Origin of the sequence: Actinomadura rugatobispora (assembly GCF_042656285.1) — a bacterium.
Taxonomy (GTDB): domain Bacteria; phylum Actinomycetota; class Actinomycetes; order Streptosporangiales; family Streptosporangiaceae; genus Spirillospora; species Spirillospora rugatobispora.
The window spans coordinates 1-56128 of record NZ_JBHSON010000064.1 but is presented as its reverse complement, the minus strand read 5'-3'; the positions used below and the strand labels follow the sequence as shown (position 1 = coordinate 56128).

Sequence of the window (56128 nt, the reverse complement as noted above, 5' to 3'; positions counted from 1 at the left end):
CCCGGGGAGCGTTTCGACGCAGGTCACGGCGCAGATTGTGGCGGTCGGGGGGTTCTCGGCGCGCCGTCACGGGGCATATGCGGCCTGTGATGCACCCAGGTTGTTTGCCGTGCCGCGAAAGGGGACCTATGCTGCCCGCACTGCCTGTCGAGAAGATCAGCGCGAGAGGGGCCGACATGGCCGGCGCGGGGAGGGGCGAGCCGTCCGCCGCCCGTATCACCGGCTCCCAGCCCACGGGCACCGGGAGCGGCGGCGATCCCGTCGACGCCGCCGCCGGCACGGGCGCCGGGAAGGGCGCCGCGGCACGCCCGGCCGCCAAGCGCTCCAAGGCCGCCGAGCCCGCCGAGGCGAGCAAGCCCGCCGCCAAGCCGGCCAAGTCCGCGGCCAAGGCGCCGGCCGCCAAGCGCGGAGCCGCGCCCCGGTCGAAGGCCGCCCGCGACGCGTCCGCCCGGGACACGTCGCCGAGGGAGGACGGCGCCGCGCCGGACGCCCCCGAGGCCGTTCCCGCGCAGGAGCACCGGGTCAGGAGGGCGGCGCCGTCCGCCGAGACCGGATCCGCCCGCACCGGCGGCGGGACGGTGGCGGCCAAGGCGGCGACCCTGCCCGTCCGCGAGGGCGAGGACCGCTGGACGGCCGCCGAGCTGGCCGGGGTGCGGGCCGCCCTGGAGGAGCAGATCGCCGGCCTGGAGGCGGAGATCACCGCCTCCACCACCCAGATCGCCGAGGGCGACAACGCCGACGGCGCGGGGGACGACCAGGCCGACACCGGCGCCAAGACCTACGAGCGCGAGCACGAGCTGGCGCTGACCTACAATTCGCGTGACCTGCTCGCCCAGTCCGAGCGGGCCGTCCAACGGATCGACGCGGGCACGTACGGGATCTGCGAGTCCTGCGGGAAGCCGGTAGGCAAGGCGCGCCTGCAGGCCTTCCCCCGTGCGACGCTATGCGTGTCATGCAAACAACGCGAGGAACGTCGCTGAACGACGCAACCAACTACGAGAGCGAGGCCGGGGGATCTGCCGGATCACCTCGGCCGCGCCGTGTCGGCGTACTGATCACGGTCGCGCTGACCGCCCTGGCCCTGGACGTGGTCACCAAGATCGTCGTGGTGGCCACGCTGCAGGACCGCGAGCCGATCGAGCTGCTGGGCGGCCTGCTGACGCTGCGCGAGACGCGCAACAGCGGCGCCGCGTTCTCCATCGGCACCGGCTACACGGTGGTGTTCACGCTGATCGCCTGCGGGGTGGTGATCGCCATCCTGCGCACCGCCCGCAACCTGCGCTCGGTGCCCTGGGCGGTGTGCCTGGGCCTGCTGCTGGGCGGCGCGGTCGGCAACCTGATCGACCGGATGCTGCGCGCCCCCGCCCCGCTGAAGGGGCACGTGGTCGACTGGATCGAGGTGCCGAACTGGCCGGTGTTCAACCTGGCCGACTCGGCGATCGTCTGCGGCGGCGTGCTGGCGGTGCTGCTGGCGGCCCGCGGGCTGCAGATCGACGGCACCCGCATCGGCGGCAAGGAGTCCCGGGACGCCGAGGACGCCGAGGACTCCAAGGAACCCGACGGCCCCAAGGGCTCCGACGGCGACGGCCCCGGTGCCGACCACGACCCGGCGCCTGGGGAGAAGGCCTGATGGGGGACGTGCGCAGCCTCCCGGTCCCCGACGGCCTGGAGGGCGAGCGGATCGACGCGGCCCTGGCGCGGCTGTTCGGGCTGTCCCGCAGCCGGGCCGCCGACATCATCGCCGCGGGGGACGTCCTGCTCGACGGCAACGAGGTGGCCAAGTCCGACCGCGTGCACGGCGGCGCCTGGCTGGAGGTGACGCTCCCGCCGCCGCCGACCGCGCCCGCCCCGGTGGCCGAGCCGATCCCCGGCATGGGGATCCTGTACGAGGACGACGACATCGTGGTGGTCGACAAGCCGACCGGCGTCGCCGCCCACCCGACCACCGGCTGGAACGGCCCGACCGTGCTGGGCGGGCTGCTGGGGGCCGGGCACACGGTGGCCACCGGCGGCGCCGCCGAGCGGCAGGGCATCGTCCACCGGCTGGACGCCAACACCACCGGCGCGATGGTCGTCGCCAAGAGCGAGCTCGCCTACTCCCGGCTGAAGCGGGCGTTCAAGGAGCGCACCGTCGACAAGCGCTACCAGGCGCTGGTGCAGGGCCACCCCGACCCGTTCCGCGGGACGATCGACGCCCCGATCGACCGGCACCCCTCGGGCGACGGCCGGTTCGCCGTGGTGGCGGGCGGCAAGCCGTCGGTCACCCACTACGACACGGTCGAGGCCTACCGGGCGGCGACCCTGCTCGACATCGACCTGGAGACGGGCCGCACCCACCAGATCCGGGTGCACATGTCGGCCGTCCGGCATCCGTGCGTGGGCGACATGGCCTACGGGGCCGACCCGACCCTGGCCGCCCGGCTGGGGCTGCGCCGGCAGTGGCTGCACGCGGCGCGGCTGGGCTTCGAGCACCCGGCCACCGGCGAGCGGGTGGAGTTCGAGAGCCGCTACCCCGACGACCTGGCCCGCGCGCTGGAGATCATCGAGGCCGAGTCGTAGCCGCTCAGCCGAGCAGCCGCAGCCCGGCGGCGACGGCCGCGGCGGCGACGAGCACCACCAGGAAGGGCGCCCGCAGCAGCAGCGCCACGACGGCCGCGGCGAGCCCGGCGAGCCGCGGCCCGTCGAACTCCAGCGCCCGGCCGTCCGGGGCCAGGGCCTGGACGGCGATCAGCGCGGTCAGCAGCGCGACCGGCACCAGGTCGGTGAACCGGCGCACGCGCGGGTCGTCCAGCACCCGCTGCGGGGTGACCAGCCCGCCCAGCTTGAGCAGGTAGCAGCCGGCGGCGGTGGCCAGCACCGCGATCCACACGCTCATGACGCGCGCCCTTCCCCGTCCCTGTCCCCGGTGCCGCTGCGGCGCTCGCCGGGCAGCACGAGCGCGACCAGCGCGGCGACGGCGGCGAGCATCACCGGGATCCCGGCGGGCAGCAGCGGGGTCGTGCCCAGCGCGATCACCGCGGCGCCCGCCGCGACCCGGCCCTCGGTGCGGCCCGCGGTGAGCCGCGGCCACAGCAGCGCCAGGAAGACCGCGGGCCCGAGCACGTCCAGGCCGAGCGACTCCGGGTCGCCCAGCCGGGCCGCGCCCAGCGCGCCCAGCAGCGTGGTCAGGTTCCAGGTGAGGTAGATGCTGATCGCGGTGACGTAGAAGCCGACGCGGGCGGTGGCCCGGTCGGGCTGGGCGTTCGCCACGGCCGTGGTCTCGTCGATGACCACCTGCGCGGTCAGCAGCCGCCGCACGCCCCGTACCCGCAGCAGGCCGGCCAGCCGCAGCCCGTACAGGGCGTTGCGGCCGCCCAGCAGCACCGCGCCGAGGGCGCCGGTCGCCAGGTTGCCGCCCGCGCCGATCACGCCGACCAGCGCGAACTGTGAGGCGCCGGTGAAGGCCAGCAGGCTGAGCGCGCACGCCTGCGCCACCGTCAGCCCGGCCGTGATCGCCGCCGCTCCGAACGCCAGCCCCGAGACCCCGACCGCCAGGCCGACGCCCAGGCCGTCCCGTACCGCGGCGGAGCGCTCCGGGGAGCCGCCGCGGGCGCGCGGGTCCCGGGCCGCCGCCGTCCCCGCGTCCGCCGATTCCGTCGCTTCCATGCCGGGGGACGCTAGCCGCCGGCCCCGGCCGGGTCTTGAACGTTCTTGCGCCCGCCGGGATCGCGCTCGGCGGCGTCCAGGCCCGCCTCGATGACGGCGTTCATGATCCGGGCCAGGTGGCCGGGCGCGAGGGACGGGGCGTGCCGGGACATGGCGGCGACGATGCGGCGCTCGCGCTCGGGGTCGCGGCCGGCGAAGCCGCCGACGGGCTTGAGCCGCTGGACGACCCCGGCGACGGCGGCGCGGCGCTCCAGCAGCGCGGCCAGCACGGCGTCGAGGCCGTCGATGGCGGCGCGGGCGTCGTCGACCGTGGCCAGGTCCTCGGGGCGGGGCAGAGGCACGGTGAGCAGCTCGGGGTCGGGGTGGGCGGTCATGTCGGGTGTCCCTCTCTCGCGGCGGCCGTCCGCGCCGGAGGAGGTCCGTCCGTGCCCGGGGCCGCTGTCTCGGAAATGAGAAAGGCAGAGCCCTGTCGAGGGCTCCGCCTGCTGCCGGCTCCGGGGTCGTCGCTCAGGTCGCGCCGACCGGCTCGCCCGGAGCCGGCTGCGTAAACCTGGAATAGCGACGTTCCACGCTCCGATGGTAGGCCGGAGTGACGGCATCGCGCCAATCCCCGGAACCTCCGTCTCATCATCCGAGACCGTCCGGCGGATAGCATGTCAGGCATGACCAGCGAGGTCGCACATTACTGGAGCCACGCGGCCCTGCCCGGGGTCGACCTGCTGCGGGCCCGCTTCGTGACCCACAGGTTCACCCGCCACACCCACGACGGCTACGCCATCGCCCTGATCGAGTCCGGCGTGGAGGAGTTCGAGTACGGGGGGAGCGTCGAGCGCGCCGGGGCCGGCGCGCTGGGCCTCGTCAACCCCGGCGTGGTGCACAGCGGCTACGCGGGGGTCCCCGGCGGCTGGTCCTACCGCGTGCTGTACCCGTCCATCGAGGTGATGAGCGGCATCGCCGCCGATCTCGGCGCCCCGCCGGGCACCCCGTACTTCCCCGAACCGGTCGTGGCGGACCCCGAGGCGGCCCGGCTGCTGCGCGCCGTCCACCGTTCCGGCGAGCACGGGGACGCGCTGGCGACCTCCTCGCTGTTCCGCGCCGCCGTGGCGAGCCTGCTGCGCCATGCCCGCCCCTCCGGGAGGAGCGCCTTCGCCCCGGCCCCGGACAGCATGCCCGAGGCCGTCCGGACGGCCCGTGAGATCCTTCACGAGAACCTGCTGGATCCGCCGTCGCTGGAGTCCCTCGCGGACGGCGTCGGGGTCGGCGCGTTCCGCCTGCTGCGGGCTTTCCGGACGGCCACCGGCCTGCCGCCGCACGCGTACCTGAACCAGGTCCGGGTGCGGGAGGCCCGCCGGCTGCTGGACGCGGGGCTGCGGCCCGCCGAGGTCGCGGCCCGCACCGGTTTCGCCGACCAGGCCCATCTGACCCGCCACTTCAAGCGGACCGTCGGCGTGCCGCCGGGCGCCTACCGGGACGCCATGGGCGCGGGTCCGAAACACGGCACGGAACGTACACGGTGATGAGCCCCTCGTAACGGGCCATCCGGGCTCAAGCGGGCATCGGAGTGTCGGGGCCCATGGGGTCCATGGGGCGGGTTAGGCTCTCAGAACCGCGCCGTCCCGGACGCCGATCCGGGGTGGCGATCTTCCCCCGGGACCGTACACCGCCACACGTGTTTCGCCGCACGTGGGCGGTCGCATGCGAGCACGCATGGCGGGCAGGACGCGCGACGCAATGGAGGCGCACGAGGCATGGCCGACTCGTTTGTTCATCTGCATGTCCATACCGAGTACTCGATGCTGGACGGCGCCGCCCGGCTGAAGCAGATGTTCGAAGAGGTCGACCGGCAGAAGATGCCCGCCATCGCCATGACCGACCACGGCAACATGCACGGCGCCTACGACTTCCACCGGCAGGCGACGGCCGCCGGGATCACCCCGATCATCGGCATCGAGGCGTACATGGCGCCCGAGTCGCGCTACCACAAGAAGAAGGTCCAGTGGGGTGAGCCCAGCCAGAAGCGCGACGACGTCTCCGGCGGCGGCCTGATCAACCACAAGACGCTGTGGGCCCGCAACAAGACCGGCCTGCACAACCTCTTCAAGCTCTCCAGCCGCGCGTTCACCGAGGGCTTCGTCTTCAAGTACGCCCGGATGGACGAGGAGCTGCTGGCCGAGCACGCCGAGGGGCTGATGGCCACCACCGGCTGCCCGTCCGGCAAGATCCAGACCCGGCTGCGGCTGGGCCAGTTCGACGAGGCCCTCAAGGCCGCCGCCAACTTCCAGGACATCCTCGGCAAGGAGAACTACTTCCTGGAGCTGATGGACCACGGCCTGGAGATCGAGAAGCGGGTCCGGCAGGGCCTGATCGACATCGGCAGGAAGCTGAACATCCCGCCGGTGGTCACCAACGACTCGCACTACACCCACGAGAGCGAGGCCACCGCGCACGACGCGCTGCTGTGCGTCCAGGTGGGCAAGCAGCTGGCCGATCCCGACCGGTTCCGGTTCGACGGCAGCGGCTACTACATCAAGACCGCCGACGAGATGCGCACCATCGACACCTCCGACATCTGGACCGAGGGCTGCCGCAACACGCTGCTGATCGCCGAGCGGGTCGACCCCGAGGGCATGTTCGAGTCGCACGACCTCATGCCGCGCTTCCCCGTCCCCGAGGGCGAGACCGAGGAGACCTGGTTCCGCAAGGAGGTCTGGAGCGGCCTGGAGCGGCGCTTCCCCGGCGGCATCCCCGAGGAGTACCGCAAGCAGGCCGAGTACGAGATGGGCGTCATCCTCGGCAAGGGCTACCCCTCGTACTTCCTCGTCGTCGCCGACTTCATCATGTGGGCCAAGGAGAACGGGATCCTGGTCGGACCCGGCCGCGGCAGCGCCGCCGGATCGCTCATCGCCTACGCGATGGGCATCACCGACCTGGACCCGATCCCGCACGGGCTGATCTTCGAGCGGTTCCTCAATCCCGAGCGCGCCTCCATGCCCGACATCGACATCGACTTCCCTGAAGACCGGCGGGCCGAGGTGATCCGCTACACCACCGAGAAGTGGGGCGCGGACAAGGTCTCGTTCATCGCCACCTTCGGCACCATCAAGGCGAAGGCCGCCATCAAGGACGCCGGCCGCGTCCTGGGCTTCCCGTACGCGCTCGGCGACCGGATCTCCAAGGCGTTCCCGCCCGCCGTCATGGGCAAGGACATCCCGCTGTCGGGCATCTTCGACGACAAGCACCCCCGCCACGGCGAGGCCGGCGAGCTGCGCAAGCTGTACGAGGAAGAGCCCGACGTCAAGCAGATCATGGACCTGGCGCAGGGCCTGGAGGGCCTGATCCGGCAGACCGGCGTGCACGCCGCCGGGATCATCATGTCCGGTGAGACGATCACCGACCATGTGCCGATCATGCGCCGGGACGCCGACGGCGCGATCATCACGCAGTTCGACTACCCGACCTGCGAGACGCTCGGCCTGCTGAAGATGGACTTCCTGGGCCTGCGCAACCTGACGATCATCGACGACGCGCTCAAGGGCATCAAGAAGAACAAGGGCGTCGACGTCGACCTGCTGGCCCTGCCCCTGGACGACCAGCCGACCTACGACCTGCTGGCCCGCGGCGACACCCTCGGGGTGTTCCAGTTCGACGGCGGCCCGATGCGCGCCCTGCTGCGGCTGATGAAGCCGGACAACTTCGAGGACATCTCCGCGGTCGGCGCCCTGTACCGGCCCGGCCCCATGGGCGCCAACTCGCACACCAACTACGCGCTCCGCAAGAACGGCCAGCAGGAGATCACCCCGATCCACCCCCAGTTGGAAGAGCCGCTCAAGGAGATCCTCGACACCACCTACGGCCTGATCGTCTACCAGGAGCAGGTCATGGCGATCGCCCAGAAGGTGGCGGGCTACACGCTCGGCAAGGCGGACCTGCTCCGCCGCGTCATGGGCAAGAAGAAGAAGGCCGAACTGGACGCCCAGTTCGTCGGCTTCGAACAGGGCATGATCGACAACGGCTTCTCCAAGGAGGCCGTCAAGACCCTGTGGGACATCCTGGTCCCCTTCTCCGACTACGCCTTCAACAAGGCGCACAGCGCCGCCTACGGCCTGGTGTCGTACTGGACGGCCTACCTCAAGGCCAACTACCCGGCCGAGTACATGGCCGCCCTGCTCACCTCCGTCGGCGACGACAAGGACAAGAGCGCCCTCTACCTGAACGAGTGCCGCCGCATGAAGCTGACGGTGCTGCCCCCGGACGTCAACACCTCCGAGGCCGACTTCACCCCCATCGGGGACACCGAGATCCGCTTCGGCCTGTCGGCCGTCCGCAACGTGGGCGTCAACGTCGTCGACGGCATCGTCGCCGCGCGCAAGGAGAAGGGCGCCTACACCGACTTCAACGACTTCCTCAACAAGGTCCCGCCGATCGTGTGCAACAAGCGGGTCGTGGAATCGCTGATCAAGTCCGGCGCCTTCGACGAGCTCCGGCACAAGCGCAAGTCGCTCCTCATGGTCCACGAGCAGGCCATCGACTCGGTCATCGACATCAAGCGCAAGGAGGCCATCGGCCAGGACTCCCTGTTCGGCGCGCTCGAGGACGACGGAGGCGAGGACGCCTTCGCCGTCGCCATCCCCGAAGGCGACGACTGGGACAAGACCACCCTCCTCGCCTTCGAACGCGAGATGCTCGGCCTCTACGTCTCCGACCACCCCCTCCTGGGCGTCGAGCACATCCTGGAACGCGAGGCCGACTGCGCGATCGCCTCCCTGAACGAAGGCGGCCGCCCCGACGGCCAGGTCGTGACCGTGGCCGGCCTCCTCGGCGGCCTCCAGCGCAAGGTCACCAAGCAGGGCAACTCGTGGGCCATGTTCCAGCTGGAGGACCTCGCCGGATCGATCGAGGTGATGTGCTTCCCCTCGTCCTACCAGCTGTGCTCCACGCTCCTGGCCGAGGACGCGATCCTCGTGGTCAAGGGCCGCCTGGACCGCCGCGAGGACGTCGCCAAGATCATCGCGATGGAGGTGACCCAGCCCGACCTCACCGTCACCGACGCCACCGGCCCCCTCTCGGTCACCCTCCAGATCGGCCGCTGCACCCCGCCGCTGGTCTCCCGCCTCAAGGAAGTCCTGGTCACCCACCCCGGCTCCGCCGAGGTCCACCTCCACCTGCAGAACGGCCCCCGCACCACCGTCGTCCGCCTGGACGACCGACTCCGCGTGGCCCCGTCCCCCGCCCTGATGGGCGACCTGAAACAACTACTAGGCCCCTCCTGCCTAAGCTAAGGCGTGTCATTGTGGGGGGGCGACCCCCCACACCCCCCGATACGGCGCGAAGCGCCTCCTCCGCTCGCCTGGGGGCTCGCTACGGACCCGCTCCCCGCCGCCTGCCCGTCCCTCCACTCCGCTGGCGCTCCGCTCCAGGCCAGCCAGTTTTAGCGGTCGCCGTTGCGGTCGCTGCGGGGTGCGCCTTTTCACTGTGGAGGGCCGAGTCGGGGCGCACCCACCTCAGCCACTCTGCTCAGCCACCGGCGACCTCAACCGTTGCGATTGCGAGCGAAGCCAGGTTCGAGCCTGCGAGAACCTGATCGCGCAGCGAGCCTCTAGGCGAGTCGGAGCGATGCAGCAATCGCGCGCGGCGCCCGCTGAAGGAGGGCGTTCAACGCCCGACGCCGAGGGCGCCGCAATGAACAGAGCGAGAACCTGATCGCGCAGCGAGCCGCCAGGCGAGTCGGAGCGATGCAGCAATCGCACGCGGCGCCCGCCGAAGGAGGGCGGTCTACCGCCCGACGCCAAGGGCGCCGCCATGAGCAGAGCCAAGGGCGTCAAAATCAAAATCATTGCAGCGGCCCAGGCTGTCGAAGTGTGCGCGTGCGGTGCCGCCGCCGGGGAGGCGGATCTCGGTGACGCCGTCGCCTTCGCGGTAGGCGACGCGGTGGCGGCTGAGGAGGCGGGCGAGCGTGAGGCGGGGCTCGTGCGGGAACAGGCTCACCGCGTTCATGAGCAGGCGGGGGACGGGGACGGGGTCCCAGGCGGCGGGTGGGGCCTGGGGGTCGTCGACGTGGAGGTAGGCGGAGCCGCCGTCGTAGCCGGCGCCGATGTAGCCGCCGCCGCCGAGTACGCCGCCGGCGGCCATGGCGATGAGTTCGCCGCCGTGGCCGGCGGGGCCTTCGTACCAGCTCAGGTCGACTTCGGGGGTGGTGAACTCGGGGATGCCGAGGCGGGCGCCGAGGCCGCGGATGGCGAGGGTCGGCTCGACCGCCGGATGGTCGTCGCCGAACTGCGGGTTGGCCCAGCCCCACAGCCAGGTGCGCTCGCGCGCCGCGTAGCTGCCCAGCAGCGACACCTGCACCGTGACCCCGCCGCTGGAGTAGGTGCGGGCGGTCAGGTCGGCGCTCCAGTCCTCGCGGGGCAGGAACTCGGCGAGGGTCTCCTGCTGCTGGAGGACGACCGCGGCCAGGGCGGCGCCGAGGCGTTGGAACGCAGGGCTGAATCCGGACATGTCGGGCACATTATCTCAGAGAATCGGGCCGCTCGGCGGCGTGAATCGGGCACCATTCGGTTGTCGATCGGCCGACCGGGGCAGGCTAGGCTTTCGCTGTTTCCCGGCCGACCGTCAAAGGAGCGTACGCAGTGCGGCGACCGACCGTGAGGGCCTTCCGGACCTGGGCGGTCACCACTCTGATCATCGCACTTCTCGGGGCCCCGGCCGGGCTGTTGTGGACGGAGATCTCCCCGAAGGTGACCTACATCGTCGTCCAGGGGCAGGCGCTTCTGGCCGAACCGGAAGGCCAGGGGCCGATCGGGGTGGACGGCAGGTTCGCGCTGGTCGCGGTGGTCGCGGGCGTGTTGTGCGGGGTGGGCGGCTACCTGGCCGGGGGGCGCGGCAACGACCTGCCGCTGATCTTCGGGCTGGCGGCGGGCGGGCTGGCGGCGTCCCTGGTCGCCTGGCGGCTGGGCCACCAGATCGGGCTGGACGCCTTCCAGCGCGCGGTGCGCCGGGCGCCCGACGGCCGTACCGTCACCGGGGTCGCCCAGTTGCGCGCGACCGGCATCCTGGTGTTCTGGCCGCTGCTGGCGGTGGCGGTGTACGGGGTGCTGGAGGTGCTGGTGAAGCGGCTACCCTCGGGCGATCGCGGCGAGCGCGGCACCGGTCAGGCGGACGAGGTCGGCGGGGGTCAGCTCGATCTGCAGGCCGCGCCGACCGGCCGAGACGTAGACCGTGGGGAACGCTGAGGCGGAGGCGTCGAGCACGGTCGGCAGCCGGCGGCGCTGGCCCAGGGGGCTGATCCCGCCGACGACGTATCCGGTGGCGCGTTCGGCGTCGCGGGCCTCGGCCATCCGCGCCTTCTTGCCTCCGGCCGCCGCGGCCAGCGCCTTGAGGTCCAGTGAGCCCGACACCGGGACGACCGCCACGGTGAGCCTGCCGTCGACCTCGGCCAGCAGCGTCTTGAACAGCCGTTCGTGCGGCACGCCGAGCGCGTCGGCGGCGGCCTCTCCGTAGGACTCGGCGTCGGGGGCCGTGTCGTACGGGTGCAGGGTGAAATCGATCCCGGCCTTGGTGGCGGCCACCGTCGCCTGCGTTCCCTGTGCCTTGCCCATGGACCCCAGTGTGCCGCTAGTTGGGGTGGAAGGAGGTGTCGAGGAATCCGCCCGCGGGGACGGTCGGCATCGCGTTGAGGAGGCGGTTCTCCCGTACCAGCAGGTCGTGCTCGGCGCGCAGCCGCAGCGCGGCGTCCTCGGCCTCCAGCAGGCGCTGCTTGTCGTGGCCGTCCAGGACGACCGCGGCGGCGATCAGGTAGGACAGCTTCACCGGGTCCTCGGGGAGCTCGACGGGCTCGGCCACCTCGGCGCCCGCCGCGGCGAGCCGGTGCCGGTAGAGCTGGAACAGCAGCCGGACCCGCTGGGCCACCGGTCCGGGGTCGGCGCCGGGCTCCTCGGGCAGGAACTCGACCTCGCCGCGCAGGTACGGCAGCGCCCGGTCCAGTTCCTTGATCCGGAACCGGCTGGCGCCGACGGTGACGATGTCGTAGCGGCCGTCGGGTCGGCCGTTCACCCCGTGCACCTCGGCCACGCAGCCCACCTCGGCCAGCCGCAGCCCGGCGGTGTCGCCGACCTCGTGGCCCAGTTCGATGCCCACCACGCCGAGCCGTCTCGGCTCGGGTCGTTCCAGGAGGTCGCGCACGAGCAGGCGGTAGCGCTCCTCGAACAGGTGCAGGGGGAGCACCAGGCCCGGGAACAGCACCGTGCCCAGGGGGAACAACGGAAGCCGCTCGGTCACCGCATCTCCCACCCTCGTGCGTCCGCCGAAAGAGCGCTCCGCGGCCAGGGTACGTCCGATTCGGCGATCTTGGAATGCTGGAATTCTCATAGTCTGAAGGAGGCATGGGGGATGGTCACCCCGGGCCAGTTCGCGGCGAGCCGCCCGCACCGCGCCCGCGACGGGGCTAACGTCGGCCCGAAAGACCCTGGAGGCCGCCGTGATGTGGCTCAACCTGATCTTCCTGAGTCTGGCGAGCCTGGCCGTCGGATTCGTGCTCGGCTGGTTCGTCGCCTCCCCGCGCCGCTGGACGGCCCGCTTCGACCCGGCGCCCGCGGACCGCACCGGTGCCGCCGACGATCTGCCGCCGCTCACCCGGACGAAGCGCGCCTGACCCCCGGCCAGGCCACTTCCCGCCGATTGGCCATGGCCGGTGCGGACGGCGGCGGCTAGCGTCGGCGCATGCGCATGCTCGTCGTCGACGCCTTCACCGACCGTCCCTTCGCCGGCAACCCGGCGGGCGTCTGCCTGCTGGACGCGTCCGCCGACCCCGCGTGGATGCAGCGGGTGGCCGCGGAGATGCGCCACTCCGAGACCGCGTTCGTCCGGACCCTGCCGGACGACGCGGACGCGGACTTCGAGGTGCGCTGGTTCACCCCGTCGGTCGAGGTCGCATTGTGCGGCCACGCCACGCTGGCCGCGGCGCACGCCCTGTACGAGACCGGCACCGTCCTGTCCGACCGGCCGATCCGGTTCCGCACCCTGCGCAGCGGCGTCCTGACGGTGCGGTGCGGGGCGAGCGGGCTGCTGGAGATGGACTTCCCCGCCACCCCGCCCGGGCCCGTCCCGGCGCCCGGCGGCCTGGCCGAGGCGCTGGGCGTCCCCCTCGTCTGGACGGGCCGCACCGCGCAGACCGACCTGCTGGTGGAGGTCCCGGGCGAGAAGGCGGTGCGCGGGCTGGCCCCGGACATCGCGGCCGTGGCCGCCTTCGACGCCCGCGCCGTGATCGTCACCGCGCCCTCGGACGACCCGGCGGGCGGGAGCGACTTCGTGTCGCGGGTGTTCGGCCCGCGGGTCGGGATCGACGAGGACCCGGTCACCGGGTCGGCGCACTGCGCGCTGGCCCCGTACTGGGCGGGCAGGCTGGGCCGCGACGCGCTGCGGGGCCGCCAGCTGTCGGAACGGGGCGGCCTGGTCCGCACGGAGGTGCGCGGTGCCCGTGTCGTCCTCTCCGGCGACGCCGTCACCGTTCTGGACGGCGAGCTGAAGGCCGACCCGCGGAGTTGATCGACACTGCCGGGGTGCCGGCCCCGGCAGTGAATAGACTGTCCAGGTGATTTCCCGTATCGATCTGCGCGGGTCGCTGCCCGGTGACCTGCGCTCCGTGCTGCCCCGTGCCGAGTTCGACGTCGAGGCCGCCCTGGAGAGGGTGCGGCCCATCTGCGAGGACGTGCGGCATCGCGGCGCGGCCGCGGTCCGGGAGTACACGAGCACGTTCGACGGCGTGGAGCTGGACGCCGTCCGGGTTCCGGTGCAGGCCGTCCACGAGGCCCTCGCGGGGCTTGACCCGGCGGTGCGGGACGCGCTGGAGGAGGCGATCCGCCGCACCCGGCTGGTCCACCGCGACCAGCGGCGCGCCGACGTGACGACCCAGGTGGTGCCCGGCGGCACGGTGACCGAGCGGTGGATCCCGGTGCGCCGCGTGGGCCTGTACGTGCCCGGCGGCCGGGCGGTCTACCCGTCCAGCGTGGTCATGAACGTGGTGCCGGCGCAGGAGGCCGGGGTGGAGTCGCTCGCGGTGACGTCCCCGGCGCAGGCCGAGTTCGGCGGGCGGCCGCACCCGGCGATCCTGGCGGCGTGCGCGCTGCTGGGCGTCGAGGAGGTGTACGCGGCGGGCGGCGCGCAGGCGGTGGCGATGTTCGCCTACGGCACCGAGGAGTGCCCCCGCGCCGACCTGGTGACCGGCCCCGGGAACGTGTACGTGGCCGCCGCCAAGCGGCTGCTCAAGGGCGTGATCGGGATCGACTCGGAGGCGGGGCCGACCGAGATCGCGATCCTGGCCGACGCCACCGCCGACCCGGTGCACGTCGCCGCCGACCTCATCAGCCAGGCCGAGCACGACGTGCTGGCCGCGGCCGTGCTGGTCACCGACGCGCCCGAACTGGCGGAGGCGGTCGAGGCCGAGCTGAAGACGCAGGTGGCCCGCACCAAGCACACCGAGCGGATCGCCGAGGCGCTGGCCGGGCGGCAGTCGGGCATCGTGCTGGTCGACGACCTGGAGGACGGCCTGAAGGTGGTGGACGCCTACGCCGCCGAGCACCTGGAGATCCAGACGGCGGGGGCGCGGGAGCTGGCGGCGCGGGTCCGCAACGCCGGCGCGATCTTCATCGGGCCGCACGCGCCGGTGTCGCTGGGCGACTACCTGGCCGGGTCCAACCACGTGCTGCCCACGGGCGGGTGCGCGTGCCATTCGTCGGGCCTGTCGGTCCAGTCGTTCCTGCGCGGCGTGCACGTCGTGGAGTACGACCGGCAGGCACTGTCTGGCGCGACCGCCCGCGTGGTGACGCTGGCCGAGGCCGAGGACCTGCCCGCGCACGGCGCCGCCCTGAAGGCCCGCTTCGACTGGGGGATCCCGACCCGATGACGTCCCTGAACGACCTGCCCATCCGCGACGACCTGCGGGGACGCGAGCCGTACGGCGCGCCCCAGCTGGAGGTGCCGGTCGCGCTCAACACCAACGAGAACCCCTACCCGCCGTCCGACCGCCTGGTGAAGGCGCTGGGCGAGGCGGTCGCGGACGTCGCCGGGTCGCTGAACCGCTACCCCGACCGCGACGCCGTCGCGCTGCGCGGGGACCTGGCCGCGTTCCTGAACGAGGACACCCCCGGCGCCGGGCTGACCTCCCGCCAGGTGTGGGCGGCCAACGGCTCCAACGAGATCATCCAGCAGATCCTGCAGGCGTTCGGCGGTCCCGGCCGCACCGCGCTCGGGTTCGAGCCGTCGTACTCGATGCACCCGATCATCACCCGGGTGTCGGGCACCCGGTGGGTCGACGCGCACCGCGACGAGGACTTCGGGCTGGAGCCCGCCCGCGCGGTCGCCGCGATCGAGGAGCACCGCCCCGACGTGGTGTTCCTCACCTCGCCGAACAACCCGACGGGCACCGCGCTGCCGCTGGAGGCGATCGAGGCGGTGCTGGCGGCCGCCCCCGGGATGGTGGTGGTGGACGAGGCGTACGCCGAGTTCCGCCGCTCCGGGACGCCGTCGGCGCTGACGCTGCTGCCCGGCAACCCGCGGCTGATCGTGACCCGGACGATGTCCAAGGCGTTCGCGATGGCCGGGACCCGCCTCGGCTACCTGGCCGCCGACCCGGCGGTGATCGATGCGTTGCTGCTGGTCCGGCTGCCGTATCATCTGTCGTCGGTGACCCAGGCGGTGGCCCGGACCGCCGTCGCGCACGGCGCGGAGCTGCTGGGCGCCGTCGACCGGCTGCGCCGCGAGCGCGACGACCTGGTGGCCTGGCTGCGCGCCGAGGGCTTCACGGTGGCCGACTCGGACGCCAACTTCGTCCTGTTCGGGCGCTTCCCGGACCGCACGGCGGTCTGGCGGTCGATGCTCGACCGGGGTGTGCTGATCCGGGAGGTGGGCCCGCCCGAGTGGCTGCGGGTGAGCGTCGGCACCGCCGAGGAGATGGCCGCCTTCCGTACCGCGATGAAGGAGAGCGTGTGACGCGCAGGGGAAGGATCGAGCGCGGGACCAAGGAGACCCAGGTCCTGGTCGAGATCGACCTGGACGGCACCGGCGTGGTCGACGTGGCCACCGGTGTCGGGTTCTACGACCACATGCTGGCGCAGCTGGGCAAGCACGGGTCGTTCGACCTCACCGTCAAGACCTCCGGCGACCTGTACATCGACGCCCACCACACCATCGAGGACACCGCGATCACGCTGGGGCAGGCGTTCCGTGAGGCGCTGGGCGACAAGGCGGGCATCCGCCGGTTCGCCGACGCGTCGATCCCGCTGGACGAGGCCCTCGCCCAGGTCACGGTGGACGTCTCCGGCCGCCCCTACCTGGTGCACTCCGAGCCCGAGGGCATGGCCCCGATGATCGGCCCGGAGTACGACACCACGATGACCCGGCACATCTTCGAGTCGTTCGTGTCGAACGCGCAGGTGGCGCTGCACGTCCACGTCCCGTACGGCCGCAACGCGCACCACATCGTGGAGGCGCAGTTCAAGGCCCTCGCCCGGGCGCTGCGCGACGCGGTCGCCTTCGACCCCAAGGTGCACGGCATCCCCTCCACCAAGGGGGCGTTGTAGCCGTGACGATCGGCGGCCTGGAGTTCTCCTACGGCAACGTGCTGCTGTTCGGGCTCGCGGTCTTCCTGCTGATGGGCGTGATCAGTTTCATCCGGCAGGGCCTCAAGATCGCCGCCGTGGTGGTGTTCGCGCTGATGGCCCTGGCCTTCACCGCGGGGGTGCTGCGGCTGTGACCAAGAAGATCGTCATCCTGGACTACGGCTCGGGCAACCTGCGGTCGGCCGAGCGGGCGGTGGCCCGGCACGGCGTCGAGGTGACCGTGACGCCCGACCGGGACGCCGCGCTGAACGCCGACGGCCTGGTGGTGCCGGGCGTGGGCGCGTTCTCGGCCTGCATGGAGGGCCTGCTGTCGGTGCGCGGCGAGCAGATCATCGGCCGCCGCCTGTCCGGGGGCCTGCCCGTGCTGGGCATCTGCGTGGGCATGCAGATCCTGTTCGCCAAGGGCATCGAGCACGGCGTCACGACGGAGGGCTGCGCCGAGTGGCCCGGCACCGTCGACCGGCTGAACGCGCCCGTCGTCCCGCACATGGGCTGGAACACCGTCGACGCGCCCGAGGACACCGTCCTGTTCCGCGGCCTCGACCCCGGCACCCGGTTCTACTTCGTGCACTCCTACGCCGCGCGCCGCTGGGAGCTGCAGCCCGACCCGACCGGTACGATCGCGCCGCCGCTGGTCACCTGGGCCGAGCACGGCGACCGCTTCGTCGCCGCGGTCGAGAACGGCCCGCTGTGCGCGACCCAGTTCCACCCGGAGAAGTCCGGCGACGCCGGCGCCGAACTCCTGAAGAACTGGCTGTCCACCCTCGCCTGACGTTCCGTGACCCCTGGATAAGGTTCTCCGTATGACTCTCACGCTTCTTCCCGCTGTCGACGTCGCCGATGGCCAGGCCGTGCGCCTGGTGCAGGGCGAGGCCGGCACCGAGACCTCCTACGGCGCCCCCCTGGAGGCGGCGCTGGCCTGGCAGCGCGCGGGAGCGGAGTGGATCCATCTGGTCGACCTGGACGCGGCGTTCGGCCGCGGCTCCAACCGGGAGCTGCTGGCCGAGGTCACCGGCACGCTGGACGTCAAGGTGGAGCTGTCGGGCGGCATCCGCGACGACGCGTCCCTGGAGGCGGCGCTGGGCACCGGCTGCGCGCGGGTCAACATCGGCACCGCCGCGCTGGAGGACCCGGCCTGGTGCCGCAAGATCATCGCCGAGTACGGCGACCGGATCGCGGTCGGCCTCGACGTGCGCGGCACCACGCTGGCCGCCCGCGGCTGGACCCGCGAGGGCGGCGACCTGTGGGAGGTGCTGGCCCGGCTGGAGGACGACGGCTGCCCGCGCTACGTCGTCACCGACGTGACCAAGGACGGCACGCTGCGCGGCCCCAACACCGAGCTGCTGCGCGAGGTGTGCTCCCGTACCGCCAAGCCCGTGATCGCCTCCGGCGGGGTGTCGTCGCTGGACGACCTGCGCGCCCTGGCCGGCCTGGTGGGCGACGGCGTCGAGGGCGCGATCGTGGGCAAGGCGCTGTACGCGCAGGCGTTCACTCTCGAAGAGGCGCTCGAGGCCGTCAAGTGATCGAACGCATCTCCTCCGGCGGCCCCTGGGAAGAGAGGTTCGGTTACTCCCGCGCCGTCATGGCCGGGAACCTGGCGATGGTGTCGGGCTGCACCGCCACCGTGGACGGCGACGTCGTGCACGTCGGCGACCCGTACGAGCAGACCCGCACCGCGTTCCAGATCGCGCTGTGGTCGCTGGAGCGGCTGGGGCTGTCGGCCGACGACGTCGTCCGCACCCGGATGTACATCACCCGGGCGGGCGACTCCGGCGAGGTGGGCCGGGCGCACGCCAGCCTGTTCAAGGACGTGCGGCCGGCGGCGAGCATGCTGGTGGTGGCGGGGCTGATCGACGAGCGGATGCTGGTCGAGGTCGAGGTCGAGGCGTACCGGGGGAGCGCGGCATGAGCGGAGTGGCCGTACGGGTGATCCCGTGCCTGGACGTGGACGCCGGGCGCGTGGTCAAGGGCGTGAACTTCCAGAACCTGCGGGACGCCGGAGACCCGGTGGAGCTCGCCCGCCGGTACGACGCGGAGGGCGCCGACGAGCTGACCTTCCTCGACATCACCGCCTCCAGCGGCGACCGCTCGACGACCTACGAGGTGGTGAGCCGCACCGCCGAGCAGGTGTTCATCCCGCTGACGGTCGGCGGCGGCGTCCGCACGGTCGAGGACGTGGACCGGCTCCTGCGCGCGGGCGCGGACAAGGTCTCGATCAACACGGCCGCGATCGCGCGCCCGGAGTTCCTCCGCGAGGCCGCGCACCGTTTCGGGTCGCAGTGCGTCGTCCTGTCCGTGGACGCCCGCCGGGCCGAGGGCACCGCCTCCGGTTTCGAGGTGACCACCCACGGCGGCCGCAAGGGCACCGGCATCGACGCGATCGAGTGGGCGCGCCGCGGCCAGGAACTGGGCGTGGGGGAGATCCTGCTCAACTCCATGGACGCCGACGGCACCAAGGCCGGCTTCGACCTGGAGATGCTCCGCCTCGTCAGGGAGACCGTGACCGTCCCGGTGATCGCCAGCGGCGGCGCGGGCGCCCTGGACCACTTCCCCCCGGCGATCGCCGCCGGCGCCGACGCCGTCCTGGCCGCCAGCGTCTTCCACTTCGGCGAACTCAAGATCTCCGAAGTCAAGCAGACCCTCAGAGAGTCCGGCCACCCCGTCCGCTGAGCGCGATCTCCGCCCAGACGGTCTTGCCGCCGTTCGCGGACGGGCGGCTTCCCCACGAGCGGGCCAGGCACGCGACGATCAGGAGCCCCCGGCCGCCCTCGGCGAGGTCGTCCGGGGCCCTGGTCGCGGGCGCCGCCTCCGCGGAGTCGCCCACCTCGATGAAGAGGCTCCGGGGGCGCAGCCTGAGCCCCAGGATCACGGTCGCGTGGACGCCCGGGGCGCCGCGGGCGCGCTCCACCTTGATCGCGTTGGTCAGCAACTCGGAGCCGATCAGCTCGGCATCGTGGGCGACGTGCGTCAGCTTCCAGCGGTCGAGGAGTTCCCGGATCAGCGAGCGGCCGCGGCCGACCGCCGCCGGACGGGCGTGCAGCCTGAGCTTGAGGAGCGGGTCGGAAGGGGGAGGGCAACGCATCAGAACCTCGCCGAGTCATGTCTAGACGCCTACTCGTCTAGAGGAAATTCCTTTGTAAGGTAAGTCCTCTGGACATGCAAGCGTTACTGAGCGGGAAGTTCGTACTGCAGAACGTGAGCGTCGGAGGACATCACGGTGTCGCACACCTCGACGGGGCGCCCCGTGGTGTCGTACGCCGTCCGGATCAGGTGGAACACGGGGACGCCGGCCGGCAGCCGCAGGGCGCGTGCCTCCTCCTGGAGCGGCATGCGGCTTCGCACTTCCTCGGTGAAGCGGGCGAGATGGTGCCCGAGCTCCTCAAGGCGGGCATAGATGCCGCCCGGCCCGCTGTCGGGCCGGGCGATCGCCGTGCCGGCGGCGATCTGAGCGGGCAGGTAGGAGACCGCGGTCTCAGCGGGACGGCCGTCGATGAGGTAGCGGCGCCGGCGGACGATCACCCGGGCTCCCGCCTGCAGCCCCAGCCGTTCCGCGACGTCGGCGTCCGCCTCTTCCTCGGTGACCTCGACCGTGTCGACCGTCGGTTTCGACCCAGACTCCTCGACCTCCGCGATGAAGGTGGCCTTGCCTCGGGCGCGGTGCCCGCGGGCGAAGCGGTCGGAGGCCAGACGCCGGACACGGGGCCGCTCGCGGACGAACACCCCGCGTCCGTGCTCGGCGACCACCAGACCTTCCGACCGCAACACCTGGAGGGCCTGGCGGACGGTCATGCGAGCCACGCCGTAGTGCTCCATGAGCCGGGCCTCGGACGGGACCCTGTCGCCGGGCTGCAGCGTTCCCCGCTGGATCAGCGTCCGCAGGTGGTCGGCGATCTGCCGGAACGCCGCGCGGTCGCTGTCGGGGTCGATGCGCTCCAGCGGCAGGTCCGGCACGTGGGCTCCTTCACTCGTCCATACGTGTATCAGCGTTCGAGCCTACGAGCTTGAGAGGTGATCATTGGCCGGGTACTCGGTGAGCGTAGCGGGGGTCGTCCTCGACGATCGGAAACGGGCGCTGCTCGTCCAGCGCCGCGACAACGGCCACTGGGAGCCGCCCGGTGGCGTCCTGGAACTGGACGAGACCGTCCACGAAGGGCTGCGCCGCGAGGTCCGGGAGGAGACCGGGCTGGAGGTCGAGCCCGGACCGCTGACCGGCGTCTACAAGAACATGGCGCGTGGCATCGTCGCGCTGGTGTTCCGCTGTCGCGCCACCGGCGGCCGTCTCGTGGAGACCGGGGAGGCCAAGGATTTCCGCTGGGCTTCGGTGGACGAGCTCGACGGCCTGATGGACGAGGCGTTCGCCATCAGGGTGCGGGACGCGTTGCGGGACGGCGCTGAGCCCGCCGTCCGGGAGCATGACGGCGTCCGGCTTCTTTGAGGGGGCTACGGGGTTGAGGTCAAGTCAGCAGACGCTGTCGCGGGGTGTGGGGTTGGCCAGGCCGAAGAGGGTGCGGGCGCGCAGGCCGACGTAGGTGCCGCCGATGGCGGCCAGGCCCCACAGCCAGCCGTGCAGGCTGCCGGAGGCGATGCCGGCCAGGTAGGCGCCGATGTTGCAGCCGCCGGCGAGGCGGGCGCCGACGCCCATGATGATCCCGCCCAGGACGGCGGCGGCCGCGGTGCGCCAGGGAATGTTCCGGTGCAGCGTCCACGCGCCGCTCGCGGCGGCGGCGACGGCGGCGCCGAGCATGATGCCGATGTCGGTCAGGCTGGTCTTGTCGGCCAGGACGGGGCCGTTCAGCATCGCGGCCTGCCGCGGCTGCTCCCAGAACGACCACGTCTCCGGGTGCAGCCCGATCAGCTGCAGGAACTTGGCGCCCCAGAGGGCGAACGCGCTGGTGATGCCCCAGGCGCCGCCGGAGACCAGCAGGACGCCGGCGCCCAGGACGGCCAGCACGACGGCCCCGGCCAGCAGCGGCCAGGAGCCGCGGACGATCCGCAGCGGCCCGCGGGCGGAGGGGACGGTGCCGACCGGGGGCGGGTTGCGGCGTTTCTGGATCACCCGGGTCAGCGCGACGACGCCCGCCAGCGCGGCGATCGTGACGGCCCAGGAGCCGAACCAGCCGATGTGGTCGGCCAGGACCACGCCCGGGAGGGCCGGCAGGTCCTTCACCAGGTCGAACTGCCAGGTGTAGAGGATCGAGCCGATGATGAACCCGCCCAGCGTCAGCACGATCGTGGACTGGCCCGAGCCGATCGCGAACAGCGTCCCGGACGCGCAGGCGCCGCCGAGCTGCATGCCGATGCCGAACAGGAACGCGCCGGCGATCAGCGCCACGCCCAGGTCGCCGCCGGAGGGCGCGGGCGTGGAGCCGAACAGGCCGGTGCCGGTGCCGATGATCAGGGCGAAGAGGGTGGCGGTGGAGCCGAGGAGGAGGGCGTGGGCGCGCAGGCCCGCGCCGTTGCCGACGGCCGTGAGCTGCCGCCAGGCGGAGGTGAACCCGAAGCGGGAGTGGAACAGCGCCAGGCCCAGGCCGAGGCCGAGGAGTAGGAGGACGCCCTGCTTGGCGCCGTGCTGCGTCCAGACGTAGGCGGTGAGGGCGGCCGAGCCGAGGGCGGCCACCAGCAGCGGGACGCGGTCGACCGGGCCGAGATCTTCGGCGGGCGGGGCGGGGGAGGAGGTGACCGGCGGGGGGAGCAGGCGGGCACGCGGAGGCAGCGTCGCGGACAAAGGGGGTCTCCAGGAGGCGTGGGGAGCGGACGGCGGCGGGGTCAGCCGCGACAGAGTCCGTCGTCAACGCAGGTCAGCGCCATGGTGAACAGCACCATGCGCAGCCGTGCGGTGGATCCTGGAACGCTCATGACCTGGACATCCTACCCGCCGGGGCGGAAACCTCCCAGTCCTCCTCCTCGGGCGCGGGCAGGGCCGCCTCCGGCGAGCGCACCACGACCGGCAGCAGGATCGCCGAGGGGCGGTCGGGGTCGTGGAAGACCTCCTGCAGCGCCGGGACGGAGTCGCGGGCGGTGGCGAGCGGCTCACCGGTGCCCGGGTTGGCCGCGACCTTGGGGTGGGCGCCGCTGGTCACGTGCACCCGGACGCGGTGGCCCCGGCGGAACCGGTGCCCGGTGGGCCACAGGTCGATCGCCAGCCGCCGCACGCCCTCGGTGCCCACGGGCTTGTCCGCCGCGACCGGCCGGTCCGGGTCCAGGCGCAGGCCGCCCTCGCACACGTTCAGGGACGTCCCGTCCGGGGCCACGTCGCACAGCCGCACGATGAAGTCGGTGTGCTCGCGGCTGGACCGGACGAACAGGTCGGCCGCCACCGGCCCGACGAGGTCGAGGTCCTCCGCCAGCACGGGCGAGGAGAAGACCAGGACGTCGGGGCGCCTCTCCAGGGGACGGTTGTCCACGGGCTTGGAACTGCCCAGGAGCGTGGGCCCGCCCAGGGCCGGGGTGGGGCGTGTGGGCTCGAAGCGGTAGTGGCTGGCGGGAGCGTCCTGTGGCCCGTCCACGCCCAGGCCGCCTCCGGCGTGCAGGTGCCAGCGCTCCTGCCGCATGCCGGGCGGCGGCCAGTCGGCGTAGTCGCGCCACTCCCGGCCCCCGGTGAGGTAGACGCGGACGGGGTTGGGCCGCAGCCCGGAGGGGTCGTCCAGCAGGTGCGCGCGGAACCAGGCCAGCGACTCCCGGAACGACACCACGGCGTGGCGGGCGTCGGTGTGCCACCACGGCCCGATCGTGAGGTACGGGCGGTGCCCGGCGGCCCTGAGCGCGAGGTAGTCCCTGACCTGCCACGGCAGGAACACGTCGTACCAGCCGCCCAGGAGGGCCACCGGGGCGGTCACCTCGCCGACCGTCCCGCTGAAGTCGCGCTTGAGCCAGTAGGCCGATCCGGGGTCGCGGTGGGCGGCCAGGAGGTCCTGGTAGAAGCTCATGGGGGCGCCGCCGGTGAGGGCGTCCAGCTCCGACAGGGGGCGTCCGCTGCGGGCGGCGCGGAGCGCCCTGCGCCGGGACAGCAGCGGCGCGGTGAACATCCCGAACGGCTGCTGCTGGTGGCGGGTGAGGGTGGTCCAGGACAGGGTGGACTCCAGGGCGAACGATCCGCCCACGTACGCGGCGTCCCGGAAGGAGGAGGCGGTGATCTGCAGGGACATCGCCTTGAGCTCGGGGCCCGCCTCCGCCGCCAGGGCCCAGGCCGAGTACCCGAGGTAGCTGGCGCCGTACGTGGCGAACGACCCGTTGAACCAGGGCTGGTTCCGCAGCCACTCCACCGTGGCCAGGCCGTCGTCGCGCTCGCTGCCCAGGGGGTCGAACTCGCCGCCCGACCCGAACGTCCCGCGGGCGCTCTGCACCAGGAGCTGGAAGCCGAACGGCACGAACGGCAGGCCGTTGAGGACGGCGGCGGGGCCGCGCCGGCCGTAGGGGGTCCGGACCAGGATGGTGGGCGGGGGCTGCCGCGTGCCGACGGGCACGTACCGGTCGGCGAGCAGCGTCACGCCGTCGTTCATGGTGACCGGCAGGTCGCGCTCGACCCGGTAGCGGTTGAAGGGGTAGGGCATGAGGGCGCGCGTCCGCAGCGTGGGGGGGCTGGGCATGCGGATCGGAGGGGTGTGCCAACGGTCCCTGAGCGCCATGATGACTCTCCAGTCGCCGTACGACCCCGGCGGGGACGGGTGTCCGTCGGCCGATTGTGGCTACTACTTAGTAACAATATCCGTTTGGGCCGCTCATCACACCTCCGGACTATATTTGCGGAGATAAAGGAAATACCGCGCGGGGGAGCTCAGCATGTGGCCCGGATCCGATCTGCCCATGGGGCCGCCGCCTCAGCCGCCGACCCGGCCGGGGGCTCCGTCCGGCAAGGACCTCCCGCCCGTGCGCCCGGGCAGCGGCTGGTACGCGCTGCCGCTCGCGCTCGTGCTGGTGCCGCTGCTGATCTTCATCGTGGTGTTCGCCCTCAACTGGCAGGACTCCCAGGCCGCCGACGGGCCCAGCGCGAGCGGGGACGCGCGGGCCGGCATCTCCGTCGAGCTCAAGGCGGGGCACACCTACTTCCTGTACGTGCGCCTCGGCGACCCCACGCCGGCGTCCTGCGCCCTGGTCAGGGACGGCAGGCCCGACCCGTTCCCGCTGACCCGCGAGCACTCCTGGAGCGCCAGCGACCGCACCGGCTACCGCTACGCCGCCACGTTCGAGGCCCCGCTGACCGGCAGCGCCCGGCTGACCTGCGAGGGCTCCGGGGACATGCTCATGACGCCCGACGACACCTCCTACGGGTACCTGGGCCTGGCGATGCTGGCCTGCCTCGGGCTCGGCGCGGCCGGGGGCGCGGCGTTCGTCGTGATCGCGGTGATGCGCAACAGCAGCGTCAAGCGCCGCCGCGCCGCCGCGATGGGCCCGTACGGCACCCCCTACTAGGGCGGTCGCCCCGGCGGTTCAGGAGCCGCGCTGCTCGGCGTCGCGGGCCAGGTGGCGGCCGATGACCATGCGCTGGATCTGGTTGGTGCCCTCGAAGATCTGCATCACCTTGGCCTCGCGCATGTACCGCTCGACCGGGAAGTCGCGGGTGTAGCCGTACCCGCCCAGCACCTGCACGGCGTCGATCGTCACCTTCATCGCCGCGTCCGTCGCGACCAGCTTGGCGATCGAGGCCTGCCGCCCGAACGGCAGCCCCCGGTCCTTGCGCCGGGCCGCGTCCAGGTAGGTGGCGCGGGCCGACTCCACGGCGGCGGCCATGTCGGCCAGCAGGAACGACAGCCCCTGGTTGGCGATGATGGGCCGGCCGAACTGCTCGCGCCGGGCCGCGTACGACACCGCGTGGTCCAGCGCCCCCTGCGCCAGGCCCACCGCGCACGCCGCGATGCCCAGCCGTCCCGAGTCCAGCGCCGACAGCGCGATCGGGAAGCCCTGCCCCTCCTCGGCCAGCCGGCTCCCGGCGGGCAGCCGGGCGTCCTCGAAGATCAGCTGCGCGGTGGTGGAGCCGGTGAGCCCCATCTTCCGCTCGGGCGGCCCGAACGTCAGCCCGTCCATCCGCCCCTCGGTGAGGAAGCAGCTGATGCCGCGGCCGCCGTCGTCGGACGTCCGCGCGAACAGCACGTAGAAGTCGGCCTCGCCGCCGTGGGTGATCCAGGTCTTGGTGCCGTTCACCCGGTAGCCCTCGCCGTCGGGCACCGCGCGGGTGCTGAGCGCGCCGGCGTCCGAGCCCGCGTGCGCCTCCGACAGCGCGTACCCGCCCAGCAGCTCGCCGCCGAGCATCTCGGGCAGCCGCTTGCGCTGCTCGTCGGTGCCGAAGGTGGCCAGCGGGTAGCAGGACAGGGTGTGCACGCTGACCCCGACCGCGACCGACGCCCACACCGAGGCGATCTCCTCCAGCACCTGCAGGTAGATCTCGTACGGCTGCCCGCCGCCGCCCTGGTCCTCGGGGTAGGGCAGGCCCAGCAGCCCGGCCCGGCCGAGCACGCGGAACATCTCGCGGGGGAAGGCCGCGGCCTCCTCGGCGGGGGCGGCGCGCGGCGCCAGCTCCTTGCGCGCGATGTCGCGGGTCAGCTCGATGAGGTCCTCGGCTTCGGCGGTGGGGAGCATGCGTTCTGCGGGCATGCCCACATCTTCGCCGATGCGCGGAACCCGCCGCGCGCCGCCCCGCTCGTTCGGCCGGGCGCCGGCGCGGAAGGCGAGGTCGCGGGGCCGATGGCGGTGGGTCAGGCGGGGGGTCAGGCGGTGAGCTCGCGTTCCAGGGGGGTGCGGAAGCGCGGGGTCACGCGGACGTCGCCGCACCAGGCGCCGATCCGCTCGGCCTCGGCGGCGACCGCCGCCTCCGCCTCGGCGCCCGCGTCCTCCAGCAGCCGCACCGCGATCTCACCGTCGGCGCGCTGCGCCCAGCCGCCCACCACGCGGCCGTCCCACCACACGGTCGGGCCGATGTTGCCGGAGCGGTCGAACAGCCGCGGCGCGTGCCCGCCGAGGAACCAGCCGCGCTCCTGCCAGCCCATCGGGGTGGGGTCGAGGGCGGGCAGCAGCGCCGCCCACGGGCCGCCGGACGGCTCCGGCGGGGCCTCCAGGTCGTCGGCCAGGACCAGCCCGGTGGTGTCGCCGGCCGGCCCGCCGGTCAGCTCGACCTCGCCCACGTCCAGCAGGGCCAGGGCCTTCTTCACCTCGCCGGCGCTCCAGCCCGTCCACCACTTGAGGTCGGAGACCGGCGCGGGCCCGAACGCGCGCAGCCAGCGGCCGGCCAGCTCGGCGCGGGCCCGGTCGGCGGGCAGCGGGGCGATGCCGCCGGGCAGCCACTCCTCGACGGGGGCCCAGCGGTACTGGCTGCTGATCCACGATCCGTTGGGGCGGCCGCGCACGATGCGGCCCTTGCAGCCCAGCGTGACCAGGACCCAGGTGGTGATGCCGGTGGGCCGGGAGTAGGACTTGCCCGGCGCGGCGTCGACCTTGACGCGCAGCCGCGGCTCGTCGGTGCTGAGCTGCGCCCCGGTGGCCTCGCCGCGGGCCAGCAGGGCCCGGTGCGTGGCCTCCTCCACCTCGTCGAGCCAGGCGTCGAGGCCGCCCGCGGGGACGTCGATCTGGTCGAGGATGCCGCCGCGCTCCATGAGCCGGGCGTAGGTGCGGCGCTGCCGGACGGCCAGCGCGTCGGCGCACGCGGCCTGCAGCGTCGGGACCAGCTCGACCGGCACCACGAACATCGTGCGGCGCATGGCCAGCATCCGCAGCAGCGCGCGGTCGTCGTAGAGCGCGCTCTCGACGTCGGCCGGGGCGATCCCGTCGCCGCGCGCCGCCACCGAGAGGAAGACCGTGGCGGGGTCGGTGGCGTGCAGGGCCACCAGGGACCGGGCGACGTCGGCGGGGCCGCCGGCGCGGGCCGAGGGGGCCAGCCGGTGGCGCAGGGCCAGCCGGAGCCGCCGCTCGGCCACATCGATCGAACGCATGGTCGAATACTACGCGTCCGGGCCCGCCGCGCGGGCCCGGACGGGATCAGCCGCCGCCGCCGTTGGAGATCTTGACGACCACGTTGTCCTGGGTGACCGACTGGACCGACACGTCGAACCCGTCGGCCTGCTCGCCCTCGCCCACCGGAACGGTGATCTGCTGTCCGGCGACCTTCATCGTCACGTTCTGGCCCTGCACGCTGACCAGCTCGGCCTTCACCCCGAGGATGGACGCGCTCGCGTCGACGCCGCGGTTGAAAGTCACGGTGCACGCGTTGACCGTGCAGTCCGTCGTCGCGTTCTCGCTGCTGCACGCCGCGGCCGCGCCCAGGGGCAGCAGCACCAGGGGGAGCACGGCCAGTTTCCGTCGAACAGGGGAGATCATGGCAGCGAGTCTAGAGGGCGCCGCCCCCGCCGCTCGCCCTCCCGGAGGCGGAACCGCGCGTGACGAAAGTAGTACCCGGCGGTGACGGCACGGGCCCGGGTCAGCCGCCGGAGTGGTGCTGGTCGCCATTGATGATCTTGCCGCCCACCTCCTTGCGCAGCGACTCCAGGATCGGCGGCGTGGCGACGGCCACCCACCGCGGCCCCACCAGGTACGAGCCGCCCCACGGCTTGGCCTCGGTGAGCCAGGAGTCGCGCCCCTTGTCGTCGGTGAAGCTCACCAGCGTGTAGCGGCCCCGCGAGGTCTGGCAGGCGCCCTGCCGGAGCTCGGCGGAGTTGCGCTTGCCGGCCAGCGTGCAGCCGGTCTTCTGGGCCAGCTGCTCGATGGTGGCCGGCTTGGCGGCCGGCCCCTCGTGGCCCGAGTGCGACGCCGAGCCGGACGAGCCGGAGCAGCCGGCGGCCAGCGGCACGATGACGGCGCCGCACAGCAGCGCGGCCTTGACCGGGGTCATCTGGTACAGGGAGCCCATGGGCCCGTCCTCCCGCGATGTTTGCGTGATCGACGGGAGGTACGCACCCGGGGGACCGGCGGTTCAGCGCCCGGCGGGAATCGTTCGGGGCCCCGCTCCATGAGGCCGGGTCCCGCTACATCAGGCGGCCCGCGGCGGTGGCGCGCACGCCGGGCTCCTCGGCGTCGTCGTGGTGCAGGCGCTGCAGCCGGATGCGGGTCTCGGGGGTGAGGGGGGCGGTCTGGGAGGCGACCTGCCGGACGCCTTCCTCGCAGTCCCACAGGCCCTCGATGGTGTAGGACTCGGCGGTGTGGGGGGCGGTGCGGGTCAAAGCGGTGAGCACACGCGGTCGTAGATACGAGTAGGTCGACTCGGTCCAAGCGGTCTTCAGCAGCGGGACGGCCTCGCCGGCGCGCAGCCTGCCCAGCCCCTCGATGGGCCCGGCGGCGCCGCCCCAGTCCCGGCGTTCCAAAGCGACATGCAGTTCGGTCATCAACAGGGGGATGTCCTGGTGGGTGCCGTAGCGGGCCAGGATGCTCAAGCCCATGTCCGCGCACCCGCCCCGCGTGGTGGCCCAGGACCGCGCCCGCGGCAGCGCCTCGGGCCCGTACTGCCGCAATGCCCGGCACACCGCGCCGCCCCATCTGTTGGGACGCTGCGGCAGGATCTCCTCCGCCAGGTCGAGCAACCCGGGGGCGCGCCTGCGGCCCAGTTCGAAAATGGCCGCGACGGCGCCGTCGTCGCGCCGCCGGGCCATGTCGAGCAGCTCGGCCTCGGTCCGCTCGGACCGGTCGCCGCGCTCACCCGTGCCCACCCCGGCGAGACGCCGCGCCCGCCCGTTCTCCCGCACCCGGGTCAGCGCCGCCGCGATCCGCGGCTGCCGGGACGCCCAGCTCTCGATCACCGGATTGCCCGGATCGGAGATCAGGCAGTCCAAAGCGGCCTCGTCGCATCTGGCCGCGACCAGCGCGTCCATGCCCGCCGCCAGCGCCGGATCGCCCAGCCCGGTCAGGGCGTCCAGCGCGTCGAACCAGTGGTCGCCCTCCTCGGCGTACTGGCGGAGCGGGCCGGCGGCCTCCCGGCGGCTCAGCCGCACCAGTTCGGTCAGCACGTCCAGCGCGAGCTGGACCCGCCACTCGTCGCCCTCGGCGTGCCAGGCGTCGGCCGGGTCGAAGAGGTGCTCGGCCACCGGGCCCGTCGGCAGCTCCAGATCGACCATGAGCCGGGCGTAATACAGGCCGCGCGTCTCGCACTGGGGGTCATAGCGCGGATCGCGGCGTATGCAGTCGTACACGTACTCGCCCGCGCCCGGCTTGTCGGCCGCGCGCCGCGCCGCCCTGCCCAGACCCCGCTGCAGCTGACCGTGCAACGTGCCCGCTGATTGCATCACGACCTCGTTCTTCACCACGCCAGAATGCGCACCCGACCAGATATCGGGCAAGTGCTTTACCCCTGATCGGCCGGTCTCCTTCCCCGGTCAGGGCCACCCCAAGCCTCCCCCCGGGAAGTACCAATGGGTATGTCCCCGCCGGCGGCACCGGCCGGACATCACAGCGCCCGCTGGGCGATCCACGACGCGTGCAGGTCCGCGTAGACCCCGGGCCGGGCGACCAGCTCGGCGTGCGGGCCGCGCTGGACGATCCGCCCCGCGTCGAACACGATCACCTCGTCGGCCGACTCCGCCGTCGACAGCCGGTGCGCGATCGAGATCGCCGTCCGGCCCCGCGTCACCCCGTCCAGCGCCCGCTGGATCCGGACCTCGGTGGCCGGGTCGACGGCCGAGGTGGCCTCGTCCAGCACCAGCAGGTCCGGGTCGGCGATGTAGGCGCGGGCCAGCGCGACCAGCTGCCGCTCGCCGGCCGACAGCGACTCGCCGCGCTGCCCCACCGGCGTCTCCAGCCCCCGCGGCAGGCCCTCCAGCCAGTCGGCCAGGCCCAGCTCGGTCATCGCCAGCAGCAGGTCCTCGTCGGTGGCGTCCGGCCTGCCGTAGCGGACGTTGTCGGCCAGCGACGCGTCGAACAGGAACCCGTCCTGCGGCACCATCACGATCCGCTCCCGCAGCGAGGAGAAGCGGACCCGGTCCAGCTCCACCCCGTCCACCAGGACGCGTCCCGACGCGGGGTCCATGAGCCGCGTGAGCAGCTTCGCGAACGTGGTCTTGCCCGAGCCCGTCTCGCCCACCACGGCCACCCGGGAGCGCGGCGCGATGGCCGCGTTCACCTCGTGCAGCACGGGCGGCCCGCCGGGGTAGGCGAACCCCACGTCCTCGAAACGGATCTCGATCGGGCCGCGCGGCAGCACCTCCCCGTCCTCGCCCGGGTCGGCCACGTCGGGCTCGGTGTCGAGGACGCCCAGCACCCGCCGCCACCCGGCGATGGCGTTCTGCGCCTCGTTCAGGACCTCGGTGGCCGTCTGCATCGGGCTGACGAACAGGGTCACCAGGAACAGGAACGCCACCAGCTTCCCGGCCGACAGGTGCCCGCCCACGCCCAGCAGCGTCCCGGCCACCACGACCCCGGCCGTGGCCGTCGCCGCGACCAGCTCGCTGGTGGGGAAGGTGAGCGCCACGAGTCCCTGCGCCTTCGTCTGCGCCCGCCGGGTCGCGTCCACGCTCTCGTCCACGCGCTGCGCGGTGCGCTCCTCCGCCCCGTAGGCGCGGATGACCGGAGCCCCCACGACCGACTCGCTGACCGCTGCCAGCAGGTCGCCCATGCGCTCGCGCACCCGCGTGTAGGCGCCCGACACCAGCCGCTGGATCCAGCGCAGCGCGAACGCCAGCGGCAGGAACGTCACCCACACCAGCAGCGTCAGCTGCCAGGAGTAGACCGCCATCAGCACGCTGGCCACCACCAGCTGCCCCAGCGACACGATGATCATCAGCCCGCCCCACTGCATGAACTGGCTGATCTGGTCCACGTCGCCGGTGACCCGCGAGACCAGCGCGCCGCGCCGCTCGCCGCTCTGGGTCAGCATCGACAGGTCGTGCACGTGCCGGAACGCCTTCACCCGCAGCGTGGCCAGCCCCGTCTCGGAGGACCGGTAGAGGCGGACGTTCATCGCGTACGCGCTCAGCGCGGTCGCCAGCACCGCCACCGCGCACAGCAGCACCGCGTTCCGGATGAACGCGACGTCGGGCCCGCCCGCCGCGCCCAGGCCCCGGTCGATCGTCTGCTGGACCGCGACGGGCACCACCACGCGGCCCGCCGTCGCCACCAGCGCCAGCAGCAGCGTCCCGGCCAGCCCGGCCCCGAACTCGGGGCTCAGCCGGATGCCGCGCCGCAGCGTGGCCAGGGCGCCCTCGCCCGCGGCCACTTCGTTGAGAGTGGTCATTGTGCGAGCGCCCCCTGCTCCTCGTCCTCGCCGGTCACTGTCCGGGCCTTCTCCGTGGCGGGCTCCTCGTCGCCTTCCAGCGCCTCCTGCTCCGCCTCGGCGCGCTCGTAGGCGTTGACGAGGTTGCGGTAGCCCTCGGAGCGCTCCAGCAGCTCGGTGTGCGCGCCGCGGTCCAGGACGCGGCCGCGCTCCATGTAGACGACCTCGTCCGCCAGTGAGATCGTCGCCTTCCGGTAGGCGACCACCACGACGGTGGCCCCGTTCTCCCCGCTCTCCTGGGTGTCCCGGATGCCCTCCAGGATCCGGGCCTCCACCTGGGGGTCGACACTGGACGTGGCGTCGTCCAGGACCAGCAGGCGGGGGCGTCGCACGAGGGCGCGCGCCAGGGCCAAGCGCTGGCGCTGGCCGCCCGACAGCGTCGCGCCGCGCTCGCCGACCTCGGTGTGCAGGCCATCGGGGAGCGCGGCCACGAAACCGTCCGCCTGGGCCAGGCGCAGGGCCTCCCACACGCGCTCGTCCGGCACGTCCAGGCCGAGGGTCACGTTGCCGCGCACGTCGTCGTCGAACAGGAACGTCTGCTGGGGGACCAGCGCGGCGGTCTCCGCCACCCCTCCTTGCCTGACGTCGCGCACGTCTACCCCGTCCAGCAGCACCGAGCCGTCGGCGGGGTCGACCAGCCGCACCAGGAGCGAGGTCAGCGTGGACTTCCCGGAGCCGGTGGGGCCGACGATCGCGATCGTGCGGCCGGGCGCCGCGGCGAAGCTCACGTCGTGGAGCACCCTGACCTGTTCGGTCGCGGCCGCCCTCTCGGGCGCCCCGAGGTCGTCGCCGCGCTCGGCGGGAGCGCCGCCGGCATCGCCGGCGGAGTCGCCGGTGGAGTCGTTCGCGTCGGCCGGTGCGACGGGCGCCTCGTAGGCGAAGCGGACCTCGCGCACCTCCAGTTCCGCGGCCTTGTCCCCGTCCAGGGCACCGTCCCCGTACGGCAGGGAGCCCCCGGCGTCCAGGACGCCCCGTACCCGCCGCCATCCGACGACACTGCGGGGCACCTCCGCCAGCACCCACCCCAGGGCGCGGATGGGGAAGGCCAGCAGAGTGAAGAGGTAGGCCACGTTGACGAGGTCGCCGGCCGTCATGGCGCCGCCCTGCAACCGGACGGACCCGACCCACAGCACGGCCAGGACGCCCAGGTTGGGCAGCGCCTCCAGCACGGGGTCGAACAGCCCGCGGACCCGCCCGACCGCGATGTTGGCGTCCCGCAGCGCGTCCGCCGCCCCGGCGAACCGCTCGGTCTCCGACCGCTCCCGGCCGAGGGTCTTGACCACCAGGCCGCCCTCGAAGCTCTCGTGCGCCACCTCGCTGACCTCGGCGCGCAGCTGCTGCGCGCGGGTCGCGACGGGCGCCAGCCGGCGCTGGTAGAGGACGTTGAGCAGCGCGATGGCGGGGAACACCAGGAAGCCGACGACCGCCACCGTCACGTCGGTGAGCACGATCGAGACCGCGGCGATCAGCAGCATGAACACCACGCCCACCGCCATCGGCAGCGGCGCGATCGGCGCCCACGACGCCTCCACGTCGGCGTTGGCGTTGGACAGCAGCTGCCCGGTGGGGTGCCGGTGGTGCCAGGCCAGGGGGAGCCGCAGGTACTGGCGGGTCACCGCGCGCCGGTACCTGGCCTGCATCCGGTACTGCATCAGCCCCGCGAAGAAGCGGCGGCCCGCCACCCCCAGCGCCTTGAACAGCGCGACCGCCAGGATCGCGGTCGCGGCGGAGGCCAGGGCCCCCGCCGTCGTGTCACCCGACTCGAAGGCCGGGAGGATCACCTCCTCGGTGGCCCACCCGAGGACCCGGGCGGTGCCCACGGTCATCGCGGCGTACAGGCCGCTGGCGATGACCGAGAGCGCGAAGACCCTGGGCTCGGCGCGCACCGCCACCCACAGGACCCGCATCCCCTCTCGGAGGATGCGTGACTTGACACGCGTCGACCCACTTGGCACGGACACTCCTCCACACAGACGCCGACGCCCTGGCGCGACCCCCTCCGGGCGCTGGACGGGGTTGCGGGCGTGCACATGCCTACCATCCGCAGAGACCCCTTATTCCCCATGAAGGGGGCAGGGCCTACCATCGCCGGATGAATCGGCATTTCGGGCGGGATGCTGCGCCGTCGCGCGCGCCCGTGCGGCCCGTCCGGGACGAGCGGTCGGCGCTGTGCGACGCGCTGGCCGAGGCCGGCCCCGCCGCGCCCACCGGATGCGCCGGCTGGACGGCCGCCGATCTCGCCGCGCACCTGGTCGTGCGGGAGGGCCGCCCGGACGCCGGGCCGGGAATTCTGCTGCCCCTCCTGGCCTTCCACACGGAGCGGGTACGGCGCCGGGCGGTACGGACGAGCGCCTTCGAGGAGCTGGTGGACCGGATTCGGCGCGGACCTCCGAAGTGGTCGCCGTACGCGGTTCCGGTCATGGACAAAAACGCGAACGCGGTCGAGTTCTTTGTCCATCATGAGGACGTCCGCAGGGCTCGTCCCGACTGGGAGCCCCGGACGCTGAGCCCGGCCCTGGAGGACCTTCTGTGGCGGCGGATAAAAATTGCCCGCTTTGCGCTAAGAAAAGTGCCGGTTGAGGTCACCTTGATCCGCCCCGACGGCCGGACCGCCCGGGCCTCCTCCGGGCGGGGCCGCCGAACCCCCGGCGGCGCCGCCGGTCGCGCCTCCGGGCCCGGCCGCACGGGCCCGCCGTCCCGCTCCGGAGGGGGCGTCCGCGTCCACGGACCGGTGGGGGAATTGGTGCTGTGGGCCCTCGGGCGCGCCGATGTCGCGCGTGTACGCCTCACCGGGTCGCCGCAGGCCCTCGACATCCTCCATGAGACGGGTTGGCGCCTTTAACGGGGCGGTAACGGGAAGGTTCGCCGACAGGTGAATCGGGGGGGTTGTAGCTCCTCCGCTTTACGGGGAACCGGTGATACGGTGGGGCCGTCGGTTGCAGTCGTGGTTCTCGATCGTTTGTCAGACGCCCGCGGACTGATGGCAGCGGGCGTTTTGGCTTTTCCGGGACCGTACCGGGAGGCGAGAGCGTTCCGCAGTGACCGCGCTGGGCCCGCGAGGTGTGGGCCCACGTTTTGCCGCAAGGAGAAAGACATGCCCCAGCAGGGCACCGTGAAGTGGTTCAACGCCGAGAAGGGCTTCGGTTTCATCGCCGTCGACGGCGGTGGGCCGGACGTGTTCGTGCACTACTCGGCGATCCAGTCCTCCGGGTACCGCACGCTGGACGAGAACCAGCGCGTCCAGTTCGAAGTGACGCAGGGTAACCGGGGTCCGCAGGCCGACCAGGTCGTCCCCCTGTAACACGCGTTACACCCTAGTCCTACAGCATGGCCCGCATCCCGAGCCGGGGGTGCGGGCTTTGCCGTATGCGCGGGCGGGCGGACGGCGCGCGGGCGCGGGCGGGGTTGTGCCGGGTCGCGCGGGGGAGCAGGCACAATGGATCGCATGTCCGCTAGCGCGTCCAACCTGGACCCCAAGATCGCTGACCGTCTCAAGCGCACCAAGGACGGCCTCGTCCCGGCCATCGCCCAGCAGCATGACACCGGCGAGGTGCTCATGCTGGGCTGGATGGACGACGAGGCCCTGCACCGCACCCTGACCACCGGCCGCTGCACCTACTGGTCGCGCAGCCGCCAGGAGTACTGGGTGAAGGGCGAGAGCTCCGGGCACCAGCAGTGGGTCAAGTCGGTCGCGCTCGACTGCGACGGCGACGCGATCCTGGTGAAGGTCGACCAGGTCGGCGCCGCCTGCCACACCGGCGACCGCACCTGCTGGGACGCCGACGTGCTCGAGCCGGTCGTCGGGGAGAGGCCCGCCGCCCCGGGAGGTTCCGAGAGCCCGTGAGCCCCAGCCGTGAGCGCGGCCTGGCCGCGCTGCTGTGCGCAGGCGGCGCCGGGCTCGCGCTGCTGGCCGCCGGGCGCCCCTGGGCGACCGTGCGGGCCCAGGACGCCATCACGCCCTTCGCCCAGGACCTCACCGGCCGTGACCTGGGCGGCGCCGCGGGCGCCCTGGGCTGGGCCGCCCTGGCCGGGCTCGCCGCGCTGTTCGCCACCCAGGGCCGTGTGCGCGCGGGCGTGGGCGTGCTGCTGGCCCTGTTCGGGGCGGGCATCGGGTACGGCTCGGTGACGGTCGTCCAGCGGTCCGACGTGCTGGCCGCCGCGGGCGAGAAGAGCGCCCTGCTGCGGCTGGGCGGGAACCTGTCCGTCGAGGTCGGGCCCTGGTGGGCGGTGTCGCTGGCCGGGGGGCTGCTCCTGGTGGCCGCGGGCGCGGTCACCGTGCTGCGCGGCGCCCGCTGGCCGGGCATGTCGGCGCGGTACGAGCGCGCGCCGGCCTCCGCCTCCCCGCGTCCCGCCGGCGAGGGCCCTGGCAGCGGCCCCGGCGACGGCTCCGACGACGGCCCTGTCGGCTCCGGCGGCGCCGAGCGCCCGGCCGAAGACCGCACCGGAGCGGCCGACGACCCCGCGAGCCTGTGGAAGTCGCTCGACCGCGGCGAAGACCCGACCGCCTCTTCCGCGGCGGCCCGCCCCGCGTCCGGCGACCGCCGCCCATGAACCTCGAGGGAGGGGGCGGCGGCCTGGTCCTGCTGGTCGAGCACGACGAGGGCGTCGCCGAGCTGGAGCGCCGCTATCTCGCCCGCGAGGGCTACGAGATCGAGCTGGAGACCGACCCGGCGCGTGCGGCGTCGGCCGCCGGGCGGCTGCGGCCGGATGTGGTCGTCCTGGACCTGTCCACCGCCGCGCTGCCCACCGACCTCTACCGGCGCGTGGCCGAGGCGGCGGGGAGCGCCCCCGTCGTGGCCGTGACCGGCCCGCTGGAGCCCGCGGCCGCCCGCGGCCTGGGCGAGCACAGGGTGACCAGGCCGTTCAGCCCCAGAGTGCTGGTGAGCGCCGTGGGGGACGCCCTGCGCGGTGATGGGCCCGGCCCGCCCCCGGGAACGCTCCGGGCGGGGACGGTGGCCATGGACCCGCGCGCCCGCACGGTCGCCGTCGGGGAGCGTTCCGTCGCCCTCACCGTCACCGAGTTCGACCTTCTGGAGTTCCTCATGGGGAACGCCGGGCGGGTCTTCACCCGCGAGCAGCTCCTCGACGCGGCCTGGGGGCCGGGCGCGGGCGCCGGGAGCCGCACCGTGGACGTCCACATCGCCCAGCTGCGCTCCAAGCTGGGCGAGGGAAGCCCCATCCGGACCGTGCGCGGCGTGGGGTACGTCCTGGACGCCTAGGCTGGGCGGCGTGACAGGCAGCACTCCCGTACAAGGACCGCCCGCCGGACGCACGCAGAGGCGCGGAGGCGCGCTGCTGCGACCGCTGGGCGTGGGGGCCGCGGCGGCCGTCGGGGCGGTCCTGGTGGCGTTCGTGGACCCGCACGAGCCCGGCCACTACCCCACGTGCCCGTCCCTGGGGCTGACCGGGTGGTACTGCCCCGGGTGCGGGGGCCTGCGCATGACCCACTCCCTGATGCACGGCGACGTGGGCCAGGCGTTCGGGATGAACCCCCTCGTCATGCTGCTGCTGCCGGTCTTCGCCTACCTGTGGATCCGCTGGACGGTCAGCGCGGCCCGGGGCGTCCCGATGCGTTCCGTGCTGCTGCGCCCCCGGGTGCTCTACGCCTTCCTGGGCGTTCTCGGGCTCTACTGGATCCTGCGGAACCTGCCGTTCGCGCAGGTTCTGGCGCCGTAGCCCCGCGCCGGCCCCCGTGCGCGGACCGCCCCGTCCGGCCCGAGGCTCAGGGCGGGTGCGTGGACCGTCGGAGGGGGCGGCTACGATCGGTGCACGGAACGACCTGACCATATGGGGGCCCCGCGTGTGTGAGCCGGAGGTGCGCGGCAACGGCCGGATCGGCCGGAGCCGTCCGGCGCGTCGGAGGCGAGCGGCGGGAGGTGCAGCGTGAGCGGGCAGACCGGCAGCGTGCTCGACGAGATCATCGAAGGCGTCCGGGCCGATCTCGCCGAACGGCAGCGGGAGGTTCCGCTCGCCGCCCTCAAGGAGAAGGCCGCCGCGGCCCCGCCCCCGCGCGACGCGCTGGGCGCCCTGCGCGGCCCCGGCGTCGGGGTGATCGCCGAGGTGAAGCGCAGCAGCCCGTCCAAGGGCGCGCTGGCCGCCATCGCCGACCCGGCCGCGCTCGCCCGCGACTACGAGTCCGGCGGCGCCAAGGTGATCAGCGTGCTGACCGAGCGCCGCCGCTTCGGCGGCAGCCTGGACGACCTGGCCGCGGTGCGCGCCAACGTCGACATCGCGGTGCTGCGCAAGGACTTCATCGTCACCGCCTACCAGCTGTGGGAGGCGCGCGCCCACGGCGCCGACGTGGCGCTGCTGATCGTCGCCGCGCTGGAGCAGGACGCGCTGGTCTCGCTGGTCGAGCGGGCCCAGTCGATCGGGCTGCTGCCGCTGGTGGAGGCGCACACCGAGGAGGAGGTGCGGCGCGCGCTGGACGCGGGCGCCAAGGTCATCGGGATCAACGCCCGCGACCTGAAGACCCTCCAGGTCGACCGGGGCGTGTTCGCCCGGCTGGCGCCGCTGATCCCCAAGGACGTGGTCAAGATCGCCGAGTCCGGGGTGCGCGGCCCGCACGACCTGCTGGCCTACGCCTCCTCCGGCGCCGACGCCGTGCTGGTGGGGGAGAGCCTGGTCATCGGCAGGGACCCGCGCACCGCCGTCGCCGACCTGGTGGCGGCCGGCGCCCACCCGGCGCTGCGCCAGAGCGGCTGAGCACCGGTAAAGTACGGGCATGAACACCGAGTCATCCGAGCGAACGGGCCCCGGGCGGGGTCCGGCCCTGTCCCTGCGCGAACGATGGCGGGCCGATCAGACGTCTCCGTGACCCGATCGACCCACCACACCTGCGACAGGACCGCACTCTGATGACCACCGACACCGCGGGCGGACCCGCGGCCGCCGTCCCGGACGCGTCCGGCCACTTCGGCCTCTACGGCGGGCGGTTCGCCCCCGAGGCCCTGATGGCCGCGCTCGACGAGCTGACCCGCGAGTTCGAGACCGCCCGCAACGACCCGGCCTTCACCGCCGAACTCGACGACCTGCTCAGGAACTACGCCGGCCGCCCCAGCCTGCTGACCGAGGCCGAGCGCTTCGGCGAGCGGGCCGGCGGCGCCCGGATCCTGCTCAAGCGCGAGGACCTCAACCACACCGGCTCGCACAAGATCAACAACGTGCTGGGCCAGGCGCTGCTCGCCCGCCGGATGGGCAAGACCCGGGTGATCGCCGAGACCGGGGCCGGCCAGCACGGCGTCGCCACCGCCACCGCCGCCGCCCTGCTCGGCCTCGACTGCACGGTCTTCATGGGCGAGGTCGACACCGAGCGGCAGGCCCTCAACGTCGCCCGGATGCGGATGCTGGGCGCCGAGGTCGTCCCGGTCCGCACCGGCAGCCGCACCCTCAAGGACGCCTGCAACGAGGCGTTCCGCGACTGGGTCGCCACCGTCGACCGCACCCACTACTGCGTCGGCTCCACCATGGGCCCGCACCCGTTCCCGATGATGGTGCGCGAGCTGCAGCGCGTCATCGGCGTCGAGGCGCGGGCGCAGGTGCTGGAGCTCGCCGGCCGGCTGCCCGACGCGGTGGTCGCCTGCGTGGGCGGCGGCTCCAACTCCATCGGCGCCTTCCACGCCTTCGTCGGCGACGAGTCCGTCCGGCTGTGCGGCTTCGAGGCCGCCGGCGACGGCGTCGAGACCGGCCGGCACGCCGCGACGATCTCCGCCGGCCGGGCCGGCGTGATCCACGGCATGCGCACCTACCTGCTGCAGGACGAGGACGGCCAGACCGTCGAGTCGCACTCGATCTCCGCCGGGCTCGACTACCCCGGTGTCGGCCCCGAGCACTCGTGGCTGCACGACACCGGCCGCGCCGAGTACCGGCCGATCACCGACGCCGAGGCGATGGAGGCCTTCGCGCTGCTGTGCCGCACCGAGGGCATCATCCCGGCCATCGAGTCCGCGCACGCCCTGGCCGGCGCCCTCAAGGTCGGGCGCGAGCTGGGGCCGGACGGCCTCGTGGTGGTCTGCCTGTCCGGCCGCGGCGACAAGGACATGCACACCGCCGCCGAGTACTTCGGCCTCATGCCGGAAGGAGCGGCCCAGTGAGCGCGATCGAGGCGCCCGGCGCGGTGCGGGCCGCCTTCGACAAGGCCCGGGGCGAGGGGCGCGCCGCGCTGGTCGGCTACCTCCCCGCGGGATTCCCCAGCTACGAGGGGGCCGTCGAGGCGATCAAGGTCATGGTCGACGCGGGCTGCGACGTCATCGAGATCGGCCTGCCCTACTCCGATCCGATGGTGGACGGCCCCACCATCCAGGACGCCGTCCACCAGGCGCTGCTCGGCGGCGTCCGGGTCGCCGACGTGTTCCGCACGGTCGAGGCGGTGGCCGCCACCGGCGTGGCCACCCTCGTCATGACGTACTGGAACCCGGTCGACCGGTACGGCGTCGACGCCTTCGCCCGCGACCTGAAGTCGGCCGGCGGGTCGGGCCTGATCACCCCCGACCTCACGCCGGAGGAGGCCGGGCCCTGGCTGGAGGCCTCCGACGAGCACGGCCTCGACCGGGTGTTCCTGGTCGCGCTGAGCTCCACCGACGAGCGCATCGCCAAGATCACCCAAGTGTCCCGGGGGTTCGTCTACGCCGCGTCGCTGATGGGCGTCACCGGCGCCCGCAGCGCGGTCGACACCGGGGCGCCGCGGCTGGTCGAGCGCACCCGCGCCGCCCTCGCCGGCGCCGGGTCCGCGCTGCCGGTCGGGCTGGGGCTGGGCGTCGGCAACGGCGCCCAGGCCGCCGAGGTCGCCGGGTTCGCCGACGGCGTCATCGTCGGGTCGGCGTTCGTCCGCCGCATCCTGGACGCGCCCGACCTGCCCACCGGGCTGAAGGAGCTGCGCGTCCTGACGACGGAGCTGGCCGAGGGCGTCCGCAACCCGGCACCTCGCTGACCCGGGCGCCGCCTTCTCCGGAGCGTTTCCACGTCGGCCCGGTCCCTCGCCGAGGGGCCGGGCCGTTCCGTTCCCGGGTGCGTTCCGGGCGAGGCCGTTTCGGTGCGTTCCGGTCCGTTCGCGCCCGGCGGGGGGTCGGCAGGAGTCCGGTCGGGTCGTATGCTCGGCCCCGGGACCGGCGACCGGCCGAGGGCCGGGACCGGCCGGGCGCGCCGTGTTCGAACGCGGATTTTATGCGGCGTCCCCTAAGGTTGAGTCCCGCCGGAGGCGGGCGCCCTGCCCGCACCGGCGCTCCCGGACGGCTTTTGGTGATGTGCGCTCGCTCGCGGAAGGATCAGTGATGGTGCAGCACGCCGAGGTGCGGGACGGCGAGGAGCCGTCCGCGCCGCCCGCGCGCCCGCGGTGGTTCCCGGTCGCGGCGTGGGTGCTCACGCTCGCCGGCCTGGCGGTCTCCGCCTACCTGACGGTGGCCCACTACCAGAAGGAGGCGCTGGTCTGCACCACCACCTCCACCGTGGACTGCCACTCGGTCACCACGAGCAAGTACAGCGAGCTGCTGGGGATCCCGCTGCCACTGCTGGGCCTGGCCTTCTTCGTCGGCTTCGCCGTGCTGATCACCCCGGCCGCGCTGCGGTCGGACGCCCCGGCGTTCCGCTGGGGCCGGCTCGGCAGCGTCTGCGTGGGGCTGCTGTTCGTGGTGTACCTGGTGACGGCCGAACTGGCCATCCTGCACAAGATCTGCCTCTGGTGCACCGCCGTGCACATCGTCACTATCCTGCTGTTCGTCCTTGTCCTGTTCGATGAGTTCCGGCGGATCGGCCATGTCGACTAGCCCGCGAGCCGGCTAGCGAGATCGCCCGGCGCCGGCCGGCCGGAGGGCCGCCGGGCCGGAACCGCCCCGTCCGCGCGCGCCGGAGCCCGCGCGGCGTCCCCATAGGAGAGATCCACATGAGCAAGGCCGCACGAGAGCGGACCGCGCGCGAGCGGCTGGCCGCCGAGCGCAGGCGCCAGGCGGCGCGCGCGAAGCAACGCCGGCTGCTGGCCGTCGTGCTCGGCGCGGTGGTCGCGGTGGCGCTGGTCGTGGTGGTCACCGTGATCGTCCTGGACCAGCGGGGCAAGCGCGACCAGACGGCCGCTCCCTACACCGGTCCGCAGGCCCCGCTGAGCCGGCAGGCCGACGGCTCGATCGTGATGGCCAAGGCGGGCGTGACCGCGCCGACGCTGGAGATCTTCGAGGACTTCCAGTGCCCGGCGTGCAAGCAGTTCGAGGAGAGCACCGGCAAGACGGTCAAGCAGCTGGCCTCCGAGGGCAAGGTCAAGGTCGTCTACTACCCGTTCCACCTGTTCGGCGAGCAGCGCGAGCCCATCAAGGGCAACTCGATGCGGTCGGCGGCGGCCGCGCTGTGCGTCCCGGCCGACAAGTGGCTCTCCTACCATGACGCGCTGTTCAAGTTCCAGCCGCAGGAGGGCTCGGAGGGCTTCGCGGCCAAGGACCTGGCCGCCTGGGGCAAGGACGTCGGCGTGACCGACGCCGGCTTCGAGAAGTGCGTCACCGACCAGCAGAAGAAGCCGCAGGTCGACTCGATGACCAAGTACGCGCTGGAGACCCGCAAGGTCAACAGCACCCCGACGGTGTTCCTGAACAACCGCAAGCTGGAGAACGAGCTCGGCAGCCCGGCCGCCCTGGAGAAGGCCGTCGCCGACGCCAAGGGCGCCCGTTAACGGTGACCTGGGCCGGGTGACCGGCCGCGCGAGGGGCGCCCCGGACCCGCGGGACGGGTCCGCGGCGCCCTCCGTTTTGCGCTCTCTTCACCGCCGGATGCCTTTCCCCGCGCAACCGCTTCGTTAGCCTCGACATGCGCGCACGCGCATCGATCGGGGGAACGATGAGCACGTTGGCACCCGGGAGCCCGCCGTACCGGAACCCGGCGGGCGAGGGCCGGCGCCGCCTGTTCGCCGTGCTCGCGGCCGGTGTGATGATCGCCATCGTGCCGGCGGCGCTGGCCGTCCTGCGGGACCGGGACGACGAGCCGGGCGCGATGGTCGCGACGGGCTACGACGGGCCGCCGCCGCCGGTGACCCGCGCCTCGGACGGCTCGTCCGTGGTGGTGTGGGGGGACGAGAGCGCCCCCCTGCTCGAGGTCTTCACCGACTACCGGTGCGCGGAGTGCAAGCGCGTCGAGGACGCCATCGGCCCGGTGATCAAGGGGCTGGCCTCGCGCGGGCGGCTCCGCGTCGTCTACCGCGCGATCGAGTTGCCCGCCGACGGCGGCGCGACCTACCCGCCGGGCGGCGGTCCCGCGCCCGCCCCGGTGACGCCCGCCGCGCCCGACGTCCCGGCGCCCCCGGACGGGACCGGCGTCCCCGGAGACCCGGGCTACCCGGGCTCCACCGGCGGGCCCGTGGAACCGCGCTACCCGGGCTCGACCGGCGGGCCCGTCGAGCCGGGCGCCACCGGCGGACCGGTGGACCCGGGCGCCGCCCGCGGCCTGGCCGAGCCCCCGGTGCCGGACGGCTCCGCCCCGCCCGGCTCCGCGGTGGCCGGCGGCGCCGCGAACGCCGCGCTGTGCGCGCCCGCCCGCAGCTGGTACCCCTACCACGACGCCCTCTTCGCCCATCAGCCCCGCGAGGGCGCGCACGCCCCGCCGCCCGAGCAGCTGATCGCCCTGGGCGCCCGTGCCGGGATCACCGGCCGGGCCTTCGCCGCCTGCGTGCACCGCGGCACCCGGACGCCCATGGTGGAGCAGCTGACCAGGTACGCGGCCGACGTCCGCGGGGTGCGGAGCGTTCCGGCGGCCTTCCTCGACGGCATGCCGCTCGACCCCTCGACCCACCTGCGGAACCGGGCGGCGTTCGAAAGGGCCGTGCATGACGCCCGGCACGGCTGATCCGCGGGCGCCCCGGCGGACGGGCGCGCCGAATTGTGATCGCGTCCTGTGCCCGTCCGGTGGGCACGGGCCCCGCCGGAGGCGGTAACGTCAACGCCCATGCACCCGGTGGCCTTCATCCCGAGTCCGTCCCAGGGCGTCTGGCATCTGGGCTTCGTCCCGATCCGCGCGTACGCCCTGATGATCATCATTGGCATCGTCGTCGCGGTCTGGCTGGGCGAGCGGCGCTGGGCCGCCAAGGGGGGCACGCCCGGGGTCGTCATCGACGTCGCCGTGTGGGCGGTCCCGTTCGGCCTGGTCGGCGGGCGGCTCTACCACGTCGTCACCGACTACCAGCGGTACTTCGGCGAGGGCCGCGACCCGGTGGACGCCCTGAAGATCTGGGAGGGCGGCCTGGGCATCTGGGGCGCCGTCCTGCTGGGCGCCGTCGGTGCGATGATCGGCTGCCGCCGGCTCGGGGTCTCCGTGGCCGCCCTGGGCGACGCGGTCGCCCCCGGCATCGCCCTCGCGCAGGGCATCGGCCGCTGGGGCAACTACTGGAACCAGGAGCTGTACGGGCGTCCGCTGGACACGTTCTGGGCCCTGGAGATCGACCAGGCGCACCGGCCGCGCCTCGAGGACGCCAGCCTCGACCCGAAGTACGCCGACATCGCCACCTACCACCCCACGTTCCTGTACGAGTCGCTGTGGTGCATCGGCGTCGCCGTCCTGGTCATCTGGGCGGGCAAGCGCTACAAGCTCACCCACGGCCGGACCTTCGCCCTCTACGTGGCGGGCTACACCGTCGGGCGGTTCTGGATCGAGTGGCTGCGGATCGACGACGCGCACCACATCCTGGGCATGCGCCTGAACGACTGGACCGCCCTCCTCGTCTTCCTCGGCGCGGTCGGCTACATCTACTGGGCCCGCGACAAGACCGGCCCGGAGAACGTCGGCGCCGCCGCGTCCGACGGGACGAAGGGCGACGGCCCGGAGCCCGCCGGGAGCGGGCCGGACATGGAGAAGCCGGAGAAGCCGGAGACTTCCGAGAAGCCGGAGAAGCCGTCGGACTCCGAGGCGAAGGAGACCTCTACCGGGGAGGGCGAGAAGCCCGCCCCCTCGGAAGACTCGGACCCGGACCCGGCCCCGGAGAAGGAAGCGGTCGCCGAGGACGAGCCCAAGCCCGAGCCGGAGCCCGAACCCGAGCCGGAGCCCGCGACCGAGACTGCGACCGAGCCCGAGCCCGAGCCCGAGACGAAGGCCGACCCCGAGGACGGCGCGGAGCCGGCGACCGGCCAGAATGATGCTCACCCGGACTCCGCCGACACCGCGCGGGACGAGCCCGTCAAGGACGAGCCCGTCAAGGACGAACCCGCGCAGGACGAGCCCCAGCAGGACGAGCCCGCGCAGGGCAAGGCCGGCGCGGACAAGGGGGAGCCCGTCAAGGACCCGAAGTAAGCCCGGTGAAGGGGCCGCAGTGACCGCCGAGAACCATCACAAGCACGCCGATGTCACCGGCGGCTGGCTGCGGCCCGCGGTGTTCGGCGCGATGGACGGGCTGGTGTCCAACTTCGCGCTGATCGCCGGCGTCGCGGGCGGCCAGGCCTCGCGGGAGGTCGTGCTGCTGGCCGGGCTGGCGGGCCTGGCGGCGGGCGCGTTCTCGATGGCGGCGGGGGAGTACATCTCCGTGGCCTCGCAGTCGGAGCTGGCCGAGGCCGAGATCGAGGTGGAACGGCTGGAGCTGGCCCGGCACCCGCGCGCCGAGCAGCAGGAGCTGGCCGAGGTGTTCATCGGCCGCGGCGTCGACCCCGACCTGGCCGCCGAGGTCGCCCGGCAGCTGTCGCGCGACCCGGAGGAGGCCCTGGAGATGCACGCCAGGGAGGAGCTGGGCGTGGCGCCGGGCGAACTGCCCTCGCCGGTGCTGGCGGCGGGCTCGTCGTTCCTGTCCTTCGCGGTCGGCGCGCTGCTGCCGGTGCTGCCCTACCTGTTCGGCGCCGGGACGCTGTGGCCCGCCGCGGTGCTGGCGGCGCTGGGGCTGTTCGGCGCGGGGGCGCTGGTGGCCCGGGTGACCACCCGGCCGTGGTGGTTCGGCGGCCTGCGGCAGCTGGCGTTCGGCGCCGCCGCCGCGGCGATCACCTACGGGGTCGGCGCGCTGATCGGCACCAGCGGCCTCTGACGGCGCCGTTCGGCGAGGTCCTCCGCCGGAATCTGGGCGAAACGGCCTTTTGGGCCCGCGAGGGGGACCGGGCCCGCTAAGCTCCCGGACTGTGATCGAGGCTCGTGACACAGGTGCATCCCAGGCATCGCGCCCGAAGGGCGGGCAGGACCTCCGGCCGGAGGACAGGGACGGGCCGCGCCGCCGCGCCAAGTCCTCCGGATCGCGGACGCCGGTCATCATCGTCGCGGCGGTCGTGGTGGTCCTGGCCGTCGCCGGAGCGGCCGCGTTCTTCCTGCTCGGCGGCGACGAGGAGAAGGAGTCGGCCGCCCCCGGCAACGGCGCCCGGCTCACCCCGGTGGCCTACACGCCGCAGATGGCCGACAAGGACATGGCGAAGCTGGCCCAGCGCGCCGCCGACCAGCGGCCGATCACCCAGGGCGAGGCGTTCCCGGCCGACGTCAAGACCGTCGCCTACCAGAAGTACTCGTTCTCCCTCGCCGCCTCGCAGCTGGCGGGTGACTGCAAGGCCGTGACGTGGGGCCAGCGCCTGCAGGGCGACCTGGCCAAGTACCAGTGCTCGCAGATCGCGCGCGGCGCGTACGTGAGCCAGGACCGCAAGCACGTCGGCCAGTTCGTCGCGATCAACCTGGCGAGCCAGGAGGGCGCCGAGCAGATCGTGCGCGACCTCGACCCGGCGACCGGTGCGGGGTTCGTCTACCCGCTGACCGCCCCGGGCACCCCCGACTTCCATGCCGGGTTCAGCGCCGCGTACGCCCAGGCGTACGGCCACTACGCCATCGTGACCTGGGTGCAGCGCGCCGGCGGGGTCCAGCCCGCCTCGCTCAACGAGATGATCGACGCGAGCCTGGCGATCGAGAAGCCCGCCGACTTCGTGTGGGGCCGCCTGGAGCTGGTGGACGGGACCCCGCGTTGACCGGCCGCATCCCGCCGGGCCTCCCGGCGCGCGTCCGTTAGCCCGGGCCACCGTGGACCGGTACGAACCCCGCCGACGCGGCCCGCAGGACGAGCGCGAGCGCGGCCAGGACCCTCGCCGTACGGGCCCGCGGCCCCTACCGGGCCGTGGTGCGCCGCGTCCGCGCCGCGGGGGCCAGCCGGACCCGCGTTCGGCCGCTTCCGAGTACGGCCCGCGGGACCGGGACGAGGCCCCGCGCGGGCGCGTCCCGCGTCCGCGCGCTCCCGAGCGCCGCGACGGCCGCGAGGACCGGCGCGGTCCAGGCCCCGGCCCCGGGCCGGGTGGCGGCGGGGGAGCCCCCTCCGGGCCGCGGGGCGCGGCTCCCAGGCCCCGCCCGCCCGAGCCGCGGGCGCCCGTCGAGCGCGGCGCCGAGCCACGTTCCCGTGACGGGCGCCGGCCCGAGGCGCGGCGACGGGGCCGGGAGGCCGACCGTCCCGAGCGTCCCGCCGCGCCGCAGGACAGCGGCGCCCAGCGCGTTCCACGCCCGAGGGGCGGGCGTCCCGCCCCCGGTGGACGCGGCCCCCGCGGACGTGACGGGGCCCAGGCGCCTCGGAACGCCCAGCAGCAGCCCAAGCCCCCCAGGCCGTCCAGGCCGTCCCGCCCCGCCAAGCCCCCCAAGCCTCCCAAAGCGTCCAAGCCGCCGAAGCAGAAGGCGGCGAAGGGACGGGACCGCACCGCCGCCGCAGCACCCGCCGCCCCGGGTGACAATGGAACGTACCGAAGGCTTCCGGGCGTGCTGAGCGGGGTGAGCGGGCTGTCGCCCAAGATCTACTTCATCGCCGCCGGCGGTCTCGGCCTGGTGATGGTCCTGGCCCTGGCGGTGGTGACGCTCACCGGGGGCGAGGACCCGCCGGCGCGGACGGCGCCGGGCTCGGCCGTGGGCCGCCCGGCCGACAGCGGCGCGTCGCCGTCCTCCTACTCCAGTTCCCCGTCCACCGGGGCGTACGCGGCGATCGAGCAGCGCGCCCAGGATCCCGCGCCGCTGACGATCGAGGAGGCGTTCCCGGCCGCCGCGCAGGAGCTGGAGGTCCGGGCGCCCGGCGCCGAGCTGAAACTCTCGCTGAAGGACAAGCGGCTGGACGGTGACTGCTCGGCGGCCGTCTGGGGTTCGGGCATCGGCGGCGAGCTGCGCCGCGGCCAGTGCACCCAGGCCGTGCGGGGCGTGTACGCCGCGTCCGGGGACGACGCCGCCAAGGGGCACGCGCTGACCGTCGCGGTCTTCAACCTGGCCGGCAAGCAGGACGCCGACCGCCTGGTCGGGGCGCTCGGCAGCGGCGGCGGGTTCGTGCGGCCGCTGCCCGCGCAGGCGCCGCTGGACCGGTTCGGGCAGGGCTTCACCGCGGCCCGCGGCCTGGCGATGGGCCACTACGCGGTCGTGGCGTGGGCACAGCGTCTGGACGGCCAGGGCGACGCCGAGGACGAGACCCTGCTGTCCCTGCTCATCGAGGGCGGGAAGGCGCCGTCGGCCCTGGGACGGGCGGCCCGCGCGACCCCGCCGGCGACCCCGCCCGGCTCCTGACACGGAGCTCATTGGTTCGGGTTCGTCCCGGGTTGCACGCATGTTTCCGCTGTCACCGGGTAAACATGCACCCACCGTGAGGATGATCACCGAGGTCAGGGCGATTTGGTGAAAAATATGCCCGGTATCCTGGTCTAAACCACTCCAGGGTTCATTGTCCCGAGGCCGGCGCGCGAGGAAGTTTCGCGATCTGGTGCAGACGGGCATGATCCCGGCAGTGAGGTAATGTCTTCACACCGCAGCAGGGCCAGCGTCGTCCCGAGACTGCACTGACATCGAGATTGACATCAAGTCATCGAAGCAGTGACACGAACGACGACGGGAGGGTTGATGGCTGCTGCTGCCCTCGGACCGGGCCTGCCTCCGAACCAGGGGCTCTACGACCCGGCCAACGAGCACGACGCCTGCGGTGTCGGCATGGTGGCGGACCTGCACGGTCGCAAGAGCCATGACATCATTCAGAACGCCCTGACCGTCCTGAAGAACCTGGACCACCGCGGGGCCGTCGGCGCGGAGCCGGACGACGGCGACGGCGTCGGCATCCTGGTCCAGATCCCCGACGCCTTCTTCCGCGAGGTCGTGGACTTCGCGCTGCCGGAGGCCGGCTCGTACGCCGCGGGCATCGCGTTCCTGCCCGCGGACGCCGAGGAGCGCGCCGGCACGGTCGCGCACGTCGAGAAGCTGTGCGCCGAGGAGGGCCTGACGGTCCTGGGCTGGCGCGAGCTGCCGCACGACCCCGACTTCGCGGGCCCGGCGGCGCGCAGGGCGATGCCGCACTTCGCGCAGATGTTCGCCGCGCCCGCCGAGGACGGCCCGCACGCCGGCAAGACCGGTCTGGAGCTGGACCGGGCCGTGTTCTGCATGCGCGAGCGCGCCGAGCAGGACGTCCCCGTCTACTTCCCCAGCCTCTCCAGCCGCACCCTGGTCTACAAGGGGATGCTGACCACCCCGCAGCTGGAGCCGTTCTTCCCCGACCTGTCGGACCGCCGGTTCGCCAGCGCGATCGCGCTGGTGCACTCGCGGTTCTCGACCAACACCTTCCCGGCCTGGGAGCTGGCGCACCCGTACCGGTTCATCGCGCACAACGGCGAGATCAACACGGTCAAGGGGAACCGGAACTGGATGCGGGCCCGCGAGGCGCTGCTGAAGTCGGACCTGATCCCCGGCGACCTGTCCCGGATCTACCCGGTGATCGACATCGAGGCCAGCGACACCGCCTCGTTCGACGAGTGCCTGGAGCTGCTGCACCTGGGCGGCCGGTCGCTGCCGCACGCCGTCCTGATGATGATCCCGGAGGCGTGGGAGAACCACACCGAGATGGACCCGGCCCGCCGGGCCTTCTACGAGTTCCACTCCACGCTGATGGAGGCCTGGGACGGCCCCGCCAGCGTGACCTTCACCGACGGGACCGTCGTCGGCGCCGTCCTGGACCGCAACGGGCTGCGCCCCGGCCGGTACTGGGTGACCGACGAGGGCTTCGTCGTGCTGGCCAGCGAGGCCGGCGTGCTCGACATCCCGTCCGACAAGGTGGTCCGCAAGGGCCGCCTGCAGCCCGGCAAGATCTTCGTGGTCGACACCGAGGCCGGCCGGATCGTCGAGGACGACGAGGTCAAGGCCGAGCTGGCCGCCGCGCACCCGTACGGCGAGTGGCTGCACGAGGGCCTGGTCCGGTTCGAGGAGCTGCCGCAGCGCGAGCGGGAGATCCCGACCCACGAGACGCTGGTCAAGCGGCAGCAGAGCTTCGGCTACACCCTCGAAGAGCAGCGGATCATCCTGACCCCGATGGCCAGGGCCGGCGCCGAGCCGATCGGCTCGATGGGCACCGACACCCCCATCGCGGTGCTCTCCGAGCGCCCCCGGCTGCTGTTCGACTACTTCAAGCAGCTGTTCGCGCAGGTCACCAATCCGCCGCTGGACGCGATCCGCGAGGAGCTGGTCACCTCGCTGCAGTCCACGCTCGGGCCGGAGGGCAACCTGCTGGAGCCGGGGCCGGAGTCGTGCCGGCGGCTGGTGCTGCCCACCCCCGTCCTGGGCAACGACGAACTCTCCAAGATCATCCATATCGACGACGAGGGCGACCTGCCGCATCTGCGCGCCCACGTGGTGCACGGCCTGTACGACGTCGCCGGCGGCGGCGAGGCCCTGGAGCACCGGCTCGAGGAGATCTGCTCCGAGGTCTCCCGCGCGATCTCCGAGGGCGCGCGGATCATCGTCCTCTCGGACCGGGGCTCGGACGCCTCCCGCGCCGCGATCCCGTCGCTGCTGCTCACCGGCGCGGTGCACCACCACCTGATCCGGGAGAAGACCCGCACCCAGGTCGGCCTGGTGATCGAGACCGGCGAGGCCCGCGAGTGCCACCACATGGCGCTGCTGATCGGGTACGGCGCGTCCGCGATCAACCCGTACCTGGCCCAGGAGACCATCGAGGACCTCATCGGCACCGGCGAGATCACCGGCCTGGACCCGGACCTCGCCGTCCGCAACCTGATCAAGGCGTACGGCAAGGGCGTCCTGAAGGTCATGTCCAAGATGGGGGTGTCGACGGTCGCGTCCTACACCGGGGCGCAGATCTTCGAGGCCATCGGCCTGGGCGAGGACGTCATCGGCCGCTGCTTCACCGGCACCACCTCCCGGCTGGGCGGCGTCGGCTACGACGTGCTGGCCCGCGAGGTCGCCGAGCGGCACCGCCGCGCCTACCCGCCGAACGGCAACGAGGCGCCGCACCGCACCCTGGAGGTCGGCGGCGAGTACCAGTGGCGGCGCGAGGGCGAGAAGCACCTGTTCAACCCGGACACGGTGTTCAAGCTGCAGCACGCCACCCGGACCCGCCGGTACGAGATCTTCAAGGAGTACACCTCCTCGGTGGACTCCCAGGCCGAGGCGCTGATGACGCTGCGCGGCCTGTTCGACCTGCGCGAGGGCGAGCGGCCCCCGGTGCCGATCGAGGAGGTCGAGCCGGTCGCGGAGATCGTCAGGCGGTTCTCCACCGGCGCGATGTCGTACGGGTCGATCTCGGCGGAGGCGCACGAGACCCTCGCGATCGCGATGAACCGGCTGGGCGGCAAGTCCAACACCGGCGAGGGCGGCGAGGACCCGCGGCGGTTCACCCCCGACGAGAACGGCGACCTGCGGCGCAGCGCGATCAAGCAGGTGGCGTCGGGACGGTTCGGGGTGACCTCGGAGTACCTGACCAACTCCGACGACATCCAGATCAAGATGGCGCAGGGCGCCAAGCCCGGCGAGGGCGGGCAGCTGCCCGGCCACAAGGTCTACCCGTGGATCGCCAAGACCCGGCACTCCACCCCGGGCGTGGGCCTGATCTCGCCGCCGCCGCACCACGACATCTACTCGATCGAGGACCTGGCGCAGCTCATCCACGACCTGAAGAACGCCAACCCGGCCTCCCGGGTGCACGTGAAGCTGGTCGCGGAGGTCGGCGTCGGCACGGTCGCCGCGGGCGTCTCCAAGGCGCACGCGGACGTGGTGCTGATCTCCGGGCACGACGGCGGCACCGGCGCGTCCCCGCTGACCTCGCTGAAGCACGCCGGCGCGCCCTGGGAGCTCGGCCTCGCCGAGACCCAGCAGACGCTGCTGCTCAACGGCCTGCGCGACCGGATCGTGGTGCAGACCGACGGGCAGATGAAGACCGGCCGGGACGTGGTCATCGCGGCGCTGCTGGGCGCCGAGGAGTACGGCTTCGCCACCGCGCCGCTGGTGGTGTCCGGCTGCGTGATGATGCGGGTCTGCCACCTGGACACCTGCCCGGTCGGCGTGGCCACCCAGAACCCGGTGCTGCGCCGGCGGTTCACCGGCAAGGCCGAGTTCGTGGTCAACTTCTTCGAGTTCATCGCCGAGGAGGTCCGCGAGTACCTGGCCGCGCTGGGCTTCCGGTCGCTGGACGAGGCCATCGGCCACGTCGAGATGATCGACCCGCGGCGGGCGGTGGAGCACTGGAAGGCGTCCGGGCTTGACCTGTCGCCGATCCTGCACCGTCCCAGCGAGGTGCCCGAGGGCGCGGCGCTGCGGCGCACCACCGTCCAGGACCACGGGCTGGAGAAGGCGCTGGACAACACGCTGATCCAGCTGGCCGAGGGCGCGATCGCGTTCGGCGACAAGGTCACCCTCGACCTGCCGATCCGCAACGTCAACCGGACCGTCGGCACCATGCTGGGCCACGAGGTGACCAAGAAGTGGGGCGGCGAGGGGCTGCCCGACGACACCATCGACGTCACCTTCACCGGGTCGGCGGGCAACTCGTTCGGCGCGTTCGTCCCGCGCGGCATCACGCTGCGGCTGACCGGCGACGCCAACGACTACGTCGGCAAGGGCCTGTCGGGCGGGCGCCTCACCGTGCGGCCGCACGAGGACGCGGCGTTCGCGGCCGAGGAGCAGATCATCGGCGGCAACGTCATCCTGTACGGCGCCACCTCGGGCGAGCTGTTCGCCCGCGGCGTGGTCGGCGAGCGGTTCTGCGTGCGCAACTCCGGCGCCACCGCGGTGGTCGAGGGCGTGGGCGACCACGCCTGCGAGTACATGACCGGGGGCCGCGCGCTGATCCTGGGCCGCACCGGCCGCAACCTGGCGGCGGGAATGTCGGGCGGCATCGCCTACGTTCTGGATCTGGTCGCCGAACGGGTCAACCCCGAGATGGTCGACCTGGAGCCGCTGACCGGCGAGGACGCCGACTTCGTCCGCGGCCTGGTGGAACGGCACCTGGCCGAGACCGGGTCCACGGTCGCCGAGAAGCTGCTGGCGGAGTGGGAGAACGCCGCCCACCGCTTCACCAAGATCATGCCGCGGGACTACCGGCGGGTCCTGGAGGCCATGGCCAAGGCCGAGGCCGAGGGCCGGGACGTCGACGAGGCCATCATGGCCGCCGCGCAGAGCTGAGAGGGGGCACCCGAGATATGGCCGACCCGAAGGGTTTCCTGACCGTACAGCGCGAGCTCCCGAAGCGGCGCCCGGTCGACGTGCGCATCAAGAGCTGGTCGGAGGTCTACGAAGGCTTCGGCAGGGACCGGCTGGAGAAGCAGGCGAGCCGCTGCATGGACTGCGGCATCCCGTTCTGCCACCAGGGCTGCCCGCTGGGCAACCTCATCCCCGAGTGGAACGACCTGGTCTACCGCAAGGACTGGTCGGAGGCGATCGAGCGGCTGCACGCCACCAACAACTTCCCCGAGTTCACCGGCCGGCTGTGCCCGGCGCCGTGCGAGAGCGCGTGCGTGCTGGGCATCAACCAGGACCCGGTGACGATCAAGCGGGTCGAGGTCGAGATCATCGACCGGGCCTGGGCGGAGGGCTGGGTGCGGCCGCAGCCGCCGAAGGTCCGCACCGGGAAGAAGGTGGCCGTGATCGGCTCCGGGCCCGCGGGCCTGGCCGCCGCGCAGCAGCTCACCCGCGCCGGGCACGACGTCCGGGTGTACGAGCGCGCCGACCGCATCGGCGGGCTGCTGCGCTACGGCATCCCCGAGTTCAAGATGGAGAAGCGGCACGTCGACCGGCGCGTGGCGCAGATGCGCGCGGAGGGCACCGACTTCAAGACCTCGGTGAACGCCGGCGTCGACATCACCGCCGACGAGCTGCGCGAGAAGTACGACGCGGTCGTGCTGGCCGGCGGCGCCACCGTGTGGCGCGACCTGACCGCGCCCGGCCGCGAGCTCGGCGGCATCCACCAGGCGATGGAGTACCTGCCCCCGGCGAACAAGGTGCAGGAGGGCGACTTCGAGGAGTCGCCGATCTCCGCCGAGGGCAAGCACGTGGTGGTCATCGGCGGCGGCGACACCGGCGCCGACTGCATCGGCACCGCGATCCGGCAGGGCGCCGCGTCGGTCACCCAGCTGGAGATCATGCCGCGGCCGCCGCAGGACCGGCCCGACGCCCAGCCGTGGCCGACGTACCCGATGCTGTTCAAGATGGAGAGCGCCCACGAGGAGCTCGCCGACCTGGGCGGCGACCGGGTGTACGCGGCGTCCACCACCGAGTTCCTCGGCGACGCCGACGGCAACGTCCGCGCGCTGAAGCTGGTGGAGGTCGGCGGCCCCGAGACCGGCTTCGCGCCGATCGAGGGCACCGAGCGGGAGATCCCGGCCGAGCTGGTCACCCTGGCGATGGGCTTCCTGGGCCCGCAGAAGGAGGGCCTGCTGGAGCAGCTGGGCGTGGAGCTGGACCAGCGCGGCAACGTCGTCCGCGACGCCGACTACCGGACCTCGGTCGACGGGGTCTTCGCGGCCGGCGACATGGGCCGCGGCCAGTCGCTGATCGTCTGGGCGATCGCCGAGGGCCGCGCCGCCGCGCACGGCGTGGACAAGTTCCTCGGCGGCGACACCGCGCTGCCCTACCCGATCCCCCCGACGGCCAGGCCGATCGCCTGACCTGAGCCCGCGGCGGCGCGGACCGGACCCCGGGCCTGTGGCCCGACCCGGTCCGCGCCGCCCTCCGCGTCCTATAGCCTGGCCGGAAATCAGCCGACCCTGGACCGTTTTCACCCCGCCGTGATCCCGGCGTGCCCTGACACGGGCGAGCCCGGGACACGGCGGCTTTGTATGTGGGGGGACCGCATGCCGATCAGGCACCTCGACGTGACCACCTGGTACCTGGAGCAGCGCGACAGCGCCGATCTGCGCCCGGCGGAACGCGAACCGGAGACCGCCGCCGAGATCGTCCGCGCGGAGATGGCGGGACCCGAGCTGAGCCGCTTCCTCTACACGGCGGTCGGCGGCGACTGGTACTGGCTGGACCGGCTCGGCTGGTCCTACGAGCAGTGGCGGAACTGGCTGGCGCGGCCCGGGGTGGAGACCTGGGTCGCCTACGTCCGCGGGACCCCGGCCGGGTACGTGGAGCTGGACCCGCAGGCCGCCGGCGAAGTCGAGATCACCCACTTCGGGCTGCTGCGGGAGTTCCACGGCCGGGGCCTGGGCGGCCACCTGCTGGCCGCCGGCGCGGCCCGCGCGTGGGACCTGGCCGGCCGCTGGCCCGGCCGCGAGGCCACCACCCGGGTGTGGGTGCACACCTGCTCCAACGACGGCCCGGCCGCGCTGCGCAACTACCAGGCCCGCGGGTTCCGGGTGTACGACACCAAGGTCGAGACCGAGGCCGTCGAGCACACCCCGCCCGGTCCCTGGCCGGGCGCCCGCTGACCCGCCGCACGGGCACCGTGACGACCTCCCCGACGACCTCCGTGGCGACCTCGGCGACGGAGGATCCGCGCGTCCTGCGCCGGATGCGGCTGGCCAAGGACGTGATGGACGCCGAATGGTCGCGGCCGCTGGACGTGGCGGCCGTGGCCGGCCGGGCCGGATACTCCCGCTACCACTTCGTGCGGCTGTTCCGGGAGGTGTACGGGGAGACCCCCGGCAGCTACCTGGCCCGCAGGCGCATCGAGCGGGCGCAGGAGCTGTTGCGGTCGGCGAACCTGACGGTGACCGAGATCTGCCTGCTGGTGGGGTTCTCCAGCCTCGGCACGTTCTGCACGCGCTTCAAGCGGAAGGTCGGAATGACGCCGACGGAGTTCCGCGCGAGCGCCCGCGAGAACGCGCCGCCGCCCATCCCGGGCTGCTTCGTGATGTTCTGGGCCGGCGGCTTCCGCGCCGGCCCGGACGTCCCGCCCGCACGGCAACTTTGAAGAAGCGCCCGGCCGCCGCCCGCTCCTAGCGTGGAGGAGTCGTCCACGGAGGGGAGCACACATCATGATCACCGCGTTGGGGCTGGCCACCGTCTGGGTCCTCGACCAGGACTCGGCCAAGGAGTTCTTCGTCGGCAAGCTCGGATTGGAGGAGCGGACCGACATGACGCTCGGCGAGGGCGGGATGCGCTGGGTCACCGTCGGCATCAAGGACCAGCCCGAGCTGCAGCTCGCCCTGATGGTCCCCGGCCCGCCGTCGCTGGACCCCGAGTCGGCCGCGCAGCTGCGCGGGCTGATCGCCAAGGGCGTGCTCGGCGCCGGGGCGTTCAACACCGACGACTGCCAGGCCGAGTACGAGCGGCTCTCGGCCAGGGGCGTCACCTTTATTCAGAAGCCGGAGAAGCGGCCGTACGGCATCGAGGCGATCTTCCGCGACGACTCGGGCAACTGGTACAGCCTCACCCAGCCCTTCGAGCGGCTCGACGAGAACGCCTCCTGGGGCTAGAAGACTGCTGAAGATCTTGTTAGAGGGGCTGTCCGGCCGTGGGCCGGACAGCCCCTCTGTGGTCATGCGTTGGCCGAGGACAGATGCCAGGTGCTGTTGGTCCGGGTGAGTCCGAGGTT

56 protein-coding genes are annotated in these 56128 nt (G+C 73.3%); 39 read left to right on the top strand and 17 right to left on the bottom strand.

Translation table 11 applies throughout. The annotated features are described in order from the left end of the window. Positions 1 to 578: 578 nt before the first annotated feature. From ACFPZN_RS36585 to ACFPZN_RS36575, 3 genes are read left to right on the top strand one after another with little or no spacing between them, the layout of a single operon-like run. Positions 579 to 980: a TraR/DksA family transcriptional regulator gene (locus ACFPZN_RS36585; RefSeq protein ID WP_378287048.1), complete on the top strand. Its 402-nt coding sequence runs from the start codon at positions 579 to 581 to the stop codon at positions 978 to 980. Next, a complete protein-coding gene (lspA, locus tag ACFPZN_RS36580; RefSeq protein WP_378287039.1) occupies positions 953 to 1630 on the top strand; it encodes a signal peptidase II in 678 nt (225 codons plus the stop codon). The genes ACFPZN_RS36585 and lspA overlap by 28 nt, the downstream gene beginning before the upstream one ends. Then, positions 1630 to 2559 (top strand): RluA family pseudouridine synthase, encoded by a 930-nt coding sequence (locus tag ACFPZN_RS36575; protein ID WP_378287038.1) that lies wholly within the window; start codon positions 1630 to 1632, stop codon positions 2557 to 2559. The genes lspA and ACFPZN_RS36575 overlap by 1 nt, the downstream gene beginning before the upstream one ends. A gap of 4 nt (positions 2560 to 2563) precedes the next feature. Here ACFPZN_RS36575 and ACFPZN_RS36570 read toward each other — a convergent pair whose 3' ends face one another. From ACFPZN_RS36570 to ACFPZN_RS36560, 3 genes are read right to left on the bottom strand one after another with little or no spacing between them, the layout of a single operon-like run. Next, complete coding sequence (locus ACFPZN_RS36570; protein WP_378287037.1) at positions 2564 to 2875, bottom strand: AzlD domain-containing protein; 312 nt, start codon at positions 2873 to 2875, stop codon at positions 2564 to 2566. Beyond that, positions 2872 to 3645 (bottom strand): AzlC family ABC transporter permease, encoded by a 774-nt coding sequence (locus ACFPZN_RS36565; protein ID WP_378287036.1) that lies wholly within the window; start codon positions 3643 to 3645, stop codon positions 2872 to 2874. The genes ACFPZN_RS36570 and ACFPZN_RS36565 overlap by 4 nt, the downstream gene beginning before the upstream one ends. An 11-nt stretch (positions 3646 to 3656) precedes the next feature. Continuing rightward, the gene (locus ACFPZN_RS36560; protein ID WP_378287035.1) at positions 3657 to 4019 is read right to left on the bottom strand and encodes a chorismate mutase; all 363 of its coding nucleotides are present in this window, start codon (positions 4017 to 4019) and stop codon (positions 3657 to 3659) included. A gap of 288 nt (positions 4020 to 4307) precedes the next feature. Here ACFPZN_RS36560 and ACFPZN_RS36555 point away from each other — a divergent pair, with 288 nt between their 5' ends. Both ACFPZN_RS36555 and dnaE read left to right on the top strand, forming a co-directional pair. Continuing rightward, positions 4308 to 5162: an AraC family transcriptional regulator gene (locus ACFPZN_RS36555; protein ID WP_378287034.1), complete on the top strand. Its 855-nt coding sequence runs from the start codon at positions 4308 to 4310 to the stop codon at positions 5160 to 5162. 231 nt (positions 5163 to 5393) lie between these two features. Continuing rightward, positions 5394 to 8924 (top strand): DNA polymerase III subunit alpha, encoded by a 3531-nt coding sequence (gene dnaE / locus ACFPZN_RS36550; RefSeq protein ID WP_378287033.1) that lies wholly within the window; start codon positions 5394 to 5396, stop codon positions 8922 to 8924. Positions 8925 to 9417: 493 nt separating this feature from the next. Here the strand turns inward: dnaE and ACFPZN_RS36545 are convergent, their stop codons facing one another. After that, positions 9418 to 10140: a DUF6882 domain-containing protein gene (locus ACFPZN_RS36545; protein WP_378287032.1), complete on the bottom strand. Its 723-nt coding sequence runs from the start codon at positions 10138 to 10140 to the stop codon at positions 9418 to 9420. A 131-nt stretch (positions 10141 to 10271) separates the two neighbouring features. On the opposite strand from ACFPZN_RS36545, the gene ACFPZN_RS36540 reads away from it, so the two are divergent. Further along, positions 10272 to 10874: a hypothetical protein gene (locus ACFPZN_RS36540; RefSeq protein ID WP_378287031.1), complete on the top strand. Its 603-nt coding sequence runs from the start codon at positions 10272 to 10274 to the stop codon at positions 10872 to 10874. Here the strand turns inward: ACFPZN_RS36540 and ybaK are convergent. Together ybaK and ACFPZN_RS36530 are read right to left on the bottom strand one after the other, a co-directional pair. Continuing rightward, positions 10758 to 11240, bottom strand: coding sequence for a Cys-tRNA(Pro) deacylase (ybaK, locus tag ACFPZN_RS36535; protein WP_378287030.1), 483 nt, complete (start codon positions 11238 to 11240; stop codon positions 10758 to 10760). The genes ACFPZN_RS36540 and ybaK overlap by 117 nt on opposite strands. Before the next feature lie 16 nt (positions 11241 to 11256). After that, positions 11257 to 11919: an LON peptidase substrate-binding domain-containing protein gene (locus tag ACFPZN_RS36530; RefSeq protein ID WP_378287029.1), complete on the bottom strand. Its 663-nt coding sequence runs from the start codon at positions 11917 to 11919 to the stop codon at positions 11257 to 11259. A gap of 199 nt (positions 11920 to 12118) precedes the next feature. On the opposite strand from ACFPZN_RS36530, the gene ACFPZN_RS36525 reads away from it, so the two are divergent. The 10 genes from ACFPZN_RS36525 (at position 12119) to hisF (ending at position 18926) form a co-directional block, all read left to right on the top strand. Further along, positions 12119 to 12292 (top strand): hypothetical protein, encoded by a 174-nt coding sequence (locus ACFPZN_RS36525; RefSeq protein WP_378287028.1) that lies wholly within the window; start codon positions 12119 to 12121, stop codon positions 12290 to 12292. A gap of 68 nt (positions 12293 to 12360) precedes the next feature. Further along, complete coding sequence (locus ACFPZN_RS36520) at positions 12361 to 13185, top strand: PhzF family phenazine biosynthesis protein (RefSeq protein WP_378287027.1); 825 nt, start codon at positions 12361 to 12363, stop codon at positions 13183 to 13185. Between the two features lie 46 nt (positions 13186 to 13231). Then, a complete protein-coding gene (gene hisD / locus ACFPZN_RS36515; RefSeq protein WP_378287026.1) occupies positions 13232 to 14542 on the top strand; it encodes a histidinol dehydrogenase in 1311 nt (436 codons plus the stop codon). Further along, complete coding sequence (locus ACFPZN_RS36510) at positions 14539 to 15627, top strand: histidinol-phosphate transaminase (protein WP_378287024.1); 1089 nt, start codon at positions 14539 to 14541, stop codon at positions 15625 to 15627. Before hisD ends, ACFPZN_RS36510 begins: the two co-directional genes overlap by 4 nt. Further along, positions 15624 to 16217: an imidazoleglycerol-phosphate dehydratase HisB gene (gene hisB / locus ACFPZN_RS36505; protein WP_378287023.1), complete on the top strand. Its 594-nt coding sequence runs from the start codon at positions 15624 to 15626 to the stop codon at positions 16215 to 16217. The genes ACFPZN_RS36510 and hisB overlap by 4 nt, the downstream gene beginning before the upstream one ends. A 2-nt stretch (positions 16218 to 16219) precedes the next feature. Next, positions 16220 to 16390 (top strand): hypothetical protein, encoded by a 171-nt coding sequence (locus ACFPZN_RS36500; protein WP_378287022.1) that lies wholly within the window; start codon positions 16220 to 16222, stop codon positions 16388 to 16390. Beyond that, complete coding sequence (gene hisH / locus ACFPZN_RS36495; RefSeq protein WP_378287021.1) at positions 16387 to 17028, top strand: imidazole glycerol phosphate synthase subunit HisH; 642 nt, start codon at positions 16387 to 16389, stop codon at positions 17026 to 17028. Before ACFPZN_RS36500 ends, hisH begins: the two co-directional genes overlap by 4 nt. Positions 17029 to 17059: 31 nt before the next feature. Further along, positions 17060 to 17779, top strand: coding sequence for a bifunctional 1-(5-phosphoribosyl)-5-((5-phosphoribosylamino)methylideneamino)imidazole-4-carboxamide isomerase/phosphoribosylanthranilate isomerase PriA (gene priA / locus ACFPZN_RS36490; protein WP_378287020.1), 720 nt, complete (start codon positions 17060 to 17062; stop codon positions 17777 to 17779). After that, positions 17776 to 18165: a RidA family protein gene (locus ACFPZN_RS36485; protein ID WP_378287019.1), complete on the top strand. Its 390-nt coding sequence runs from the start codon at positions 17776 to 17778 to the stop codon at positions 18163 to 18165. The genes priA and ACFPZN_RS36485 overlap by 4 nt, the downstream gene beginning before the upstream one ends. Beyond that, entirely contained in the window at positions 18162 to 18926 is a 765-nt protein-coding gene (hisF, locus tag ACFPZN_RS36480; protein ID WP_378287017.1) for an imidazole glycerol phosphate synthase subunit HisF, read from the top strand. The genes ACFPZN_RS36485 and hisF overlap by 4 nt, the downstream gene beginning before the upstream one ends. Here the strand turns inward: hisF and ACFPZN_RS36475 are convergent. Further along, on the bottom strand, positions 18898 to 19338 hold the full coding sequence (locus ACFPZN_RS36475; protein ID WP_378287016.1) for an ATP-binding protein: 441 nt from the start codon (positions 19336 to 19338) through the stop codon (positions 18898 to 18900). The genes hisF and ACFPZN_RS36475 overlap by 29 nt on opposite strands. Positions 19339 to 19421: 83 nt before the next feature. Continuing rightward, the gene (locus ACFPZN_RS36470; protein ID WP_378287015.1) at positions 19422 to 20207 is read right to left on the bottom strand and encodes a GntR family transcriptional regulator; all 786 of its coding nucleotides are present in this window, start codon (positions 20205 to 20207) and stop codon (positions 19422 to 19424) included. Between the two features lie 79 nt (positions 20208 to 20286). Between ACFPZN_RS36470 and ACFPZN_RS36465 the strand changes: the two genes are divergently transcribed. Next, positions 20287 to 20691: an NUDIX hydrolase gene (locus tag ACFPZN_RS36465; protein WP_378287014.1), complete on the top strand. Its 405-nt coding sequence runs from the start codon at positions 20287 to 20289 to the stop codon at positions 20689 to 20691. Between the two features lie 24 nt (positions 20692 to 20715). Here ACFPZN_RS36465 and ACFPZN_RS36460 read toward each other — a convergent pair whose 3' ends face one another. Continuing rightward, on the bottom strand, positions 20716 to 21981 hold the full coding sequence (locus tag ACFPZN_RS36460) for a YeeE/YedE family protein (RefSeq protein WP_378287013.1): 1266 nt from the start codon (positions 21979 to 21981) through the stop codon (positions 20716 to 20718). 127 nt (positions 21982 to 22108) lie between these two features. After that, the gene (locus ACFPZN_RS36455) at positions 22109 to 23842 is read right to left on the bottom strand and encodes a CocE/NonD family hydrolase (RefSeq protein ID WP_378287012.1); all 1734 of its coding nucleotides are present in this window, start codon (positions 23840 to 23842) and stop codon (positions 22109 to 22111) included. 193 nt (positions 23843 to 24035) lie between these two features. Between ACFPZN_RS36455 and ACFPZN_RS36450 the strand changes: the two genes are divergently transcribed. Next, a complete protein-coding gene (locus tag ACFPZN_RS36450; RefSeq protein WP_378287011.1) occupies positions 24036 to 24665 on the top strand; it encodes a hypothetical protein in 630 nt (209 codons plus the stop codon). An 18-nt stretch (positions 24666 to 24683) separates the two neighbouring features. Here ACFPZN_RS36450 and ACFPZN_RS36445 read toward each other — a convergent pair whose 3' ends face one another. The 7 genes from ACFPZN_RS36445 to ACFPZN_RS36415 all read right to left on the bottom strand — a co-directional run bounded on the left by ACFPZN_RS36445 (position 24684) and on the right by ACFPZN_RS36415 (position 33344). Beyond that, entirely contained in the window at positions 24684 to 25844 is a 1161-nt protein-coding gene (locus ACFPZN_RS36445; protein ID WP_378287010.1) for an acyl-CoA dehydrogenase family protein, read from the bottom strand. A 113-nt stretch (positions 25845 to 25957) separates the two neighbouring features. Beyond that, a complete protein-coding gene (locus ACFPZN_RS36440; protein ID WP_378287008.1) occupies positions 25958 to 27175 on the bottom strand; it encodes a winged helix DNA-binding domain-containing protein in 1218 nt (405 codons plus the stop codon). A 46-nt stretch (positions 27176 to 27221) separates the two neighbouring features. Beyond that, the gene (locus ACFPZN_RS36435) at positions 27222 to 27560 is read right to left on the bottom strand and encodes a hypothetical protein (RefSeq protein WP_378287007.1); all 339 of its coding nucleotides are present in this window, start codon (positions 27558 to 27560) and stop codon (positions 27222 to 27224) included. Positions 27561 to 27660: 100 nt separating this feature from the next. After that, complete coding sequence (locus ACFPZN_RS36430) at positions 27661 to 28089, bottom strand: hypothetical protein (protein ID WP_378287006.1); 429 nt, start codon at positions 28087 to 28089, stop codon at positions 27661 to 27663. 115 nt (positions 28090 to 28204) lie between these two features. Continuing rightward, a complete protein-coding gene (locus ACFPZN_RS36425; protein WP_378287004.1) occupies positions 28205 to 29473 on the bottom strand; it encodes a hypothetical protein in 1269 nt (422 codons plus the stop codon). Positions 29474 to 29616: 143 nt separating this feature from the next. Next, the gene (locus ACFPZN_RS36420) at positions 29617 to 31398 is read right to left on the bottom strand and encodes an ABC transporter ATP-binding protein (protein ID WP_378287003.1); all 1782 of its coding nucleotides are present in this window, start codon (positions 31396 to 31398) and stop codon (positions 29617 to 29619) included. Continuing rightward, positions 31395 to 33344, bottom strand: a complete 1950-nt coding sequence (locus tag ACFPZN_RS36415; RefSeq protein WP_378287002.1) for an ABC transporter ATP-binding protein — start codon at positions 33342 to 33344, stop codon at positions 31395 to 31397. The genes ACFPZN_RS36420 and ACFPZN_RS36415 overlap by 4 nt, the downstream gene beginning before the upstream one ends. Positions 33345 to 33529: 185 nt before the next feature. On the opposite strand from ACFPZN_RS36415, the gene ACFPZN_RS36410 reads away from it, so the two are divergent. The 21 genes from ACFPZN_RS36410 (at position 33530) to ACFPZN_RS36310 (ending at position 56009) form a co-directional block, all read left to right on the top strand. Beyond that, positions 33530 to 34279 (top strand): TIGR03085 family metal-binding protein, encoded by a 750-nt coding sequence (locus ACFPZN_RS36410; RefSeq protein ID WP_378287001.1) that lies wholly within the window; start codon positions 33530 to 33532, stop codon positions 34277 to 34279. Positions 34280 to 34531: 252 nt separating this feature from the next. Then, positions 34532 to 34738 carry a cold-shock protein gene (locus tag ACFPZN_RS36405; protein WP_018657218.1) on the top strand — a complete coding sequence of 69 codons (207 nt, stop codon included), beginning with the start codon at positions 34532 to 34534 and terminating at the stop codon, positions 34736 to 34738. A 144-nt stretch (positions 34739 to 34882) separates the two neighbouring features. After that, positions 34883 to 35281: a phosphoribosyl-AMP cyclohydrolase gene (gene hisI, locus ACFPZN_RS36400; protein ID WP_378287000.1), complete on the top strand. Its 399-nt coding sequence runs from the start codon at positions 34883 to 34885 to the stop codon at positions 35279 to 35281. Beyond that, positions 35278 to 35988, top strand: a complete 711-nt coding sequence (locus tag ACFPZN_RS36395) for a Trp biosynthesis-associated membrane protein (protein WP_378286999.1) — start codon at positions 35278 to 35280, stop codon at positions 35986 to 35988. Before hisI ends, ACFPZN_RS36395 begins: the two co-directional genes overlap by 4 nt. Next, complete coding sequence (locus ACFPZN_RS36390; RefSeq protein ID WP_378286998.1) at positions 35985 to 36656, top strand: response regulator transcription factor; 672 nt, start codon at positions 35985 to 35987, stop codon at positions 36654 to 36656. Before ACFPZN_RS36395 ends, ACFPZN_RS36390 begins: the two co-directional genes overlap by 4 nt. Positions 36657 to 36666: 10 nt before the next feature. Further along, positions 36667 to 37113 carry a DUF2752 domain-containing protein gene (locus ACFPZN_RS36385; protein ID WP_378286997.1) on the top strand — a complete coding sequence of 149 codons (447 nt, stop codon included), beginning with the start codon at positions 36667 to 36669 and terminating at the stop codon, positions 37111 to 37113. Between the two features lie 207 nt (positions 37114 to 37320). Beyond that, a complete protein-coding gene (gene trpC / locus ACFPZN_RS36380) occupies positions 37321 to 38142 on the top strand; it encodes an indole-3-glycerol phosphate synthase TrpC (protein ID WP_378286996.1) in 822 nt (273 codons plus the stop codon). Positions 38143 to 38294: 152 nt separating this feature from the next. Then, a complete protein-coding gene (trpB, locus tag ACFPZN_RS36375) occupies positions 38295 to 39530 on the top strand; it encodes a tryptophan synthase subunit beta (protein ID WP_378286995.1) in 1236 nt (411 codons plus the stop codon). Between the two features lie 5 nt (positions 39531 to 39535). Beyond that, on the top strand, positions 39536 to 40366 hold the full coding sequence (trpA, locus tag ACFPZN_RS36370; protein ID WP_378287047.1) for a tryptophan synthase subunit alpha: 831 nt from the start codon (positions 39536 to 39538) through the stop codon (positions 40364 to 40366). A gap of 340 nt (positions 40367 to 40706) precedes the next feature. Beyond that, positions 40707 to 41198, top strand: a complete 492-nt coding sequence (locus ACFPZN_RS36365) for a vitamin K epoxide reductase family protein (protein ID WP_378286994.1) — start codon at positions 40707 to 40709, stop codon at positions 41196 to 41198. A gap of 116 nt (positions 41199 to 41314) precedes the next feature. Beyond that, a complete protein-coding gene (locus tag ACFPZN_RS36360; RefSeq protein WP_378286993.1) occupies positions 41315 to 42088 on the top strand; it encodes a DsbA family protein in 774 nt (257 codons plus the stop codon). A 164-nt stretch (positions 42089 to 42252) separates the two neighbouring features. Continuing rightward, the gene (locus ACFPZN_RS36355) at positions 42253 to 43254 is read left to right on the top strand and encodes a DsbA family protein (protein WP_378286992.1); all 1002 of its coding nucleotides are present in this window, start codon (positions 42253 to 42255) and stop codon (positions 43252 to 43254) included. 99 nt (positions 43255 to 43353) lie between these two features. Continuing rightward, positions 43354 to 44691: a prolipoprotein diacylglyceryl transferase gene (lgt, locus tag ACFPZN_RS36350; RefSeq protein WP_378286991.1), complete on the top strand. Its 1338-nt coding sequence runs from the start codon at positions 43354 to 43356 to the stop codon at positions 44689 to 44691. A 19-nt stretch (positions 44692 to 44710) separates the two neighbouring features. Then, positions 44711 to 45409, top strand: coding sequence for a VIT1/CCC1 transporter family protein (locus ACFPZN_RS36345; RefSeq protein WP_378286990.1), 699 nt, complete (start codon positions 44711 to 44713; stop codon positions 45407 to 45409). A 91-nt stretch (positions 45410 to 45500) separates the two neighbouring features. After that, positions 45501 to 46325 carry a hypothetical protein gene (locus ACFPZN_RS36340; RefSeq protein WP_378286989.1) on the top strand — a complete coding sequence of 275 codons (825 nt, stop codon included), beginning with the start codon at positions 45501 to 45503 and terminating at the stop codon, positions 46323 to 46325. Between the two features lie 772 nt (positions 46326 to 47097). Beyond that, complete coding sequence (locus ACFPZN_RS36335; protein WP_378286988.1) at positions 47098 to 47883, top strand: hypothetical protein; 786 nt, start codon at positions 47098 to 47100, stop codon at positions 47881 to 47883. Positions 47884 to 48213: 330 nt separating this feature from the next. Continuing rightward, positions 48214 to 52773 (top strand): glutamate synthase large subunit, encoded by a 4560-nt coding sequence (gltB, locus tag ACFPZN_RS36330; protein WP_378286987.1) that lies wholly within the window; start codon positions 48214 to 48216, stop codon positions 52771 to 52773. A gap of 17 nt (positions 52774 to 52790) precedes the next feature. After that, a complete protein-coding gene (locus ACFPZN_RS36325; protein WP_378286986.1) occupies positions 52791 to 54254 on the top strand; it encodes a glutamate synthase subunit beta in 1464 nt (487 codons plus the stop codon). Positions 54255 to 54440: 186 nt separating this feature from the next. Beyond that, a complete protein-coding gene (locus ACFPZN_RS36320) occupies positions 54441 to 55019 on the top strand; it encodes a GNAT family N-acetyltransferase (RefSeq protein WP_378286985.1) in 579 nt (192 codons plus the stop codon). Positions 55020 to 55036: 17 nt separating this feature from the next. Beyond that, positions 55037 to 55504, top strand: coding sequence for a helix-turn-helix transcriptional regulator (locus ACFPZN_RS36315; RefSeq protein WP_378286984.1), 468 nt, complete (start codon positions 55037 to 55039; stop codon positions 55502 to 55504). 64 nt (positions 55505 to 55568) lie between these two features. Beyond that, entirely contained in the window at positions 55569 to 56009 is a 441-nt protein-coding gene (locus ACFPZN_RS36310; protein WP_378286983.1) for a VOC family protein, read from the top strand. Positions 56010 to 56128 lie beyond the last annotated feature (119 nt).

Coding starts and splice junctions, on each gene's coding strand:
- lspA (WP_378287039.1), top strand. CDS start 953: ATGCAAACAACGCGAGGAACGTCGCTGAACGACGCAACCAACTACGAG.
- ACFPZN_RS36575 (WP_378287038.1), top strand. CDS start 1,630: ATGGGGGACGTGCGCAGCCTCCCGGTCCCCGACGGCCTGGAGGGCGAG.
- ACFPZN_RS36570 (WP_378287037.1), bottom strand. CDS start 2,875: ATGAGCGTGTGGATCGCGGTGCTGGCCACCGCCGCCGGCTGCTACCTG.
- ACFPZN_RS36565 (WP_378287036.1), bottom strand. CDS start 3,645: ATGGAAGCGACGGAATCGGCGGACGCGGGGACGGCGGCGGCCCGGGAC.
- ACFPZN_RS36560 (WP_378287035.1), bottom strand. CDS start 4,019: ATGACCGCCCACCCCGACCCCGAGCTGCTCACCGTGCCTCTGCCCCGC.
- ACFPZN_RS36555 (WP_378287034.1), top strand. CDS start 4,308: ATGACCAGCGAGGTCGCACATTACTGGAGCCACGCGGCCCTGCCCGGG.
- dnaE (WP_378287033.1), top strand. CDS start 5,394: ATGGCCGACTCGTTTGTTCATCTGCATGTCCATACCGAGTACTCGATG.
- ACFPZN_RS36545 (WP_378287032.1), bottom strand. CDS start 10,140: ATGTCCGGATTCAGCCCTGCGTTCCAACGCCTCGGCGCCGCCCTGGCC.
- ybaK (WP_378287030.1), bottom strand. CDS start 11,240: ATGGGCAAGGCACAGGGAACGCAGGCGACGGTGGCCGCCACCAAGGCC.
- ACFPZN_RS36520 (WP_378287027.1), top strand. CDS start 12,361: ATGCGCATGCTCGTCGTCGACGCCTTCACCGACCGTCCCTTCGCCGGC.
- ACFPZN_RS36510 (WP_378287024.1), top strand. CDS start 14,539: ATGACGTCCCTGAACGACCTGCCCATCCGCGACGACCTGCGGGGACGC.
- priA (WP_378287020.1), top strand. CDS start 17,060: ATGACTCTCACGCTTCTTCCCGCTGTCGACGTCGCCGATGGCCAGGCC.
- hisF (WP_378287017.1), top strand. CDS start 18,162: ATGAGCGGAGTGGCCGTACGGGTGATCCCGTGCCTGGACGTGGACGCC.
- ACFPZN_RS36475 (WP_378287016.1), bottom strand. CDS start 19,338: ATGCGTTGCCCTCCCCCTTCCGACCCGCTCCTCAAGCTCAGGCTGCAC.
- ACFPZN_RS36455 (WP_378287012.1), bottom strand. CDS start 23,842: ATGCCCAGCCCCCCCACGCTGCGGACGCGCGCCCTCATGCCCTACCCC.
- ACFPZN_RS36450 (WP_378287011.1), top strand. CDS start 24,036: ATGTGGCCCGGATCCGATCTGCCCATGGGGCCGCCGCCTCAGCCGCCG.
- ACFPZN_RS36445 (WP_378287010.1), bottom strand. CDS start 25,844: ATGCCCGCAGAACGCATGCTCCCCACCGCCGAAGCCGAGGACCTCATC.
- ACFPZN_RS36440 (WP_378287008.1), bottom strand. CDS start 27,175: ATGCGTTCGATCGATGTGGCCGAGCGGCGGCTCCGGCTGGCCCTGCGC.
- ACFPZN_RS36435 (WP_378287007.1), bottom strand. CDS start 27,560: ATGATCTCCCCTGTTCGACGGAAACTGGCCGTGCTCCCCCTGGTGCTG.
- ACFPZN_RS36430 (WP_378287006.1), bottom strand. CDS start 28,089: ATGGGCTCCCTGTACCAGATGACCCCGGTCAAGGCCGCGCTGCTGTGC.
- ACFPZN_RS36420 (WP_378287003.1), bottom strand. CDS start 31,398: ATGACCACTCTCAACGAAGTGGCCGCGGGCGAGGGCGCCCTGGCCACG.
- ACFPZN_RS36415 (WP_378287002.1), bottom strand. CDS start 33,344: ATGCGGGTCCTGTGGGTGGCGGTGCGCGCCGAGCCCAGGGTCTTCGCG.
- ACFPZN_RS36410 (WP_378287001.1), top strand. CDS start 33,530: ATGAATCGGCATTTCGGGCGGGATGCTGCGCCGTCGCGCGCGCCCGTG.
- ACFPZN_RS36405 (WP_018657218.1), top strand. CDS start 34,532: ATGCCCCAGCAGGGCACCGTGAAGTGGTTCAACGCCGAGAAGGGCTTC.
- hisI (WP_378287000.1), top strand. CDS start 34,883: ATGTCCGCTAGCGCGTCCAACCTGGACCCCAAGATCGCTGACCGTCTC.
- ACFPZN_RS36390 (WP_378286998.1), top strand. CDS start 35,985: ATGAACCTCGAGGGAGGGGGCGGCGGCCTGGTCCTGCTGGTCGAGCAC.
- trpB (WP_378286995.1), top strand. CDS start 38,295: ATGACCACCGACACCGCGGGCGGACCCGCGGCCGCCGTCCCGGACGCG.
- ACFPZN_RS36365 (WP_378286994.1), top strand. CDS start 40,707: ATGGTGCAGCACGCCGAGGTGCGGGACGGCGAGGAGCCGTCCGCGCCG.
- ACFPZN_RS36360 (WP_378286993.1), top strand. CDS start 41,315: ATGAGCAAGGCCGCACGAGAGCGGACCGCGCGCGAGCGGCTGGCCGCC.
- ACFPZN_RS36355 (WP_378286992.1), top strand. CDS start 42,253: ATGAGCACGTTGGCACCCGGGAGCCCGCCGTACCGGAACCCGGCGGGC.
- lgt (WP_378286991.1), top strand. CDS start 43,354: ATGCACCCGGTGGCCTTCATCCCGAGTCCGTCCCAGGGCGTCTGGCAT.
- gltB (WP_378286987.1), top strand. CDS start 48,214: ATGGCTGCTGCTGCCCTCGGACCGGGCCTGCCTCCGAACCAGGGGCTC.
- ACFPZN_RS36325 (WP_378286986.1), top strand. CDS start 52,791: ATGGCCGACCCGAAGGGTTTCCTGACCGTACAGCGCGAGCTCCCGAAG.
- ACFPZN_RS36320 (WP_378286985.1), top strand. CDS start 54,441: ATGCCGATCAGGCACCTCGACGTGACCACCTGGTACCTGGAGCAGCGC.
- ACFPZN_RS36310 (WP_378286983.1), top strand. CDS start 55,569: ATGATCACCGCGTTGGGGCTGGCCACCGTCTGGGTCCTCGACCAGGAC.